Raw genomic sequence first — 54,928 nt, 5'->3', positions numbered from 1 at the left:
CCCCCAGACAACTGTGCGGATTGCCATGCTGATGCTCCTCTGAAAATCATGGCCACGTAATGGGTTAGGATCAACCAAAGCGCTTTGGGAAACGCTGGCACTAAGCGCTTTGTCCTGATGCTTCAGACGAAGACATAGAGCGGCCGCCGCGATTTGACAAAGGCAAAATTCGGCCGATGGAAATGCGGGCTTTTCTCAGTGCGAAACGGACCTCGAGAACAGGTTGACGATGAGAACGCCGGCTATGATCAGGGCCAGTCCGATGACGGCGGGAAGATCGAGCTTTTGGCGGAAGAAGACCAGACCGACGATTGAAATCAGTACAATTCCCAAGGCGCTCCAGATCGCATAGGCGATGCCCACGGGGATGCTGCGCAAGGTCAGCGACAGGCAATAGAACGCTGCCGAATAACAGACAAGCAAGACCGCGACAGGTCCGAACCTCGTGAACTGCTGCGACATCTGCAGCGCCGTCGTGCCGATCACCTCGAGCACGATCGCGACACAGAGCATCGCGTAGACGGAAACATTCGCCATTGAGGTATCTCCCGAAATGTTACTTGCTAGAGAGTTCGATCAGGCGCTCTACAAGACCCCTTCGGGCCTCGTCGCCACTCTCATGGCAGTCGAGAAGATCGGCAAGCCAAAGCCCGTCGGCAGCAAGCCGGACGAGCTGCGCATCGATCGAGGAATCGGTGCCGACATACTCTTCGCTGCGCTCACGAACCCAGTCGCGCCAGCGCTGGCGCAACCTCGGCTCCGTCAACAGCGCCATGGTGACCTGCGCCCAGCGCCGGCTCTCCTCCGGCTGGTCACGCAGAGCCAGGACTGCACCGAGATAGCCGCGGGTGAAGCGCCCATGTGGCAAGGGATCGCTCCGCATCCCCTCCTCGATCGACGCATCAAGTTGATTGAGAAGGCTATCGAGCAACCCTTCGAGCAGGGCATTCTTGTTGGGAAAATGATGCAGCAATCCGCCCTTGCTCACGCCCGAGGCGGCAGAGACGGCATCAAGCGTGACTGCCGCCATTCCCTGCTCGGAAGCAAGCCTCGCCGCGACCTCCAGCAACTGCTGGCGGACGAGAACGGGCTGCTTTCTTCTGTGGTGCGCGTCGGACATATCAACATAACATACCGTCCGGACGGTTTTGTCAATATACGTCTCTCCGGACATCATCCCCGTGTTGGGGAGCGCGAATTCCGCCGGCTAGCGGATATTGCTGGCCCACACCGGTTCACTCGGCCAGCATATGACAAGATCACCGTAATCCTGCAGTACCAGACAGGACCCAGGCCCTCCAAGCGTGTGCGACATCCAGCAGGGCCACTCTTTGGCATGGTAGAGAACCATATTGCCGTCGCGCGCTATTGCGATCCTATCTATGTCCCGGCCGCTTGTCGCTGTCGACCAGACTACCCTATGCCCGGGCACTTTATAAAGTACAGATTTCCGTCACGCTGAGGGAACAATTCCTATTGGCGATTGCTTGGGAGCAGCGTCTGGTTGTTCCCCAGCTCTTCGCCCGGTCCGAGCGTGTTCGGCATATCCAATTCCTCTCAATATCTCGAGAAAATAATCGAAAAGATAAGATCATCTAAGCGTGCATAAATTTAATATACACGTTAATTTCTATTAAACATTGCATCCGTGGTGGTTTATGCCGGCGACCGGGCGGCCCTGGCGCATAAGCCGGAGAGCGTAACGACCAGGCGGCAAATAGCAAACCCCTTGGTCAGTCTCGCGTCATATCCGTCTTTCGGTGACCACGTCGAACAGGTGAACCTGCTCCGGCCTGATCGAGAGCCCGATCGTGTCTCCGGCCCGCACCCGGTCACGCCCCGTCTCGACGATGGTGAGCTCGGGTCGCGTCGAGGTTGCAATGAACGTCGAGGAGCCGGTGGATTCGACGAAGCCGACTGGAACATCGAAGCTTCCCTGCCCCTGTCCGACGACCGCAACATGCTCCGGCCTTATCCCGGCCAGCACCTTTTGACCCGGCCTCAGCGTCTGGCTGATGGCAAGCGTCTGCTTGACCGTGCCGAAATCCAGCGCCAGGCTTTTCCCATCTTCGACAGCGATGGCCGGAACGAAATTCATCGCTGGCGACCCGATGAAGCCTGCAACGAACCTGTTAGCGGGCATGTCGTAGAGATCGAGAGGCGCGCCTTGCTGCTCGATGACCCCGTCCTTCATCACGACGACATGGTCGGCCATCGTCATCGCCTCGATCTGGTCGTGGGTGACGTAGACGAAAGTCGCGTGCAGCCGATCGTGCAGCGAACGGATTTCCTTGCGCATGTGGACGCGCAATGCCGCATCGAGATTGGACAGCGGCTCGTCGAACAGGAATGCCTTCGGATGGCGGATGATGGCGCGGCTCATCGCCACGCGCTGGCGCTGGCCGCCGGAGAGCTCACGCGGATAGCGCCTCATCAGCTGCGAAAGCCCGGTCGTCTCGGCCACCTCGGCTGCCGCCCTGCGTGCATCGGCCTTTTTGATGCCGCGGATACGCAGGCTGTAGGTCAGGTTCTCCTCGACCGTCATGTGCGGATAGAGGGCGTAGGACTGGAACACCATGGCGACATCGCGCTTGCGCGGCGGCACGTTGTTCATCAATTGCCCGGCGATCCGCATGTCGCCGCCCGAGATGGTCTCGAGCCCGGCAAGCGACCGCAGCAGCGTGGACTTGCCGCAGCCGGAGGGACCGACCAGCGCCACGAACGTGCCGTCCTCGATAGCGAGATCGATATTCTTCAGTGCATGAAAGGCACCGTAATATTTGTTGACGCCGGAAAGTTCGATTTGAAGGCTCATTTGAGGGCTCCCGAAGTGAGGCCGGAAACGATACGGCGCTGTAGAAGGACGAAGATCGCAAGAATGGGCGTCACGTAGATCGTGGAATAGGCCATGATCTTGTTCCAGTCGCTGGTGTTCGGCCCCATGAAGGTGTTCAGGCCGACGCTTGCAGGCTGCAGTTCCGCGGCCTGGATCATCGATTTGGAATAGACGAATTCACCGAAGGCCTGCATGAAAATCAGGATGGCGCTCACGAGGATGCCATTGCGGGCAAGCGGCAGGACGATATTGAAGAACGCGCCGATCCGCGAATTACCATCGACCAGCGCCGCCTCCTCCAGTTCCATCGGCACGCTCATGAACGTCGCGCGAACGAGCACGACGAAGAACGGCATCTTGTTGGCGGCAATCGCGATGACGACCGCCAGCCTTGGATAGTTGAGCAGGCCGATCTGCGAGAAGCCGACGAAAATCGGCGTCACCATGAGGGATGGCGGCAGGACTTGTAGAAGAAGGATGAGGAACAGCCCGACATCGACCCAGCGGCTTCGATACCGTGCAAGGACGTAGGCGCAGCCGGCCCCGAAGACCGAGATCAGCGCCACGGCGCTTACTGCGATCAGCAGCGAGTTCCAGAGATAGCGCGCCATGTTGCGGCCGGCCCAGACATCGCTGTAGGTGCTCCACTGCGGCTCGGACGGCCAGAAGCTCGGCGGCGTCGCATACATGGCCGAGCCGGTCTTCAGGCTGCTGACATACATCCAGTAGAGCGGGAACAGATAGACGACCGCGAGGCACAGCGCGACGAAGAACATCAATCGGTTGCGGAAGGTATCGCTCATCCTCTCACCTCATGACGGGTGGATCGCACATAGATCACCGACGCGGCCATGACGAAGATCAACATGATGACCGAGATCGTGGCGCCCTTGGCGAAATCGTACTGGCGGAACGAAAGATCCCAGGCCCAGAACTGCGCGACATTGGAGGAGTTGTTCGGACCGCCATCGGTGATCGCCGCGAACAGGTCGAATTGCTGCAGCGTAAAAATCAGCCCGAGGGAAATGACCGCGCCGATCGTCGAACGCATCATCGGCAGGGTAATCGTCCAGAACCGCTGGAAGACATTGGCGCCATCCAGTTCCGACGCCTCGAACAGGTCTTTGGGAATGCCCGAAAGGCCGACCGACAGCAGGATCATGTTGAACGACGTGCCGAGCCAGATATTGGCAAGTATGACCGCCCATAGCGAATAGTGCGGGTCCGATCGCCAGAAGATGTTGCTGCTGATGACACCGCTTTCCCTGAGGATGAAATTCAGCACTCCGAAATCGCCAGAGAGGATCCAGTTCCATACCGCACCGACGACGAGGCCGGGCATGACCCAGGAAACCAGGAACAGGCCGCGCAGCCAGGACGCGCCGGGAAACCCGACCCAGAAGAACAGTGCCAGCCCAAAGCCAATCAGGAACTGCCCGGCGATCGAGGCCGCCACGAAAGTCCCCGTATTCATCAGGATGCCGCGAGTCTCCGTCTGCTTGAACAGGTCGATATAGTTCTCGAAACCGACGAAGGGCCTGACGAAAGTCCCCATGCTGAACATGTCGACCTGCTGGAAACTCATCAACACGTTGTAGATCAACGGCAGGCCGGACAGCACGAACAGGAAGGCCAGCGGAAAGACGACGAGCACAATGTCGAAGCCGCGGCCGTCGGTCAGGCTGGACAGAATTCTTCTCATGGCTCCCCCCAATTGCCCGATCGGGGCCGCCTCTTGTTCGAAACGAGACAGCCCCTACCGGGAGGAAACGAAATACTGCGGTTCTTCACCTCCCCCTTGATGGGGGAGGTCGCAGCGAAGCTGCGGGTGGGGGTGACTTTTGGGTGTCACAAGGGATCACCCCACCCCGGCACTGCGTGCCGACCCTCCCCATCAAGGGGAGGGTAAAGCACAAGCGACCTTAGCCTTCCACGGCCTTGATCTTGTCCGCAGCCTGGTCGAGCGCATCCTTTGGAGACATCTGGCCGGTCAACGCCGCCTGGATGGCATCCTGGATCGCCTTCGAGATCTTCGCCCAGTTCGGCGAAGGACCGCGCGGTTGAGCATATTTCAACTGTTCGACAAAGACCTTCAGGGCATCGTCCTTGAGCTGGTTGCCTGTCGGCGGGATCGCGATGTCGGAGCGGGCCGGCAGCTGGCCGAAGTTCTTGAACATCTTGTCATCCTGCGAGGCGAAATATTCGAGCACCTTGAAGGCCTCTGCCGGATGCTTGCTGTTGGCGAAGATCGCCCAGTTGAAATCGCCCATGGCCGAGGAGCGCTTGGCCCCCTCTTGCGGCACTGGCAGAAGCGCGACGCCCCAGTCGAATTTCGCGTCCTTCAACATGCGGTCGAGTTCCCAAGGACCGGATATGACCATTGCAGCGTTGCCGGCATTGAAGGTCGCAGTGGAATCCCACTGTCCTCGCGTCAGCGTGTCGGGAGACGCCAGTTTCTCGTCCATGATCGTCTTCCAGATGCCCAGAGCTTTGACGGCGCCATCGGCATTGATGTTCTGGTATCCGCCGCCGCCCATCTGAGCCCAGGGCAGGAACTGGAAAGTACCTTCCTCGTTCGCCTTGGCGCTAAAAGCGATGCCGTAGACATTCTTTGCAGGATCCGTCAGCTTCTTCGCATCAGCGACAAGTTCGTCCCAGGTCTTCGGCGGTTTGTTTGGGTCTAGGCCCGCGGCCTTGAACAGGTTCTTGTTGTAGTAGAGCGCGATCGTGTTGGTCGCCTTCGGCACGCCGAAGTACTTGTCTTTCCACATCACCGATTTCAGCGGGCCGGGAAAATAATTGCTCGGCTTGATGACCGTCGATTTCGAGATCATGTCGGTGAGGTCGAGGAAGGCGCCGTGCGACGAAAACAGCGCATGGTCGGGATTGTCGACGGCGATGATGTCAGGCGCCTGGCCGGTCGAGTAGGCGCGCATCGCTTCGCTGACCACGTCGTCGAACTGGATCTCGCGATATTCGACCTTGATGCCGTTGTTAAGGGCGTTGAATTCCTTGACCAGGTTCGGCGCCGGCTGGATGTCCTTGTCCAGCGACCAGACCGTGATCGTCGTGTCTGCTGCCCTGGCCGAAAGCCCGAAAGCCGACACGCTTGCAAGGGCGACGACGCCCAGCATCATAAGTTTACGGATACCCATGGTTCTCCTCCTTCTTGGTTATCCAGTTCAAGTGGCCGGCGTTCCTCAATCCGGCCACAGGCATGCACTGCGAATGTTTCGTCAAGCCGGATCGGCAACGAACTCGCCGCCGCGGCTCTTCTTCAGATAATTGAGGCCGTGGATCTGGCCGGTCATTTCGAACGCATCGCGATAGACCGGATCATGCCAGCCCTCGATGTCGATCGAACCCGACCAACCGGCAAGGCGCAGCTCCGAGATGATGTCGGTCCAGTTGCTGTCGCCGAAACCGGGCGTGCGCATGAAGACGAACTTTTCCTTGCCGAAAATGCCGTGCTCCTTGATGACGTCCCAGCGGATCGTCGCGTCCTTGCCGTGGACATGGAATATCTTCGACGCCCATTTGCGGATCTGCGGCAGCGGCTCGATCAGGTAGACCATCTGATGGCAGGGTTCCCATTCAAGCCCGATATTGTCATCCGGCGTCTCGTTGAACATCAGTTCCCAGGCATCGGGGTTGTGGGCGATGTTCCAGTCGCCGGTCGCCCAGTTGCCGTCCATGGCGCAGTTCTCAAACGCAATCTTCACGCCCTTGTCGGCGGCCCGCTTGGCAAGCTCGCTCCACACCCGCTTGTAGCGCGGCAGGCTGTCGGTCAGCGGCTTGTTGCGGATGCGGCCGGTGAAGCCCGCAACGCAGGTCGCGCCGAAATGATGGGCATTGTCGATGCAATCCTTCCAACCCTGCAAGGTCTGCAAGTCCATCTCGGTTTCCTCGAGCGGATTGCCGAACATGCCGAGCGTCGAAATGGTGATGTCGCGGCCGCCGATCGCGTCGACGCAACGCTTGCCGAGCTGTTCCAGATCCTGACCATTGGTCGTCTGCCAGAAAAACGGCTCGAAGCTTTCAAAGCCCATGTCGGCGATCTTGGAAATACGGGCGGCGGCATCCTCGCTGGCTGCCTTGACCATGGTGCCGATACGAATGGAATTGGCGGATTTTGTCACGATCTCTATCCTCTTAGGCTGAAATTTCGATGCGCTTTCCGGTCCTGGCGCTTTCGATCGCGCCGAGAACCATGGCAAGGCTCCTGATATTGTCGCTGCTTGATGTCTCCGGCCGCTTGCCGGTCCGGATCGCCTCAATGAAGCTGGAAATGACGCTGGCATGGCCATGCGTTTCCGCGTCATACTCGGGCCCGGGAACCTCAACCGGCGTGAAGCCATGAAGGAGACCGGGCTCATTGCCGGCAACCGTTGCCTCGAAGGTCGCTTCGCCATCCCAGGTGAGCATGCCCTTGGTCCCGGTCAGCCGCCATGCGCTCTCCCAACTCGTCCGCCTGCCTTCCGCGCACCACGAGCCGCGATAGGTGAAGGCAACATCGTCGGAAAACTCGAAAATCGCGTCGGCGGAGGCACCGTGCCTGTACCAGGACCCCTTCGGATTCTGCTCCAGGCAATAAACCGCGAGCGGCCTCTTGCCCGAGACGAAACGAGCAGCGTCGAAGGTGTGGATCGCCATGTCAAGGAGAAGCACATTGTCCATCTCCTCGCGGAAGCCGCCAAAATGCGGGCCGAGGAAGAAGTCGCAATGAATGCCTGTAAGATCGCCGATCGCCCCGCTTTCGACGAAGCGACGCAGGCGGCGAATGCCTGAGATGAAGCGGCGGTTCTGGATGATCGCGTGAACCTTGCCGGTCTCAGCCGCAAGATCGATGAGCGCTGCGCCTTCGGCCAGCGATGTCGCCATCGGCTTTTCGCTGAGCACATGGCATCCGGCCTTCAGAGCGGTCGAAACGACGCCGAAGCGGGCGTTGGGAATGACGACGTCGAAGACCACGTCGGCCTTGGTCCTGTCGATGACGTCAAAAAGGTCGGAGCCGATAACGGCGCCCTCAAGACCGAACTCCTTGGCAAGGCTTTCGGCAGTCGCAGCGTTGAGGTCGACCAGACCGACAACGGTGATGGCATCTGCAAGAGCGGTGGTCGCAGCGATAGCGCGCAGCCAACCTTTCGACATAGCTCCGCACCCGCACAGAATGGCACTGAATTTCACGATTTCCTCCAGGTAATGGTGTCAACTCCGCATGACACGCATTCCGTAAACGTTTACGATCCTATGCGAAAACATTTTGCTGTGTCAATAGAGGGGAAATCAGGAAAGTGGCATCAGGAGGAAAATCGCCGCCGATGAAGGGAATTCGCCAGCTTGCCGAACACCTCGACATCTCGATCGGAACCGTTTCTCGCGCCCTGAACGGCAAGCCCGACGTCAACGAAGAAACACGCAAGCGCGTGCTCGCTGCCGCCGAGGAACTGGGCTACGTCGCCAATCAATCCGGCCGCAGCCTGAGACAGGGAACGACGAACGTCATTGGTCTGATGCTCGAAATGAGCAAGGAAACCACTGAGAATGGCGACAACTTCTTCCTTGGCCTGACCGGCGGCTTGCAGAACGTCCTTTCGCGTCACAAGCTCGACCTCATCATGCTCCCGTGCCCGAGCGACGAGGACCCGCACGAATATCTGAAGCGCATGGTGGCACGCCGCGTCGTCGACGCCATGATCATTTCCGCGACGCAACGCATCGACAAGCGCATCGACCTCCTGTCGCGAACCAAGATCCCCTTCGTCGCCCTCGGCCGCAGCACCTCCGGCAGCAACTATCCCTGGATCGACCTCGATTTCGACGGCGTCGCCAACAGTGCCGTCGATCGGCTGGTCGCTCACGGTCACCGCCGCATTGCCATCGCGGCACCCTCCAACGACATCAACCTTGGCTTCATCTTTCTCGACGGCTACCGTCGCGCGCTCGAGCGGCACGGCATCGCCTTCGATCCATCCCTGGTCATCCGGGTGAAATCGAGCGAACAGGGCGGCTATCAAGCCGCCCACGAAATCCTGCTCATCAAGGACCGGCCGACGGCCGTGATCCTGATCTACGAACTCATGGCGATCGGCCTTTATCGACGGCTGAACGAGGCGGGCGTCGTTCCCGGCCGCGACCTTGCCGTCATCGGCTTCCGCGAAGAGCCGCGCGCGAAATTCCTCCAGCCGACCCTGACCTGCTTCAGGATGTCCCTGCCCGACCTCGGTGTCGAGCTCGCCGAAACCCTGCTCGCCACAATGCCGGCCTATAGCCACTTTTATCCCGAAGGCGCACGCAGCCGCATCTGGCCGCTCGAACTCGTCCCCGGAGAGAGCGACGGCTTTCAGCTGGGGAAAGACGGATAGAGCCCGAGATGAGCGAAGACAGCATCACATTATACGAGGCGATTGGCGGGGAGCCTGTCGTTCGCGCCCTGACCACCCGCTTCTACGAGCTGATGGACACACTTCCCGAGGCCGCGCGTTGCCGCGCCGTTCATCCCCCGACGCTCGAGGGAAGCCGTGAGAAGCTTTACGAATACCTGACAGGCTATCTCGGCGGTCCGCCGCTCTATACCCAAAAACGCGGCCATCCCCGCCTACGCGGCCGTCATTTCGACGCCGCCATCGGACCCGCCGAGCGCGACGAATGGCTGCTTTGTTTCCGTCGCGCGATGGAAGATACAATTGCCAATGAAAAGCTGCGGGCAATCATCTGGGATCCGGTCGAACGCCTTGCCCACCATATGCAGAACAAGGAATAGAGCCGTCGTGAACCGCTATGTCAAACCGCTCATCCCACTGTTGTCCGGCATTTTCGGTTGTGCCGGTGTCGCCCTTTCCGCGGCCGCTGCTCATGCAGGCGGCGACACGCACCTGCTCGCCTCTGCATCCACAATGTGCCTGGCGCACGCCCCTGCACTCCTCGCGCTCTACACCTGCTTTGGAAAACTCAGGACTGCAGCTCCTGCCGCCATCCTGCTCGGATTGGGAAACCTGCTTTTCTCCGGCGACGTGATTACGCTGTACTTCCGGGGTTCCGGCCTTTTCCCGATGGCAGCGCCCATCGGCGGATTTGCAATGATGGCCGGCTGGTTGGCGATAGCGCTCGGCGCAGTCTTTGGGGAAAAGACCGAATCGACGGTTTAGGATCGAGTGTTTACGAATAGGAGCGTCGGGATCAGATCCCATCAACCGCGTTGAAGCCCTCGAACACGGGATGGCCCTTGTAGACCGCCTTATGATCACCGGCATTGCGGTGCGCCGCACGGAAGTCTTCGGATTTCGTCCAGTTCTGGAAATCCTCCTCGCTGCGCCAGACTGTATGCGAGGCAAAGAGTGTATATTCCTCCTCCTCATTGGTCTTGCTGCGCAGCAGACGGAATTCCACAAAGCCCGGAACCTCAGGAAGCCGCGACTTGCGATTTCTCCAGATGGTTTCGAATTCGCCTTCTGAGCCGACGGCGACTTTGAAGCGGTTCATGGCGATGAACATGTGCAGACCTTTCAATCCTTGCGGGAACGACCCGAAGTCTTGCGCGATGGCCGCGCAAAGGCAACCACATTCCTGCCGTCTGCGACACCCGGCCCGAGAGCGAGCGGGCAAGCGCCGTCGGGAAATCGCGCCGTCGCCAGCGGAAAAGCGATGACATTGGATGGGCGGGCCAGATCGTCGCGACGAGACAGGGACGCCTGAACCTCCGGCATTGAGCTCTGAGCCTTGTAGCCGTCAAGCCTGTGCAGCCCGATCATCGTGACGCCGTCCCTCTTTGCGTCGTCCCTCTTCAAGCTGTCCTGGCCGTCATCGCTCATAGCGCCGGATCCTGGTCATTCATGGTGTGAAGCGCCCGCTCGAGGCTTGACTTGCTGCCATTGCGCAGCGGAATAAAAGTCTTGCCGTGCCGCTTGCAGCCGGTTTTCACCCTGAGGCAGGCGTCGTGGCTGATGCAGTCGATCGGGCAAAAAACGCAGTCGACCGAAGGCAGGACGGTATCGATACGCGACACTGCCTCGCGCAGCCCGCCGTCATGGTGGATCAGTTCCGCGCCGAAATTGCTGGCTATCTGGCGCAGATGCGCGACCTGGCAATCGCGACCGCCAACGTAGAGGAAGCTTTGTCCGTCCAGCCGGGACTTGCCGGATGCTTCAGGCACGACTTCCTCCTGGCGGACTTCGCGTTGGAAGTCCCTCTTGCCCCTGCGCGCCATGCGTCACCCCATTTATTGGCCTGTTTTCTCAGCCGAATCGACCGGCTGCCAGCGACCGTATAAAACTTGATTTTTGAAGTCTAGTATAAAGTTGATTATTTTTATCATCTTTTAGACGTCGCTAATCCCCCGTCACCTGAACCTCCTGGGTAAACGACCAGCTTGGTTTGCCCCATTCGGGAGGAAGAGGCGGAAATGGTGCCGCGCGACGCACTCCGTCGATGACCGAACTGTCCAACTCGGGAACTCCAGAGCTGCGGGCAACGGAAAGCGCTGCAATTTCGCCGCCTGCGCCGATCGTCATACGAATCCGCACGTTCAACAATGCGGTCATTCGCTTGTATTCCTCCGGGACATGAAGGGAGCGACGGATTCGCGACCCGATCTTGCCGGGATAATTGGCAACCGCCGCACTGCCCGCGCCTGCGCTGCTGACAGCGCTTTGCGAATTCGCGTTCGATTGCCCGTCTTCTCGCCCATCGGACAAACCCTTGCGCTTGTCTTCGACGCCGCTGCCTTCCGACCCGGACTTCGCCTTGACCGATTTTGGCGGCTGCTTCTTCACCACATCAGGACGCCTCTCGACGATCTTGATCACGGGCTGCACCGGGGGCACTGCGGAATCGACGGCTCTTTCCATTGGTTGGACGGGGGACGGCGCGACCTGCGCCGGCGGCGTCTCAGCCGGCTGGACCTGCGCGGTCTGGGCCACGGTTGTCTCGGCCGGCACCTGCAAGGTCAACACCTCCGGCTCGGCAGAGGCGATGGTTTCCGGCAACACCTGTTGCACCGGCTCTGTAGCGGCCGCTTCCACAGAATCGGCCGCAAAGGGCGGAGCTTCGGTCGACTGGACCTCCGTCTCTGCCGTTTCGACCGGTTGCGTCACCTTAGATCGAACAGTCTCGGCGACGATTTTTTCCGGCTCCAGGTGTTTGTTCTTCTCGCCAGCGGCCGTCTGGCCGACATCGGAATCACCCAGCATGACAACGCTGATGGCTCCCCCAGCCTCTTCCTCGGGATCTTCAGGCACAGCACCCATGGTTGTCACCAATGTGGCAAACAACGCTGCGTGAAAAAGCAGGGAGCCGAAACAGGCGAAGGTGACGCGTCTTCCGGTCGGCCGGCTGGGCCTAACCTGGCGCTCTACCGAGGCGCCGATCGATGGGACCGACGCGGCTGTGTTCGCAGCCTGATGAATTGGAAAGGACGCGATCTCGGAGAGGTCCCCATCATCGACGACAGGCTCGGTGGACGGCTGGCATGCAATGCCATCGAGATCGGAAAGCGAGTGGCCCGGAATGATCCCGGGACTATTGTCGTTGACGACACGACCTATTCGCGGATCAACGGCAATCCTCCTCGATGTCGATTTCGCCGAAGGCGCCATGGTTGTGCATCCATTGGTGAGGGGGCTGTGGAGTTGACCGGGCCTCAGCCCTCGAAAGGCACTGAAGTCTCAGACCGCGTAGCGAGCCCAGCCTTGCATTCGCCAGCGGCCGGCCCGTCGCAAACGGTCGTATCGTTGATGATGACGCGGCTGATGCCCTCGCATTTCACGTTCGGCATATCGAATTGGCGCACACGCTTCTTGCCGACCGGCAGATCGCGAAAATCAAGCACCGTGATGCGGTCGACGGCATTCTTGTCGTTGAAGAGTGCCAGTTCGAAAGCGATCTTGGAAATCGGTGTCGCCAGATCGTTTTCCGCGACGAAAGTCATCATGCAGCCCTTGGCGGATGGCGCCAACGCATTCAGCGCTACGTTGAGCTTGTCACCGCCCTTATCGTTGCCGTTGGGGACAGGCTGTTGGGCAGACGCCGACGTCGCTACCAGAAGCCAGCCTGTCAACAAGGCAATCTCTCTCTTCCCGGCCATCCCATTCCCCTGAATTCGCTGTGAAAAACAAACTTGACAATTAAAGTCTCCTATTGCTTGTTTAGAAAAGCATGAGTATTGAAGTCAAGTTAATTTTGCCGGGAACGGCTTCGTTTCACCGGCGGGTCAGTGGGTAATGCGAAGCGAGATGATTGCTGAACAGCACAATGCAATGACGGAACAAGCCAAGAGACCCGAGCAACAGGTGACGCAGGTGAGGATCATCGAGAGCGCGGATGTCTTTCGCGGTCAGAGCGAGGTCGTGATCCGCCATGAAGGTGCAGTCTACCGGCTGAAAATCACCCGCCAGGGCAAACTCATTCTCAACAAGTAAGCAAACGATAGGCATGAAGACGATGACCGAGACGACGAGACCGACCCCCACCGAAATCCGCGCCTTCCGCGCCGAAAACAAAGGCCTGCGCGAGCGCGACATCGCCGCACGGCTCAACATTTCCGAGGCGGCATTGATCGCGGCGGAGGTTGGCATCACAGCCACTCGGATCGACGCCGATGCCAATCGTTTTCTTGCAAGGGTAGCCGAGCTCGGCGAGGTTCTTGCCCTGTCGCGCAACGAGAGCGCGGTGCATGAGAAGATCGGTGTCTACGAGAACATCAAGGCCGGTGTGCAGGCCGCCATCGTGCTTGGCGAGAACATCGACCTGCGCATTTTCCCGAAGCGCTGGGCCCATGCCTTCGCGGTCGCCAAGATCGAGGGCGTTGACGAGAAACTCAGCCTCCAATTCTTCGACAAGGCCGGCAGCGCCGTCCACAAGGTCCATCTGCGCCCTGCATCCGATGTCGCGGCCTATCGCTCGATCGTCGCGGAGCTGCGGCTCGATGACCAGTCGCAAGACTTCCTCGAGGATCGCTCCGGCTACGACAACGGCGAGATCGACGGCGACGTCAGCCGCGACGAGCTGCGCGACCACTGGGGCCGGATGACCGATACCCATCAATTCGTCGGTCTGTTGAAAAAGCTGAAAATCGGGCGACAGAGGGCGATCCGTTCCATCGGCAACGATTACGCCTGGAAGCTCGACAGCAGCGCGGTCGCAGAGATGATGCACGCATGCGCCGGCGAGGGCCTGCCGATCATGTGCTTCGTCGCCAATGACGGCATCGTCCAGATCCACTCCGGTCCGATTGTCAGCGTCAAAACCATGGGCCCGTGGATCAACGTCATGGACCCGACTTTCCACCTGCATCTGCGCCAAGACCATATCGTTGAAACCTGGGCCGTTCGCAAGCCGACCAATGACGGCCACGTGACCTCGCTCGAGGCCTATGGCGCCGACGGCGAGATGATCATCCAGTTCTTCGGCAAGCGGCAGGAAGGGTTCGACGAACGCCGCGATTGGCGGGGGATCATCGAAGATCTGTCGAAATTCGACGCCAGCGTCGCCGCTTGAGGATTGCGATCGTGAGAATGCTGGAAAATGCCAAGCGCATCCGACCCTTTGAGGTCGCCTTGACGGCCCTCGTCATGCTGCTGCCTCTGGCGCCGCTTGACGGCAAGAACGGCTACGGCCTGGTGCAACCCGCCCACGCGACGGAAGCGCCGCGGCTTGACACCTCCCGTCTGGTTTCGATCGGCGGCGACATCACCGAGATCATTTATGCGCTAGGCGAGGAGAAGCGGTTGATTGCCCGCGACAGCACCAGCCTCTATCCCGAGGCGGCGCGAAAGCTCCCCGATGTCGGTTATATGCGCGCGCTGACGGCGGAGGGCATACTCGCGGTCAACCCGAGCGCGATCATAGCAGTCGAAGGGTCCGGGCCGGCCGAGACCCTCAATGTCCTGCGCAACGCAAGCGTTCCCTTCGAAACCATTCAGCAGAGCTACGATCGCGACGGCATTCTGAAGAAGATCGATGCGGTCGGCGCGCTGCTCGGCGTCGCCGACAAGGCAAAGGCGCTTAAAGACAAGGTCGCAGCCGATCTCGACGCGGCGATCAACGCATCAGCCGCCCGCCCGGACAGCGAACGCAAGCGGGTGCTCTTTGTGCTGAGCGCGCAAGGCGGCAAGATCCTGGCATCGGGAACAGGCACGGCCGCCGACGGCGTCATCAAGCTCGCCGGCGCGGTCAACGCGGTCGGCACGTTTCCTGGCTATAAACCCTTGACCGACGAAGCGATCATCGAGGCAAAGCCCGATGTCATCCTGCTGATGAGCGGTGGCGGCGACCATCCGGTCACCGATGAACAGCTTCTGGCCCAACCGGCGCTGGCACTGACGCCGGCAGCGCAGAACAAGGCCATCATCCGCATGGACGGCTTGCATCTGCTCGGGTTTGGTCCGCGCACGGCCAGCGCCGTCCGTGAACTCAATGCCACGATCTACGGGGGCTGAGATGGCACTGAATGAGGCGGCGTCAGTGCTGCCCACCTTCGCAAGCCGCATCCTTGCACGACACCGTGCCGGCGATCGATCGCAGGTCGCCATGCTCTTCGTTGCAGCGCTCGTGGCAGGCGCCGTTTTCTCCCTGCTTTTCTCCGTGACGACAGGCGCCTCCGACGCTTCCGCATTCGAGGTGATCCGCGACCTGGCCACCTCCAAAGGCACTCAAGGCGCCCTCAGCGTGCGGGACCACATCATCATCTTCGATATCCGCCTGCCCCGCGCCATTCTCGGTTTCATGATCGGAGCTTCGCTCGCGGTCTCCGGCGCGATCATGCAAGGGCTGTTTCGCAATCCGCTCGCCGATCCGGGCCTCGTCGGCGTTTCCTCGGGCGCCGGCTTCGGTGCAGTGGTTATGATTGTGCTTGGAGGCACGCTGGCCGCGCCGCTCTATGTCGTGCTCGGCTTATACGCTCTGCCGATCGCCGCCTTCAGCGGCGGACTTGCAACCACGCTCGCGCTTTACCGCATCGCCACGCGAAACGGTCAGACATCGGTTGCGACAATGCTGCTTGCCGGCATCGCGCTTGGTGCCCTGTCGACGGCCATGACCGGCCTGCTGGTCTACATGGCCGACGACAAGCAGCTGCGGGACATGACCTTCTGGAGCATGGGCTCGCTTGCCGGTGCAACATGGATGAAGATCGCAGCGGCCGGCCCGATCATCCTCCTGTCGTTTGCGGCTATCCCCTTCTTGGCGCGCGGTCTCAACGCCATGACGCTTGGGGAAGCGGCAGCCTTTCACATGGGCGTCCCGGTCCAGCGGCTGAAGACGATCGCCATCCTCTCAGTGGCCGCCGGTACCGGCGCTTCGGTGGCGGTCAGCGGCGGCATCGGTTTCGTCGGCATCGTTGTGCCGCATATCCTGCGCATGGCGATCGGCCCCGATCATCGCTACCTGCTGCCGGCCTCCGCCTTGCTCGGCGGCTCGCTCCTGATCTTCGCTGATGTGCTGGCGCGCACCGTCGTCGTACCGGCGGAGCTGCCGATCGGCATCATCACAGCTGCGGTTGGGGGTCCCTTCTTCCTCTGGATATTGCTGCGCCATCGCACACGATTGAGCCTGTGACATGATCGAACTGACTGATCTATCCGTGCGGCTCTCCGGCAAGCCGGTCGTCGAGAACATTTCCTTCGCCGCGCGCGCCGGCGAGTTGACTGCGATCTGCGGCCCGAACGGCTCCGGCAAGACCACGACGATGAAAGCGATATCGGGCGAGATCGGCTATTTCGGGTCCGCACGCATCAACGGCGCCGAAATTGCCGCTCTCGAATCGTGGAAACTGGCCTCGATCCGCGGCGTCCTGCCCCAGGCAAGCACCATCTCCTTCCCTTACACCGTTCGCGAAATCGCCCGCATGGGCATGACGGCGGGGAGAAACAGGCAGCCGGAACTCGCCGATCGCATCATGGAAGGCGCGCTTGCAGCGGTCGACCTTGTCGGCTTCGAGGGGCGTTTGTATCAGGAACTCTCCGGCGGCGAGCAGCAGCGGGTCCAGCTGGCTCGTGTGCTCTGCCAGATCCGCGACCCGGTGGTCGATGGAAAGGCCTGCTGGCTGTTGCTGGACGAACCGGTGTCGAGCCTCGACATCAGCCACCAGCTGACAATCATGACGCTGGCGCGGGCATTCTGCCGATGCGGCGGCGGCGTTGTCGCCGTCATGCACGATCTCAATCTCACCGCCCTCTTCGCCGACCAGATGGCGTTGCTGAAATCCGGAAGGCTGGCGGCTTTCGGCCCGGTGAAAGACGTTCTGACCGACAGCCATCTCGAAAAGGTCTTCGGCTGCAGCCTCAAGGTGAACCAGCCGCCTGCCGATGAGACGCCCTTCGTGCTTGCTCACAGTGCACTTGCCGATTGAGCAAAGCCGCCGGTGTATCCCGGTTTCGGAACTTTCTTCCCTCCGTCGCGTTTAACCTGGCGACCGCATGGATCGATGCCGGAGGTATTTTCGCGTGCATCGATCCGGGCAAAAGCAAACCGGCGCGTTCCTGTGCCCAAACAGCGGAGTAACATCATGGCAGCTTCCATCCTAGACCAGGTACGCGGCAAGCGTAACGGCACGTTCCAGGACGTCGAAACAACGATCGAGGACCAGGTAGAAGCCCTGCGGGGCGAGATCGCGGCTTTGACAAAGCTGATCAGCAAGAACAGCGCCAGGCAGGGAAAGAAGGTTCGCGAACAGGCTCGATCGAGCTACGACGACCTCATCGCCCAAGGCGAAGATCTCATTCAGCAGCTTCAGGACGGCTATCTCAACGGCGCCAGTGAAGTGCGCGAGACCGTCCGTCGTCACCCGATCGCGACGATTGGCGCGGCTGCGGCTTTCGGATTGGTGATCGCCCTTCTCGCGCGCCGATAAGGAGACCAGATGCTGTTTCCCATTATCAGCTTTCTGATGTCGGGCTCTGTCCACCGCACCGTTGCGCGAACCAAGCGCAACGGTATTTTTGTGGCGGTCGCCGTGGTCCTTGTTCTCACCGCCTACGTCTTTGCCCTCGTGGCAGCAGCAGTGTGGCTTGGAACGGCCTACGGGGCCGTCGGCGCGGCGCTGTTGATTGCGGCAGGCGCCCTGCTGCTGGCCATTATCCTGCTGGTCGTCATGGCGATCCTCAACGCACAGGAACGGCGGCGCGCACGAGAGAGCCGCGCTGCGTTGGAATCTGTCGCAATCGTCGGCCTGGAACTGATCCGCTCCCAGCCCCTGCTGGCTGCGGCCGTTGCCGGCGCATTCTTGCTGAGCACCCTCACCGGCTCGCGCAAGGAACACGACTGACGGACAGGCTCGCTCATTTCCCGACATGCGCACAAATGAAAAACCGCCGGGCTTGCTTCCAAGCCCGGCGGTTTTTCATTTGGTCACGAGGTTGTCAGAAGGCAAATGCCCGCGATGTCAGCGGCGATGAGGTCGCGTCGGGGCCGAAATCCGCCTCGCCACTGATCTGCAGCAGTTCCTGCAGACGCTGGCGGGCGCGATTGACGCGGCTCTTGATAGTGCCCACCGCACAGCCGCAGATCTCGGCTGCTTCCTCATAGGAAAAGCCGGAGGCGCCGACGAGAATGATCGCCTCGCGCTGATCCGGCGGAAGCTGTTCCAGCGCCTTGCGAAAATCCTGGAGATCGAGAGCGCCGTATTGCGACGGATGCGTCGCCATGGATTCGGTAAAGAGACCGTCGCTATCCTGGACCTCACGACCGCTCTTGCGCATCTGGCTATAAAGTTCGTTGCGAAGGATCGTGAAGAGCCACGCCTTCATGTTGGTTCCCATTTCAAAATGGTCCTGCTTTGCCCAGGCCTTCATGATCGTGTCCTGGACAAGATCGTCAGCGCGATCGTGGCGTCCGGTCAAGGATATCGCGAATGCGCGCAGGCTCGGCAGGGCGGCAAGCAGCTCTCGCTTGAAACTCGGTTCCACTTTTTCCATCAAGGCTGATCCCTATTCGCCCATCTTTGCGGACGCCATGCGTTGCTCAACCTGATCAAGTTTCTCGAGCAAATCGAGGAAACGGTCAGGGATGGCCTCGTCCTGGGCGGCGGCATAAAGGGAACGCAGCTTAACTCCGATCTGGCTGTTAGGATCTAAAATGTCAGCAGCCTTGACGTCGGGGCGCCTCGGCTCTGCTTCTTCCGGCTTTTGCGTTGTCATATAAAAATTTCGCTCTCGCATGCTCTGTTTGAGGTCGTGGGCTGCGTCCGCTATCACTGTCGTCCAAGACGGTCCCGTCGGAGTTGCGCGATGCGCGCTCCATCCTCCGCTTCCATCCTTTAGAAAATCGGATATTAGAAAAGCCAACATCTGTCGGCACCATAATGCATAGAATTAAAAAAAGTTCCGGCAGCAGTGGAACTTTTTTACCGGCAAAGTGTTTCCTAGGCATTACAGGGCCAGAGCGGCCGACATACTGGGAGTTTTATATGACACTTTCCACCCGAATTGCGCCGCATCTTCCCTACTTGCGCCGCTATTCCCGCGCTTTGACAGGAACACAGACTTCTGGCGATGCCTATGTGGCGGCAGTATTGGAAGCGATCATCGCCGACATTTCGATCTTTCCCGATACATCGAACGATCGTGTTGCCCTATACAAACTGTTCACCGAGCTCTTTGGTTCCACCGCAGTCCAAATACCCGAGCCGACGTCACCCTATGCCTGGGAGCAACGGGCTTCCGTCAACCTCGCCCGCGTCTCGCCCGTCGCCCGTCAGGCTTTCATCCTCGCTTCCGTCGAGAACTTCCGCCTCGCTGAAATCGCCGACATCCTGGATGTCGAGGAAAAGGAAGTCGTCCGCCTGCTCGATAAGGCTTCGCAGGAAATTTCCCGACAGGTGGCAACGGACATCATGATTATCGAAGACGAACCGCTGATCGCGATGGACATCGAGCAGATGGTTGAAAGCCTCGGTCACCGTGTCACCGGTATTGCGCGCACCCACGCCGAAGCAGTGGCCCTCTACAACGCGACCAAGCCCAGCATGGTACTCGCCGACATCCAGCTTGCCGACGGAAGCTCCGGCATCGACGCTGTCAACGACATCCTGAAGAGCTCCAGCATCCCCGTCATCTTCATCACCGCCTTCCCCGAGCGCCTTTTGACGGGCGAGCGACCGGAGCCGACTTTCCTCGTGACCAAGCCTTTCAATCCGGACATGGTAAAGGCGCTGATCAGCCAGGCGCTGTTCTTCAACGAGACAACGCGAGCGGCGGCCTGATATCCTTTTGCATTTCATGAGGGAACAAAGATATGAAGCGGGCGTTCCGGCAATATCGGGACGCTCGTCTAGCGTCTGCGGAAAATAGTTGGGCGGACGATAACGACTTCTTGCAGATAGTTTATTGCCCGGGCTTTCTCGAAAGCCGAGAAGAAAGGCATCTTGGTGAACAAGGCTGAACCATTGTCCGGCGCAACCTTTGGCTTCGAAGGCAAGGCCGCCATGATGGAGCGGGCGCTTGGCAGCGCCGGTATTTCGCTCATTGTCCAGGATTCCAGCCTCGCAATCCGTTATGCCGAGAACCTTCCTGATCATTTGAAGCCATCACTGGTCATCGGCACCAACGACGTGCAGCTTTTGGGGGAAAAGGACGGGGATTATGTCCTGCACCTCAAGCGGGAAGTACTGAAGACAGGCAAGCCCTCCAGTGCGGAAGTCGAGTTTTCGACGACCGAGGGCACGAAGATCTATGAGATCAAGGTACAGCGCACCGGCGACAACAGTGCTCACGGACTTCTATCGGTGATCGCAGAGGTCACCGAGTCGCGTCATCGCGAAAAAGTCTTGAAGTCGTTGCTGCGCGAACTGTCCCATCGCTCCAAAAATCTGTTGGCGATAATTCAGGGTATCGCCACGCAGACGGCGCGCAATACGCTGTCGCTTGATAACTTCATCATCAAATTCCGCGGACGGCTGCAATCGCTGTCGAATTCACAGGATCTTATCACCGATAGCAGCTGGCGCGGCGCCTATCTCTTCGAACTCGCCGAAAAGCAATTTGCCCCCTATTGGCCGGATGCGACGGTGCCGATGCCGATCTACGGCATAAATGCGCACCTGACGCCCAATGCCGCCGTCCACCTGGGTCTTGCGCTGCACGAACTGATCGTGAACTCGGCATCGTTCGGCGCGATCGCCAACGGGTCGACCAGCATCACGTTGAATTGCCGGGAGACGGAACTCGACGGGCGCAAGGCGATCGAAGTGGCTTGGTCTGAAAGCATCGCCACGCCCGAGACGGCAGAGGAATTCGCGGAAAACAGCTTCAGCAAGACCGTGCTTGAGCGCGTCGTTCCGACCTCGATGAGCGGCAAGGCTCAATTCAGCGTCGATACATCCCGCATCGAATACAAGATCATCATTCCCGAGACCGAATACGAAATCTTTCGGCGAACTTAAGCGCCGTCAATCCGGCGGCCCCAATGAAAACAGCCAGTGCGAGGGCGGCGCACTGGCTGCTTTTACTCATCGGGAGGGGACCGTGAGTATAAGCCCGGAGATGGGTTGGGGGCGCGCATTGGGTATATGCGGTCATCTCTCGGACGATTTGATAACGACCAGTTTGATTGTTGGTTCCCCTCATTGGCAAAAATCTTCGAAAAAAGATCGAGCCGTTTCCTGCGGTTGCAGCGACCAGGATGAGGCCCGGAAGAATGAGCTTGAAGCCGAAAGCGCCTAACCCAGATCAACATGCAAGCAATATAAAGTTATATTTGTAATCAAAGGTTTATGCCGTAATTTACGCTTGGGCAGCCCACCAGCGCCAATCCTCTCCTCCCTCTCACAAATCACTCTAAAAATCTCAAAAATTTACCGTTTGATAAAATTTTTATCCTGAGTTACCGTTCGTTCCCTGGCCGTTTTAAATAAAAGAGGGAACTTAAATGGGACGCCTGGAAACCGGGATTCACAAAGGCAGGCTCACGCCCGCTGAATATGATGCCAATTTTTCCGATCTTCACCCGCGCCTGAACAATCACGAGGCGCTGGTTGCTTCCGACCGATGCTACTTCTGTTACGACGCGCCGTGCATGACGGCCTGTCCCACCTCGATCGACATTCCGCTTTTCATCCGCCAGATATCGACGGGCAACCCGATCGGATCGGCGAAAACGATCTTCGACCAGAACATCCTCGGCGGCATGTGCGCCCGCGTCTGTCCCACCGAACAGCTCTGCGAGGAAGCCTGCGTCCGCAACACGGCCGAAGAACGCCCCGTCGAGATCGGCCGGCTCCAGCGCTATGCGACCGACGCCGCCATGGCCGAGAACAAGCAATTCTACCAACGCCCTGCCCCAAGCGGCAAGACAATCGCCGTTGTCGGCGCTGGACCCGCGGGCCTTGCCTGCGCTCATCGCCTCGCGATGAAGGGTCATTCCGTCGTCATTCTCGATGCGCGACCGAAGGCCGGCGGCCTCAACGAATACGGCATCGCCACATACAAGACGGTCGACGACTTCGCCCAGAAGGAAGTCGACTATGTGCTGTCCATCGGCGGCATCGAGGTTCGCAACAACCAGGCGCTCGGCCGCGACTTCACTCTGGCTGAGCTTTCCTCCCAATATGATGCCGTCTTTCTCGGCCTCGGCCTTGCCGGCGTCAACGCCTTGCGCACTGAGGGCGAGGACCTCGAAGGCGTCGCCGACGCAGTGTCCTACATTGCCGACCTGCGCCAGGCAGGCGACAAGGCCGACATCGCGATCGGCCGCCGCGTCGTGGTGCTCGGCGGCGGCATGACCGCCATCGATGCCGCAGTGCAGGCAAAGCTGCTCGGCGCCGAAGAGGTGACGATCTGTTACCGCCGCGGCAAGGAACACATGAACGCCTCCGAATTCGAACAAGATCTTGCGGCCTCCAAGGGCGTCATCATCCGCCATTGGCTGGCGCCGAAGCGGATCGTCGAAAAGGATGGCAAGGTTGCCGGCATCGAGGTCGAATATACCGAGCTACGGGACGGCCGCCTGACCGGCACCGGCGACGTCGGCGTCATAGCTGCCGATCAGATCTTCAAGGCGATCGGCCAGACTTTCGAAGCCTCGGGCCTTGGCGCATTGCACATGGAAGCAGGTCGTATCGCCATCGACGCCGGGGGCCGGACATCGCTCGACGGCGTCTGGGCCGGCGGCGATTGCGTGCTTGGTGGCGACGACCTCACGGTCTCCGCCGTCGCGCAAGGCCGCGACGCGGCCGATAGCATCAACCTTGCACTGGCAGCGGCGCTTTCGCCCGCCGTCGCAGTTGCTTGAACGGGGAGAACTGACATGGCTGATCTGCGCAATGATTTCGTCGGCATCAAATCCCCAAACCCGTTCTGGCTTGCCTCCGCACCGCCAACCGACAAGGCCTATAATGTCGAACGCGCCTTCAAGGCGGGCTGGGGCGGCGTCGTCTGGAAGACGCTCGGCGAGGAAGGGCCGCCTGTCGTCAACGTCAACGGCCCTCGCTACGGAGCGATCTGGGGCGCCGACCGCCGGCTGCTGGGCCTGAACAATATCGAGCTCATCACCGACCGCGACCTCTACACCAACCTTCGCGAGATGAAGCAGGTGAAGATGAACTGGCCGGACAGGGCACTGATCGCCTCGATCATGGTGCCCTGCGAGGAGCAGGCCTGGAAGGCAATCCTTCCGCTGGTCGAAGAAACCGGCGCCGACGGGATCGAACTCAACTTCGGCTGTCCGCACGGAATGTCGGAGCGCGGCATGGGCGCCGCCGTCGGCCAGGTGCCGGAATATATCGAGATGGTCGTGCGCTGGTGCAAGCAATACACCCGCATGCCCGTCATCACCAAGCTGACGCCGAACGTCACCGACATCCGCAAGCCGGCGCGTGCTGCAAAGGCCGGCGGGACGGATGCCGTCTCGCTGATCAACACCATCAATTCGATCGTGTCGGTCGATCTCGACAATTTCGCTCCCAATCCGACCGTCGGCGGCAAGGGAACGCATGGCGGCTATTGCGGCCCGGCGGTGAAGCCTATCGCCCTCAATATGGTGGCCGAGATCGCGCGCGATCCGGATACCTACGGACTGCCGATCTCCGGCATCGGCGGCATCACCACCTGGCGCGACGCTGCCGAATTCATTGCCCTTGGCTCCGGCAATGTCCAGGTCTGCACAGCCGCGATGACCTACGGCTTCAAGATCGTCGAGGAGATGATCACCGGCCTGTCCGACTGGATGGACGAGAAGGGCCACCGCACGCTCGACGACATCACCGGGCGCGCCGTGCGCAACGTCACCGACTGGCAATATCTCGACCTCAACTACATTGCCAAGGCGCGCATCGATCAGGACGCCTGCATCAAGTGCGGACGCTGCCATATCGCCTGCGAGGACACATCGCACCAGGCAATCACCAACATGGTCGACGGGGTTAGGCATTTCGAGGTGATGGACGAGGAATGCGTCGGCTGCAATCTCTGCGTCAACGTCTGTCCCGTCGAGAACTGCATCACGCTCGAACAGCTCGCCCCAGGCGAACTCGACAAACGCACCGGCCGCATCGTCGAGGCGACCTACGCCAACTGGACCACCCACATCAACAACCCGGCAGCAAGACAAGCCGCGGAGTGAGGGGAACAACCGACGGCAGTCTCACCACGCTTGAGGGACTGCCGTCCTATGGGATTAAGTCGTTGGACATGATAGACGGCGCAGGCGGCCGACCGGCGCGCCGCAAGCAGGAGCCTATCATGTCACGCAAGCCCTTCAACGACGTGAGCTTTTGAAGTCACGTCCAAGCGACGCAAGTCGTTCCCGTCGGAAACCGGGGTCAAGACCGGCAACCGTTTCATTCATGGCGAGGTCGAACTGATCGAAAAGCTCGGACGCAAAGATCCCTGCCCCTGCGGTTCACGGAGCAGGTTTCAAGAACTGCTGCCTGAAATCGGGCTGCTATGAGGGCATCGAGCGGGATCACTACTTTTAGGGATCGGGATTGAACCGGGCCGCAAAGGCTGTGCCGATCTACACAAAGGCATTTCAAGAACGGACGTCGCGGCAATTTTCGCGACGTTCAGGAACTGAACGCAGCATCGGGCGAAGGATCCGGAACGCCCTCTTTCCCGCCAATCATCAGCCCGTCGACGAAAAGCTTTTCGAGATAGCGGGCAGCATCTTCGAAACGGCCGACGCCGGAATGTTCCTGGCCGAGCACCGCGCGCACCTGGACGTCGAAGTCGGCATAGTGCTGTGTCGTCGACCAGATGGAGAAGATCAGATGGTAGGGATCGCATTTGGCGATCTTGCCGGCCTTGGCCCAGGCACGGATCACCGCCGCCTTTTCATCCACGAGGCTCTTCAGCGGGCCTTTCAACTCATCTTCGATATGCGGCGCACCTTGCAGAACCTCGTTGGCAAAAAGCCTGCTTTCCCGGGGAAAGTCACGAGCCATCTCGAGCTTGCGCCTGATATAGCTGCGGATCTCGCTTTCGGGATTTCCATCGGCGTCGAAAGCCCGCAACGGCTCCAGCCAGGTGAACAACACCCGGTCGATCAGCGCCCTATGCATCGCGTCCTTGGTGCGGAAATAGTAGAGCAGATTGGGCTTCGACATGCCCGCAACCTCGGCGATCTGGTCGATGGTCGAACCGCGAAAACCATGGGCGGAAAAAACATCCAGAGCGGCCTCCAGTATCTGCTCTTCCTTTTCTTCCTGGATACGCGTGCGCCGCTGGGTCCTGGCGGCTCTTGGGATGGCCATGTCGGTTTTGTTTCCCCTTGAAATTCAACCGTTTCAGTCAACTCTGCATCAAACGCGCACCTGACGCTGTTTTAGGCATCCGCCTCAAATTTTGTCGGTGCTTTTCGTCTTTTTCGTCTTGAGCGTCGCCACGGAAGTTGTAATGTTTACCAATCGGTCAAATATCGATCAGTTGCCAGGCAAAGGCAACCGGCGATTTTCCGGAGCAAATAAAAACAAAGAAATGCTCCGGTCATTGATCTTGGGAACAACCGGCATGCACCTTGCATGACCGCGACGAAACAGGTGAGGGAAAGCATATGGTGGCCGCACCAGGCGAAAACATGCGTATCGATGGCGATCGCCTTTGGGACGCATTGATGGACATGGCAAAGATCGGCCCGGGGATCGCCGGCGGCAACAACCGCCAGACCTTGACCGACGCCGATGGCGAGGGTCGTCACCTCTTCAAATCCTGGTGCGAACAGGCCGGCATGACCATGGGCGTCGACAAGATGGGCACCATGTTCGCGACCCGCGCCGGAACCGACCCGGACGCCCTGCCCGTCTATGTCGGCTCCCATCTCGACACGCAGCCGACCGGCGGAAAGTATGACGGCGTCCTTGGCGTGCTTGCAGCCCTCGAGGTCGTGCGCACCTTAAACGATCTCGGCCTGAAGACGAAGCATCCGATCGTTGTGACCAACTGGGCAAATGAGGAAGGCGCGCGCTTTGCCCCCGCCATGCTTGCGTCAGGCGTCTTTGCCGGCGTCCACACGCTCGATCACGCCTATAGCCGCAAGGACCCCGACGGAAAGAGCTATGGCGACGAGCTGAAGCGGATCGGCTGGCTCGGCGACGAGGAAGTCGGCGCCCGCAAGATGCGCGCCTATTTCGAATACCACATCGAACAAGGCCCGATCCTCGAAGCCGAGAACAAGGCGATCGGCGTCGTCACCCACTGTCAGGGGCTGTGGTGGCTCGAATTCACATTGACCGGCCGCGAGGCGCATACGGGCTCGACGCCGATGAACCTCAGGGTCAATGCCGGCCTTGCCATGTCGCGGATCATCGAAATGGTCCAGGGCGTGGCGATGGAAAACCAGCCGGGTGCCGTCGGCGGCGTCGGCCAGGTCTTCTTCTCGCCGAATTCGCGCAACGTCCTGCCGGGCAAGGTGGTCTTCACCGTCGACATACGCACGCCCGACCAGGCAAAGCTCGACCGGATGCGGGCCAAGATCGAGACGGAGGCCGCAAAGATCGCCGAGGCGCTCGGCGTCGGCTGTTCGGTGGAAGCCGTCGGCCATTTCGATCCGGTCACGTTCGATCCGAAGCTCGTATCCGCCGTTCGCAACGCTGCCCAAAAGCTCGGCCTCAGCCACATGAACATCATCTCCGGCGCCGGCCACGACGCCTGCTGGGCCGCCAAGGTCGCCCCCGCCACGATGGTCATGTGCCCCTGCGTCGGCGGCCTGTCGCACAACGAGGCCGAAGAGATTTCCAAGGAATGGGCCGCAGCCGGCGCCGATGTGCTTTTCCACGCGGTCGTCGAGACGGCGGAGATCGTGGAGTGATGGCGGGATTGGCGCAAGCGGCCCCCTCATCCGCCCTTCGGGCACCTTCTCCCCAAGGCGAGAAGGAAGGTCGCAGCGGCTCGGCATATCTCCCCTTCTGCCCCGCGGGGAGAAGGGGGACCGCAGGGTCGGATGAAAGGGAAACGCCATATCTGAAATTCGTAAATCGGGAGCAGACCCAATGAGCACTGTCATCAAGGGTGGAACGATCGTCACCGCCGATCTGACCTACAAGGCGGATGTAAAGATCAAGGCCGGCAAGATCGTCGAGATCGGGCCGAACCTTTCGGGCAACGAGGTTCTTGACGCTGCCGGCTGCTATGTGATGCCTGGCGGTATCGATCCGCATACCCACCTCGAAATGCCGTTCATGGGCACCTATTCCTCGGACGATTTTGAAAGCGGCACCCGGGCAGCCCTTTCCGGCGGCACGACCATGGTCGTCGACTTCGCGCTTCCCGCGCCTGGCCAGTCGATGCTCGAGGCGCTGACCATGTGGGACAACAAGTCGACCCGGGCCAATTGCGACTATTCCTTTCACATGGCGGTCACCTGGTGGAGCGAGCAGGTCTTCAACGAAATGGAGACGGTCGTCCGGGAAAAAGGCATCAACACGTTCAAGCACTTCATGGCCTACAAGGGCGCGCTAATGGTGGACGACGACGAGATGTTCTCGTCCTTCCAGCGCTGCGCCGAGCTTGGCGCGCTGCCGCTCGTCCACGCCGAAAACGGTGACGTGGTGGCGCAGATGCAGGCAAAGCTGCTCGCCGAAGGCAATAGCGGCCCGGAAGCTCATGCCTATTCGCGCCCGGCCGAAGTCGAGGGTGAGGCAACCAACCGCGCCATCATGATCGCCGACATGGCGGGCTCCCCAGTCTATATCGTCCACACATCCTGCGAACAGGCGCATGAGGCGATCCGCCGCGCCCGCCAGAAGGGCATGCGCGTCTATGGCGAGCCGCTGATCCAGCACCTGACGCTCGACGAAAGCGAATATCTGAACAAGGACTGGGATCACGCTGCCCGCCGCGTGATGTCGCCGCCGTTTCGTAACAAGCAGCATCAGGATAGTCTCTGGGCGGGCCTTGCGTCTGGCTCGCTGCAGGTCGTCGCCACCGACCACTGCGCCTTTACCACGCAGCAGAAGCGTTTCGGCCTTGGTGATTTCACCAAGATCCCCAACGGCACCGGCGGCCTTGAAGACCGGTTGCCGATGCTCTGGACCCATGGCGTTGCCACCGGCCGGCTGACGATGAACGAGTTCGTAGCCGTCACCTCGACCAACATCGCCAAGATCCTCAACATCTACCCGAAAAAGGGCGCGATCCTCGTCGGCGCCGACGCCGACATCGTCGTCTGGGACCCGAAGCGCACGAAGACCATCGCCGCCAAGACCCAGCAGTCGGCCATCGACTACAATGTCTTCGAAGGCAAGCAGGTAACTGGCCTGCCGCGCTATACGCTGACCCGTGGCGTCGTTGCCATCGAGGAAGGCAGCATCAAGACCCAGCAGGGCCATGGCCAGTTCGTTGCTCGCGAGCCCTTCACCGCGGTCAACAAGGCGCTATCGACCTGGAAAGACATCACCGCACCTCGCAAGGTCGAGCGCACCGGTATACCGGCAAGTGGGGTCTAATTGAGCCAGATGCCCTTGCAGCCAAACGCACTAAATTCGCGCCAACCGATCCAGTTCCGGCAGCAGGACGACGCTCTCCTGTTCGTTGGGATCGGTGCGGGCAATTACCGCCGTGCTCGGCTCGGCGCTCAAATTGGCAGGCAGATGCGGCACGCCGGCCGGGATGTAGAACATGTCGCCGGCCTTGACGATGACATGCTCCTCCAGCCGATCGCCGAACCAGGTGTGCACCTCGCCGGAGAGAACATAGATCGCGGTTTCATGCGCTTCATGCAGATGCGCCTTGGCCCGCCCCCCCGGCGGAATGGTCAGAAGATGCAAGCAGATGCCCGTCGAGCCAACCGTCTCGGCGGCAATGCCCTGGAAATAGTTAAGCCCCTGCTTCCCGGCATAGGTGCTTCCGGGTCGAACAATCCTGCAGGTGGGCCTCGATGATACGCTCATGCAATTCCTCCTTTGAGTTCGCGCCGGTGGCGGCCTCTCCCCGTTTTCAGGCACATGGGCCTTCGCTACGAATAACACGCAAGACGCCCCGGCTGACCTGCGAAAACCAGACTGGGACGCATTGATGACATCACCCGCCAATTCCGTCGTTTCCGCGCGGAACCTCTGTCTCACCTACCAAACGAATGACGGGCCGGTCCATGCGCTGAGCAACGTCGACCTTGATGTCGGCAAGGGCGATTTCGTGTCCTTTATCGGGCCCTCCGGCTGCGGCAAAACCACGTTCCTCAGAGCCATCGCCGATCTGGAGCGGAAGACCTCCGGCGATCTCACCGTCAACGGCATGACGCCTGAACTGGCACGCGAAGCCCGATCCTACGGCTATGTCTTCCAGGCACCCGCACTCTATCCCTGGCGCACGATCGAGAAGAATATCGCTCTGCCGCTGGAGATTATGGGCCACTCGACCGAGGAACAGAAGAAGCGGGTTGCCCAGACGCTCGAGCTCGTAAATCTCACCGGCTTTGCACATAAATATCCCTGGCAGCTCTCCGGCGGCATGCAGCAGCGTGCCTCTATCGCCCGCGCGCTTGCCTTCGATGCCGACCTGCTCCTGATGGACGAACCCTTTGGGGCACTTGACGAGATCGTCCGTGACTATCTAAACGAGCAACTGCTGAAGCTCTGGGCGCGGACGAACAAGACCATCTGTTTCGTGACGCACTCGATCCCCGAAGCCGTCTACCTCTCGACGAGGATCGTCGTCATGTCGCCGCGCCCCGGCCGGGTCACCGACATCATCGAATCAACGCTCCCGACTGAGCGCCCCCTCGGCATCCGCGAAACCCCCGAATTCCTCGAAATCGCCCACCGCGTCCGCGAGGGTTTGAGAGCGGGACACAGCTATGAGGAGTGAGCCTTTGAGGACCGAGCCGAGACAGCCCCTCATCCCCCAAGGCCAGTTGCCTGCGCAAAGCCGCACAAACCGGCGCAAGCGCCCTCGCCCTTCGAGGCAATTCTTCCAATTGCACCTCAGGATGAGGGCTCGCCGTCTCAGCCTCGGTTCCAGTCGCTCTTTCTCGGACATCAGGAGCCGCCGCCCATGAACGCCCAGTTCCTCGTCTGGCTTGCCGGCGCGATGACGATCTTTATCTCGGGCGCCACGGCGTCGCGGGCCTATATCGCCACCAGCAACATCCTGGTCCTCGTGCTCTCGCTGACCCTCTATTGCATCGGAAATCTGATGATGGTGCGGCTGATGCGCGAGGGCGGGCTGGGGCTGGCGATTTCAGCCTCTGCCATCGTCCAGCTCATCGTTGTCAACATCATTGCCGTCGCCGTCTTCGGCGAACGCTTAAGCACGCCGCAGCTTGCCGGCGTTGGTCTTGGCGTCCTTGCAATGGCGCTGATGATGTTTCCGTTGCAAGGGAAAGTGTGACGATGGAAAAGGAGAAGTTCTTCAGGCACAAGTTCCTGCCGGTGATCACGATCGTCCTTGCGATCGTCGTCCTCTGGTACATCTTCGCCGTCATCCTCAACGCGCCCTTCCAGCGTGATCTGGACAGGCGCGCCAACGCCACGTCGGGCACGGTTGAATTCATCGGCAAGACATTGTCGCAGCCAAAGCCGATCCTGCCGGCGCCGCATCAGGTAGCCTCCAATGTCTTCGAGAACACGTTCCTTCGCAGCGTCACCAGCAATCGCAGCCTGGTCTACAATGCCTGGGTGACACTGTCGTCGACGGCGGTCGGCTTCCTGTTGGGCTCCATCCTCGGCATCGTGATCGCCGTCGGCATCGTTCACGTGAAGGTGCTGGAGCGCAGTCTGATGCCGTGGATCATCGCTTCGCAAATGGTGCCAGTCCTGGCGATCGCACCGATGGTGATCGTTGTGCTGGGAGCCCTCGGAATCTCCGGGCTGATGCCGAAGGCGCTGATCTGCGCCTACCTCTCGTTCTTTCCGGTCACGGTCGGCATGGTGAAGGGCCTGCGCTCGCCCGAAATCATCTATCTGGACCTCATGCGCACCTATAACGCCAGCCAGGCCCAGACTTTCTGGAAATTGCGGGTTCCGGCCTCCGTCCCGTTTCTCTTTACATCGATGAAGGTCGCAATCGCCGCGAGCCTCGTCGGCACCATAGTCGGCGAACTGCCGACCGGAGCAGTTGCCGGTATCGGCGCCAAATTGCTCGCCGGCTCCTATCAAAGCCAGACCATCGAGATCTGGGCGGCCCTGGTGGCCGGCTCTGTGTTGGCTTCCCTGTTGGTCGCCAGTGTCAGCATCGTCGCCCGCATTGTCGATCGTTCGATGGGAGGGAGGGCCGCGTGAAGGTTTTCCATCTTTCCTGGCAGGGCCTGCTTGCACTCTTGCTCTGCATCGCTGCTGCGCTTCTCCTGCCGCTGATCGCACCCGGGACGAGCGATCCTATTCCGCCTGCTGTCAGCGCGCTGGTTTTCTTCCTGATCGTCGTCTCGTCGATCCTGTCGCAAACCACCCTGCCCCCCGCCATCGCCGCTTCGATCCTGTTCATCGGAGCCCATGAGGCATCTTGGCTGCTCCTGACCGGAATCACCGGAAACGAGGGCGCCGCACAACCCTCGTTCTTCCTGCTGTTTGCCGCTGCCTGGCTGCTTGCCTGGCGCTGCGTCAGCCTGCTTGCTGACCTCAAGCCAAGTTCGACCTTCGCCCGCTCACTCCTTCACCTGGTCATTCCCGCGATCTTCGGCATGTGGATTCTGATCATCTGGGAGGCCGTCACCCGCGGCGCCGGCATTCCTTTCATCCTGCTTCCCCCGCCGAGCGCCATAGGCTTGAGGATCATCGATTCGATTCCGATCCTTGCCGCTGACGTCAGGCAGACGATCCTGAAAGCGGTGCTGGTCGGCTATGTGCTCGGTTGCGCCAGCGGCTTTGTCGTCGCCATCCTTGCCGATCGCGTCGGCTTCCTGCGCCGCGGCCTCATGCCGATCGGCAATCTCGTGTCCGCCTTGCCGATCATTGGCGTCGCTCCGATCATGGTCATGTGGTTCGGTTTCGACTGGCAGTCGAAGGCCGCCGTCGTTGTCATCATGACCTTCTTCCCGATGCTGGTGAACACCGTCGCGGGCCTTGCAGCCTCCGGGCCGATGGAACGCGACCTGATGCGAACCTATGCATCCAGCTACACCCAGACACTGCTGAAGCTTCGGCTTCCGGCGGCCGCGCCCTTCATCTTCAATGCCTTAAAGATCAACTCGACGCTGGCGCTGATCGGTGCCATCGTAGCGGAATTCTTCGGCACGCCAATCGTCGGCATGGGATTCCGGATCGCGATCGAAGGCGGCCGGATGAACGTCGACATGGTCTGGGCCGAGGTCGCGGTGGCGGCGGTGAGCGGTTCCGTCTTCTATGGCGTCATCTCTCTTGTCGAAAGGATGACGACATTCTGGCATCCGTCTATCCGTGGTGAATAGGGCATGACCTCCAGGATCATGCCAAATCGAATACCTGGAGCAAAATGACCGTTCGAAGAGAAGTCATTTCGCTCCCGGCGGCGCCCAAGACCCGGCAAAGGGCAAGGGCTTAACCTCAGAGGGAAAAAGGGAAGACTATGAAAAAACTGATGTTTACACTGATGGCGGGCGCAATGGCGCTGGCTGCGGCTCAATCCGCGCAGGCTGCCGACAAGGTGACGCTGCAGCTGAAATGGGTGACGCAGGCCCAGTTCGGCGGCTACTACGTCGCCAAGGACAAGGGCTTCTACAAGGCCGAAGGCCTCGACGTCGACATCAAGCCGGGCGGCCCCGACAGCGCACCGGAACAGATCATCGCCGGCGGCGGCGCCGATGTCATCGTCGACTGGATGGGTGGCGCGCTCGTTGCCCGCGAAAAGGGCGTTCCGCTCATCAACATCGCCCAGCCATTCGATAAATCCGGCCTCGAAATGATCTGCCCGAAGGACGGCCCGATCAAGTCTGAAGCCGATTTCAAGGGTCACACCCTCGGCGTTTGGTTCTTCGGCAACGAGTACCCGTTCTTCGCCTGGATGAACAAGCTGAAGATTCCGACGGAAGGCGGCAAGGACGGCGTCACCGTCCTCAAGCAGAGTTTTGACGTGCAGCCTCTCGTCCAAAAGCAGGCCGATTGCATTTCCGTTATGACCTACAACGAATATTGGCAGGCGATCGATGCCGGCTTCAAGGCTGAAGACCTCCTTGTCTTCAACTATACGAAGCTCGGCGTGAACCTTCTCGAAGACGGTCTCTATGTCAACGAGGAGAAGCTGAAGGACCCGGCCTTCAAGGAAAAGATGGTGAAGTTCGTCCGCGCTTCGATGAAGGGCTGGAAATATGCCGTCGAGCATCCTGACGAAGCCGCCGGAATCGTCGTCGACAATGGCGGCCAGGACGAAGCGCATCAGAAGCGCATGGCCGGAGAAGTCGCCAAGCTCATCGGCGACGGCAAGCTCGACAAGGCGCTTTACGAGCGCACCGAGAAAGCCCTGCTGGCACAGAAGATCATCAACAAGGAGCCGAAGGGCGCCTACACGCACGCGATTACCGACGCTGCGTTGAAATAGTCTTCTGTTGAACTGATTGCGAGGAGACGCGCGGGCTCGCCTGCGCGTCTCTTCATTTTATGACAGTTCCAATAAAGCTGGCGCCGGCGCAGCTCTTGTCGCAAAAGCGGCGCATATGTAGGCGATCAATCATCGGAATGGACGCATCACTTGGCTGTGATTGATTATGGCCGATGGTCCAAGTAGAATTACTAAGGTCGAAATCATTTTCTCGTGATCTTGTAGAGATTGGAAACCCATCCCACCTACAAGGTCGTCGTTAGGATGAGGGACCTGCTGGCATGACAGACGGACATTGATCCGCCGGAGAGCCGGCACGCGAACGTCGCTTCCGCACGATTGCAAGCGGACCGACAGCCGCAACTGACATAGCAGACATCGAACAATCGGATACGACGCATGGCCCGCACGCCGCATAGCCTCCTGAGCGCCACAGCAATGTTGCTTGCCGCCCTTTCATATCAAACGGCCTTCGCCGCCGAGCCGATCGTGACAGCGCCCAAGCAGAACCTGCCGGCGATCGTCGTCACCGAGGCAGTTGCCCGTACGCTGGTCGACAGAGTGGTCGCCACCGGCACCGTGAAGGCGGTGGAAGAGGTCTACATTCAGCCGCTGGTCGAGGGCTTGTCCATCAAGACCCTGAATGCCGACGTCGGCGACAAGGTGACTGCGGACAGCACGCTTGCGACCCTCAGCGATGACGCGCTGGTCTTGCAAAGGAGCCAGATGGAAGCGACCGAGGCCAAGGGCGAGGCATCGATCGCGCAGCTGAAGGCGCTTCTGATCGAGGCACAGGCCAACTACGCCGAGGCCGAACAACAGCACGCCCGCGCCCTCGCGATGGGTGAAAAAGGCACTGTCTCGACCTCGACGGTTGAGCAGGCAACCGCTGCTGCTGCGGCAAACAAAGCGCGCATGAACTCGGCCGAGCGGGCGATCACGGTGTCCGAAGCCGATCTAAAGGTCGTGGGCGCCCAGATCGCCGATATAGACCTGAAGCTTGCACGCACCGGCGTGAAAACCCCGGTGAGCGGCACGGTCGCCTCGCGCAATGCCCGCGTCGGCGCCATCGCCAGCGGCACCGGCGACCCGCTCTTCACCATCATCCGCGACAGCGATGTCGAGCTTGTGGTCGACGTTTCGGAAAGCGACATCACCAAGATGGCCCCTGGCCAGAAAGCCATTATTTCGGTGTCCGGCAGCCGCGACAAGCTGACGGGTTCCGTTCGCCTTGTCTCGCCGATCGTCGATCCCGTCACGCGCCTCGGCGCCGTGCATGTTTCGATTGACGATGACGCAAAGGCACGCGCCGGCATGTATGGCAGCGCTGAGATCATCACCCGCGAGGCGCAGGGAGTGGCGCTGCCGCTCACCGCCGTCTACAGCGATGAAAATGGCTCGTCCGCCCGCAAGGTCGTAGATGGCGTGGTCAAGTTCGTCAGCGTCGAGACCGGCATCCAGGACGGCTCCTATGTCGAGATTGTCAAAGGCCTGAAGGCCGGTGAACAGGTCGTTGCCAAAGCCGGCGCCTATGTCCGCGACGGCGATCATATCACGCCGGTACGCGACACGCCCGCCGCCACCAATTGAACGGGATAGACAGATGAACTTCTCCGCCTGGTCCATCCGAAACCCGATCGCGCCGCTGCTCGGATTTTTCCTGCTGATGTTCGTCGGCATACAGTCGTTCCACACACTGCCGATCACCCGCTTCCCGAATATCGACGTTCCTATCGTCAATGTGACAGTGACGCAGAGCGGCGCGTCTCCGGCCGAACTGGAAATGCAAGTCACCAAGGAAGTCGAGGATGCGGTTGCCAGCATCACCGGCGTCGATGAAATCCAGTCGACAGTCACCGACGGTCAGTCGCAGACGGTCATCCTGTTCCATCTGGAAGTACCGACCGAGCAAGCGGTGCAGGACACGAAGGACGCGATCGATCGCATTCGCGGCAGCCTTCCGTCCACGGTTGACGAACCGATCGTCTCCAAGATCGAGGCCGAAGGCCAGGCGATCCAGACATTCGCAGTCTCCTCGCCGAACATGTCGCTCGAGGAACTCTCCTGGTTCGTCGACGACACGGTCAAGCGCGCATTGCAGGGGCAGACCGGCATTGGCCGCGTCGACCGCTACGGCGGCGCCGATCGCGAAGTGCGCATCGAGCTCGATCCGAGCAAACTTAATTCCCATGGCATCACCGCAGCAAGCGTCAGCAAGCAGCTTCGCGGCACCAACGTCGATCTCGGCTCCGGCCGCGGCCAGGTTGCCGGCAGCGAGCAGGCGATCCGCGTTCTCGGCGACGCCCGCAATGTCGCCCAGCTTGCTGACACCACGATTGCACTCACCAACGGACGCTTCGTCAAGCTATCGGATCTTGGCGCCATCAAGGACACCTATCAGGAGCCGAAGTCCTTCTCACGCTTCAACAGCACGCCCGCCGTCACCTTTGCGGTCTTCCGCTCGAAGGGCGCCAGCGAAGTCAGCGTTGCCAAGACCGTTGCCGATAGCCTGAAAACGGTTCGCGCCGAAAATCCCGGCGTCTCCATCGAACTCATCGACGACAGCGTCTACTTCACCTACGGCAATTATGAAGCAGCTATGGACACCCTGATCGAGGGCGCCCTGCTCGCGATCATTGTCGTTTTCCTGTTCCTGAGGAACTGGCGCGCAACGCTTATTTCGGCGATTGCGCTGCCGCTTTCGGCGGTGCCGACGTTCTGGATCATGCACATGATGGGGTTCTCGCTGAACCTCGTCAGCTTCCTGGCGCTGACATTGGCGACTGGTATCCTCGTCGATGACGCCATCGTCGAGATCGAAAATATCGCCCGACATATCAAGATGGGCAAAACGCCCTATCGCGCCGCGATCGAAGCTGCCGACGAGATCGGCCTTGCCGTGATCGCAACGACGTTCACGATCATCGCGGTCTTCGTGCCGGTCTCCTTCATGCCGGGCATTCCAGGCCAGTATTTCATCCAGTTCGGACTGACGGTTGCCTTCTCGGTCTTCTTCTCGCTGATGGTAGCGCGCCTCATCACGCCGATGATGGCCGCATACCTGATGCGCGCCGAAGACGCGATGGATGACCACCACGGCAATGACAGCCGGGTGATGAAGGGCTATACGCGGCTTATCCGCGTGACGACCCGCTGGCGCTATACGACCATGCTTGCCGCTATCGGCTTCCTAGTCGGCTCGCTCTATTTCCTCTTCCAGGTGCCCGGCAGCTTCCTGCCCACGGAAGACGCATCGCGCATCGTCCTCTCGGTCGAACTGCCCCCGAATGCGCGGCTCAACGACACCGAACTGGTCACCAACGAGGTCTATAAGCGCCTCAAGGGCACCGATGGCATTGACACCATCTTCGTGCTCGGCGGCGCGGGGCCGAAGGGAGACCTCGAGTTGCGCCGTGCAACGATAACGCTCGCGCTCGACAAGCTGGACCAGTCGCTGGTCAAGAAGCTCGTCAACGATGTGCTGGGCTCGATCCCGATCATCGGCCCGCATCTTCCGAAAGTGGCCCTTTCCGGCCGTGTCAGGCCGCAGTGGCAGATCGAGCAGGAGGTCTTTTCCAGGCTCCGCTCGATACCCGACGTGCGCGTCACCAAGCTCAACGACCGTGGCGATCGTGACCTGTCGTTCAACTTCCTGTCGCGCAGCGAGAAGGATTTGAATACGGCAATCGGCATTCTGGAATCGAAGCTGCGCGCCGATCCGCTGCTTTCGAACGTCAGCGCTGACGGTGCCCTGCCCCGTCCCGAATTGCAGGTGCATCCACGCAAGGACGAGGCCGCCCGCCTCGGCATCACGCCGCAGCAGATTTCCGACACCATCCGCGTCGCCACCATCGGCGATATCGATGCGTCGCTCGCAAAGATCTCGCTCGATGATCGCCAGATACCAATCCGCGTCCAGACCCAGATCGGCATGCGCCGGGATCTCGCTGCCATCAGGGCAATGCGGATCCAGACGGCCGCCGGCACCACCGTGCCGCTCGCAAGCGTCGCCGACATCGACTATTCGGAGGGCTTGAGCTCGATCAAGCGCAACAATCGCTTCCGTGTCGTCGCCATCGGCGCGGACCTGCCGCAGGGTGTCGCCTTGGACTCCGCTTCGGAGCGCTTCCGCGAGATTGTCAGAGAAGCGAAAATTCCGGCGACCGTCCATCTGGCCGAAACCGGTGACACCAAGGTTCAGGGCGAAATGCAGCAGGGCTTCATCAACGCGATGCTGCTCGGGCTGCTTCTGGTCCTGACCGTACTGGTGCTGCTGTTTAAGGACGTGATCCAGCCCTTCACCATCCTGTTCTCGCTGCCGCTTGCCATCGGCGGCGTCGCGGCGGGGTTGATCATCACCAACAATCCGCTCTCGATGCCAGTGTTGATCGGCATCCTGATGCTGATGGGTATCGTCACCAAGAACGCGATCCTTCTCGTCGATTTCGCCATTGAGATGATGCACAAGGGCATGCCACGCATCGAAGCCATGGTCGAGGCAGGCCGCAAGCGTGCGCGGCCAATCATCATGACCTCGATCGCCATGTCGGCCGGCATGCTGCCCTCGGCGCTTGGCGTCGGCGAAGGCGGCTCGTTCCGCGCGCCAATGGCGATCGCCGTCATCGGCGGCATCATCGTCTCGACGGCACTGAGCCTGATCGTGGTGCCGTCGTTCTTCCTGATCATGGACGACCTGTCACGGCTTCTTGCCTGGATATTCGGCCGCCTCGTCGGCAAGAAGGACGTCGAGCGCGTACCGCTGTCCAAGGAAGAGATCGAAGCCTCTGTCGACGAAAACCGCAAATCGATTGCCGCGCTGGAAGACCGTGTCAATGCTATCGAGCCGAAGGAAACGCCGGTGCATGGCGGATCGAGCAAGCTGAACGTGGTAAAAATGCCGCCACTTGCGGCCGAATAGGTCGCGCAGCAGGCAACAAAAAGCCGGGTTCGTCCCGGCTTTTTGTTGCCTGCTGCGATCAATGTGCAGCGCTACAGCCCGCCATGAACTTTCAGAAAATCGACGATCGTCCCGATGCCGTCGCCGCGCTTCATATCGGAGAACACAAAGGGGCGGGTGGCGCGCATGCGGGTGGCGTCGCGGTCCATCACCTCGAGATCTGCGCCAACATACGGAGCAAGGTCCTTCTTGTTTATGACCAGTAGGTCCGATTTGGTGATCCCCGGACCGCCCTTGCGGGGGATTTCCTCGCCCTGGCACACCGAGATGACGTAAATGGTGATATCGGCGAGATCTGGCGAAAACGTCGCCGCGAGATTGTCGCCGCCCGATTCGATGAACACGACGTCGAGGTCCGGAATGCGCTCGTTGAGGCCGGCGATTGCCTGAAGATTGATCGTCGCATCCTCGCGGATCGCCGTATGCGGGCAGCCGCCCGTCTCGACACCGACAATACGATCAGACGGCAGCGCCTGCATCCGCACCAGTGCTTCCGCATCCTCCGTCGTGTAGATGTCGTTGGTGACGACCGCGACCGAAAAATCGTCGCGCATGGCCTTGCAGAGCTTCTCGGTCAGCGCCGTTTTCCCCGAGCCGACAGGTCCGCCGATGCCGACGCGCAAAGGTCCGTTTCTCGATTTCATGCCTGAAACTCCAGTAAAACAGTATGGTAGCGAAACCCGCACGGCGTGGACAGCGGCGAATGACGTAGGAACCGGTGGATAGGCAACAAATCCGCAAGTTCGGGATCGCTCATGATCTGAAGAGCCTTGTCCCCTGGGTCTCATGGAGCAGGGTCGCGATATCAGCCTGGATCGTCGCAGAGCCGAGGTCATCGAGACTTGACCGGGCAGCCTTCTTCGCCACGACAGCGATAAGGCGCTCAAGACCTGCAAGGATGGCAACGCCGTCTTTTTGACCTGATACCCCCAGGCGAATGCCGGCCGATATGCTTTGCGACGCCAGGGAATGCAGAAAGGCAGCGATTGCCTTTTCCGCCGCTACGCCATGCGCGCCCGCGACCGCGCCGACGGCGACCGGATAGGCCGCCTTTACAGGAAGCCGAGAAAATACTTCGTCCGGCCAAGCCATTGCAGCGGACAGAAAAGCCTCCCCAAGCAGCATGGTTTCCTGATGTCGCTCGCGCGAACCGGCCAATGCTTCGGCAAGTTCGGCAACCTCGCCAAGACGCGTCGCGTCATCGCTTGCCCTCAGCGCCTCCGCCAGAAGCAACGCGTCGTTCCAGACGGAACCATGCTCGACGACCGTCGCGATCCAATCGGCGAGGTCTTCCGCATTTGCCACCAGTCTGTCATGGACTACGCGCTCCAATCCGCCGGAATAGGCGAAGGAGCCGATCGGAAAGGCCGGCGAAAGCCACGCCATCAACCGCAAGAGAGCCTGAATATCCCCGTCTTCGGTCATCCGAGCTTTTTCGCGCTAGTGATGGTCATGTCCGTGATCGTGCCCATGCCCCCCGTGCCCATGGGCATCGCCACCGTGCGAATGATAGGCGCCGCGCACCGGCTGGAATGGTTCGGCAACCTCAGCGACCTTCGCTCCGAGGCCCTCGAGCATGGCGCGGATAACGTGATCGCGCAGAATGAGGATGCGGTTCTCCTCGATCTGAGCCGGCAGGTGGCGATTGCCGAGATGCCAGGCGAGCTCGGTCAGATGAATGCGGTCGCGCGGCGTAATTTCGAACAGCTTTTCCTCCGCCGCAACGATCTCGATCAATTCGCCGTCTTCGAGCACCAGCAGGTCGCCATTGGCAAACAGCACAGGCTCCTTCAGGTCGAGCATGACCATATCGCCATTTTGGAGATGCAGCAGTTTGCGGCGCAGATGCCGGAGATCGTGAGGCAGCACGACCTTGTCGATCGGGTTCGAAGATGGCGTTCCGGCCGGTAGATAGGAAGTAACGCGCTGCATGACATGTCCAATTCAAAGCTTCGACAGACCATGCAAAATAGTGACTTGCGATGCAAGGCCGAATGCGGCCTAGCGTCGAGTGCTATTATACTCCATAGCCGTGGCGTGGCCCCTCGCCGTTTGACACTAGGCCCTTGTGGTCGGGCGCATCAGTATCCTCTACCTGACGCTGCCAGGCGGGCTGAAGCCTCTCGCTCTCGTGGACAATGCGGTTGCGCCCGAGCGCCTTGGCCAGGTACAGCGCCTTGTCGGCAGCACCATAGACCGCTTCCTTCTTCCGTCCCGGCCAGATATCCGCGATACCGGCCGATATGGTGATCCTGACCTCTCCGCTGTCGATCGGAATGACGCTCTCGGCAACCAGCGCCTTTACTTCCTCGATACGAGCCAGCCGGTCCTCGACGCTGCCGCCGCAGACGATCACCGCGAATTCTTCGCCGCCCAATCGCGCCACGAGGTTCTTTCCGTCGAAAATGTCGGCGAGCATCCGTGAGATCGCGACGATAACGGCATCGCCGGATGCATGGCCGTGCTGGTCGTTGATCGCCTTGAATCGATCAAGATCGAAAATGACCAGCGAGGCGTTCTCCTCGACGCCGTCGAGCGCTTCGGTAAAGGCACGCCTGTTCAGCAGACCGGACAGGGCGTCGGTGCGGCTAAGCCGCTCGAACTCCGCGCGCGACAATGAGAGATCGTGAATGGCGGAACCGGAAAGGAGGGCAAGTGCTCCCGAAACCACGCCGCCGAGCAGCCACGACAGAAGGACGCCGTAGCGGATTGCGTCCGTCAACGGAAGCGGCAGCAGACCCAGCAAACGCAGAGCCGGAATGAGCGCTGCGAGCATGAGAAGCGAGAGGATGACAGCCAGAAAACTCATCTTTAGGGAGAAAACATAGACGCTCTCCCTCCGATGAAAGTTACCGAGCTCGGCCTGGAGCGAAATCCATTTCTTCATGTTTCGACCTTCCTCCGCCCGACATCCCGCGATTCCAGATAGGGGTCTAGGATCTTCCAAGTCCTTAACGGATTAGCTCAAATGCCAGTGATCGACGGGTTGTGAACAGACAAGAATGATCCTCTTCGAAGCAGCCGCAAATTGGCGAAAGCGCGTGATCGCCCTAGGATTGCGTCGAAGTCCACCAATATGTGAATGACATGTCGAGCGCCGACCCATGAGCCGCTAGATTGTGTTTCATTGCAGCTCACTTTAGGCAGAGTTGCATTTCTGCATCATCTCTAACACAATCTTTTGCACCCAGATTTGGGCCTTTCGGACCAAAAGAAAAAGGCTCCGAAATTCGGAGCCTTTCGTGATCGCCTATAACATTTTGGCCTGCTCAGGCGGCCTGCAGTTGCTTCAGGTTGTCCAGGATATTCTGCGGGGAGGAAACGCCGTAGGGGTCGCTATCGGCATTGTCACTATGGCCCTCTTCCTCGAACCACTGCTCGACGGTGCCGTTATCGATGACAGCCGCATAGCGCCAGGAGCGCATGCCGAAGCCGACATTGTCCTTCGAAACAAGCATGCCCATCTTGCGGGTGAACTCGCCGGAGCCGTCGGGGATGAGCTTGATGTTGACGAGACCCTGCGACTTTCCCCAGGCATTCATCACGAAAGCGTCGTTGACGGAGATGCAATAGATTTCGTCGATGCCTTCGGACTTGAATTCTTCATAGAGCTTCTCGAAGTCGGGAAGCTGGAAATTCGAGCAGGTCGGCGTGAATGCGCCGGGCAGCGAGAACAGCACGACGCGCCTGCCGCCGAAATAGTCCTGCGACGTCACATCCTGCCAACGGAACGGATTGGAGCCGCCAACTGATTCGTCTCTAACGCGGGTGCGGAAAGTGACGAAGGGTACTTTTTTGCCGATCATCCAAATATCTCCTTCGGGACAATGAGGCTACGGCAAGCTCTCGGGAAGAACCGCAGCCGCTCGTGAAACATCATCCCTAGCTAAGATTTTGCCGCAATGCAGCATGAAATGCGGGACTGACGGCCGTCGCATGGCAGACGTGCATCGGATGCATGGGACCCGATGCAATACAGCCCACCAACCGAGCATCAGGCTCTCAGGACGGCTTCGCGACCAGCTCAACGCTGTAAAACAGAATGCCGATGAGGGCGATCACCGGCGGCAATAGGAAACAGCCCATGCCGAGGAGGACGAAAAGCAGGGCGGCCGAGCCGCAGCCGAGCGCAAAACAGCAGACGGCAGTCCCCATGCGCAGCACCCGCGCCCGCCATGCCGCCTTTGCCCCAGCAGGTATGCCCAACATGAGGTCCGCCAGATCGATCATGATCTGCGTCGTCGTTCCGGTCATCAGCGTCGACGGCGGCGCACTGGAAAGATGGACACGGTGCACCGCGTTTTGAATGGCCATGGCCGAAACCAGCACTATGCCGGTCAAAATTGCCTGTGCACTATTGCCGTTGACGAAAGGGCCAAGCTGGATCGCCAGCACCGCACCCAGCGCAAGCAACAGGAATTTGAGAGACAGCAGCGTGCGCAGCACTGGCAAGCTGCGTCTCGAAAGCACGTGCGCCAGTAACCGGGAGAGGACAACGACAATGCAAAACGTCGGCAGTGCGAGCAGCTTGGCCACGGCGCCGGAGGTACCAAGCGCCATCGCCGCACCGAAGGTGACGAAGTTGCCGGTAACATGCGCCGTGAACAGCCCCTGGAGGGCGAGAAATCCGGCCGTGTCCACGTAGCCGCCATTGAAGCTCAACAAGATGGGCAGACTGATCTTCATCGTAACCTCGCTATAGCGAAACTTCCGCCGCCCAATGACCGTGCAGATCTGCCGATCGCGCTACAGCCTACCTGGCGACGATATCGTGGATCTCGGCAATGTAGCCGCCGGGAAACTGCACCATCGCCGCGTTGCGGCCGTCGGACGCATAGGGTTCGACGAGCACCTTCGCGCCGCTGGCCCGCGCTTTGTCGAGCGTATCCTTGAGGTTCGTCGTCTCGTAGCCCGTCGTCTCCAGACCGTAGGGAAACGGCAGATGGCCGTCTGTTACGAGCACCGTCATCCGCCCGAAGACGGATTCTATGCGAATGCGACGAAAGATCTCCTGCGACCGGCCGATCTCGATGCCTGGTGCGTGTCGCTCGTCTGAAACAACCTTGCCATGCGAAAAGGCGACGAAGTCTCGAACAAAGGCGGTGGGCCGATCAGAGGAGACGTACACCCTGTTTTCCGGCACGGTCTCGAGCGCCGGATAATTCGGCACCGTCGTATGCCAATAGAGCTGCATGTTAACGCCGCCCGGCCACTGGACGACTGCGTCGCGTCCGATCGGATCCGGAAACGGCGCAACGATGACGTCGGCGCCGGCAGACCGTGCGGCGGCCACCGCCTTGTCCATGTCGGTGACGAGATAACCGGTCCGCTCGGAGCCGAAGGGATAAGGAATGGGCGTGGTGAAGCCGAAGAGGGAAATCTTACCCGCCGGCGTCTGCAACAGCTGCGACGTCGTGCTGCTGGGCGTCGGCGTCACGGTCGTCACCACCTGCTTTGTGCTCGTGCCGCCGAAGGTCGCAAGGAAGCTTGCGACGAAGACATCGACATCGCTCGGCGCGACATAGACATGCGTCGTATCATATTGCGGCCCCACCCCGACCGCCGTTAGCGCCAGTGCAGGCTGCACCTCCGCCAGAGGCGACAAGGTGGCGAAAATGAACGCAAAGGCAAGAAATCCCCTACGCATCGAGCGATCAGACATCCACAATTCCAGTTTCAAACGAGCGACGCAGCAACGATCGCGCTTCTAGAACAGAAAATAGCGCTGTGCCATCGGCAGCACGGTAGCCGGTTCGCAGGTCAGCAGTTCACCGTCGGCGCGCACCTCGTAGGTTTCCGGATCGACCTCGATATGCGGCGTCAGGCTGTTCATCACCATCGACGCCTTGGAAATCCCGCCGCGGGTATTCTTGACAGCAACGAGGTTCTTGGCAACGCCAAGCCTGCCCTTCAGGCCGCCATCCAGGGAGGCCTGAGACACGAAGGTGACGGAGGAGTTCGTCAGGCTCTTGCCGTAGGCGGCAAACATCGGCCGGTAATGCACCGGCTGCGGCGTCGGGATGGAGGCATTCGGATCACCCATCGGCGCCGCCGCGATCGAGCCGCCGAGCAGGATCATGTCGGGCTTGACGCCGAAGAACGCCGGGCTCCAGAGGACGAGATCGGCACGCTTGCCAACTTCGATCGAGCCAATCTCATGGCTGAGGCCATGGGCGATTGCCGGATTGATGGTGTATTTGGCGATATAGCGCTTGACGCGGAAATTGTCGTTCTCGCCCTTTTCCTCCTTCAGTCGACCGCGCTGGCGCTTCATCTTGTCGGCTGTCTGCCAGGTGCGTATCGCCACTTCGCCGACGCGGCCCATGGCCTGGCTGTCCGACGAGATGATCGAGAATGCGCCGATATCGTGGAGAATATCTTCGGCCGCGATCGTCTCCTTGCGGATGCGGCTTTCGGCAAAGGCGATGTCCTCGGGGATCGACGAGGACAGGTGATGGCAGACCATCAGCATATCGAGATGCTCGGCGATGGTGTTGACCGTGTAGGGCCGGGTCGGGTTGGTCGAGGACGGTATGACGTTCGACTGGCCGCAGATTTTGATGATGTCGGGCGCGTGACCGCCGCCGGCGCCTTCGGTATGAAAGGCGTGGATCGTGCGGCCCTTGATGGCGTCGATCGTATCCTCGACGAAGCCGCTTTCGTTCAGCGTGTCCGTGTGGATCATCACCTGCACGTCATATTGGTCGGCAACCGTCAGGCAGCAGTCGATCGCAGCCGGCGTCGTGCCCCAATCCTCATGCAGCTTCAGCGACGTCGCGCCCGCAAGCACCATTTCCTCAAGCGCGCCTGGAAGCGAAGCATTGCCCTTGCCGGCAAAGGCAAGGTTCATCGGAAAGGCATCGGCAGCCTCGATCATCCGCGCCAGATGCCAGGGGCCGGGCGTGCAGGTGGTGGCAAGCGTGCCGTGTGCCGGACCCGTGCCGCCGCCGAGCATGGTGGTCAGCCCCGACATCAGCGCCTCCTCGATCTGCTGCGGGCAGATGAAGTGGATGTGGCTGTCCATGCCGCCGGCTGTGACAATCTTGCCCTCGGCCGCAATCGCCTCAGTGCCCGGGCCGACGATGATGTTGACGCCCGGCTGCATGTCGGGATTGCCCGCCTTGCCGATCGCGACGATCCGGCCGTCCTTGAGGCCGATATCGGCTTTGACGATGCCCCAGGTGTCGACGATCAGCGCATTGGTGATGACGGTGTCGACGGCACCATTTGCCCGCGTCACCTGGCTCTGGCCCATGCCGTCGCGAATGACCTTGCCGCCCCCGAACTTCACTTCCTCGCCATAGGTCGTCAAATCCTTCTCGACTTCGATGAACAGCTCGGTATCGGCAAGCCTAACCTTGTCGCCGGTGGTCGGACCAAACATGTTTGCATAGGCAGCGCGGGAAATCTTGTAGGGCATCGATCAGGCTCCTTGGGAGGAAGAAGAAAAAGAGAAATCGCTAGGATTGAAACGCCTCAATCGTCCGGCTGAAATAAAGGATTCAACAAGCCACCTCTCCGCTGAAAACGGGTGGCCGTTCCATCCGGCGTGGCCAAAGCCCGCGTTGGCGATGTCGTCGTCGAGATGGCGCGCGAGGATTTCAGCGATGACGATCAGGCCGCTGCTCGGGACGACATAGGGCTCGGGTTGGTGCAGCCCCCGCGCCGCATCGACCGCCTCGTGGACAGTCTCGTCGATGACGACATGTCGTTTGCCGGTCTCAGCGGCAAAGGCTGCGAACCCTTCCGTATAGTCGTCGCAGAAATCGTCGAGTTCCGGGTGAGATTGTGCCAGGGGTGCTCGCATCGCCTCGAATTTCTGCGGGTCACGGACGCTCCAGATTTCCGATGCATCCACGACGGCCTGCTTGTCGCGCCATTCGCTCGAAGTCAGCATGGATTTCGCCGGCCGGCCGGTGTTGCAGACGGCAACGACGTCGGTCCGACGCCCGCCCTTGCCGAAGGAGCCGCATTTGAAACGCACGACGAGATCGGCGGCATCGATCCTGTCGGCCGATCCGTCCGCGATCTCGCCATTGCCGACGATCATGATTGTCCGTTGTCCCTTCACGAGGCGCTCAATTCCCAGGCCCATCGGCCAGTTGCTTCAATTCCTTGGTCCGTGCGCGTGTCAGCGTCGCCTTGCAGCCGGACACAAGCATCGGCTCCATTGACCCACCACGGGCCTGAAATCCTTCCGCCTCACACTCGCCGTCGCGATAGTCGATCCAGGCGCGCTGGCCGGCGAGCAGCGCCTTCTCGGCACCCCTGAGGCTCGCATCAAGCCCCGTGTCGAGCTCGAGCATGGCGGCCCGCGTCTTCTTGTACTGCGCATTGAGCTCGGCGTCGGCCGCCTGATAATCCTGGTCCGAGCAGCTATTCATATCCATCTGCGTCGCCGCATTGCCACAATCTGCCGCGTCGTCGGCGCGAGCCGGGCCGAACGCGAAGAGGATCGACAGCGCAACCCCTGCCAGAAGCAATTGCAGCCGCATGAATATCCCTCCTCCTTTTTCGAGCTCGGCTCAGAGCTTGCCCATGATCTGCTGGCGGAAGCCATAGACCTCGCGCTTTCCCGACAAGGGGATCAGCGTCACGGAACGTGTTTGGCCCGGCTCGAAACGAACGGCGGTTCCGGCGGGAATATCCAGCCGCATGCCATTGGCCTTGTCGCGATCGAACGACAACCCGCCATTGGTCTCAGCAAAATGATAGTGACTGCCCACCTGCACAGGCCGGTCCCCGGTGTTTGAGACATCGAGCGACACGGTAGGCGCGCCGGCATTCAGTTCGATATCGCCGCTTGCGGCAATGATTTCGCCTGGGATCATGGTTGTGTCCTCGTCTTAGCAGGGCTTAGCGGATCGGTTCATGCACGGTGACGAGCTTGGTGCCATCGGGGAATGTCGCCTCGACCTGTACGTCGTGGATCATCTCAGCGATGCCCTCCATGACCTGGTCGCGGCTGATGACGCTGGCGCCTGCTGACATCAGATCGGCGACCGAACGGCCGTCGCGTGCGCCCTCGACGACAAAATCGCTGATCAGCGCGATCGCCTCTGGATAGTTCAGCTTGACGCCGCGCTCAAGCCGCCGCCGCGCCACCATCGCTGCCATGGAAATCAACAGCTTGTCTTTTTCTCTCGGAGTGAGGTTCATCGTCTGCCCATGTGTTTGATCGAAATTTGTTTTGCTACAGGTTCCAGACTTTCGGCACTGGCGCGCCGTTGCGCAAGACCGAAATGACCGGGATCAGAATTTTTCGAAGCGCGAAGCCGTCGGCTGCGGCAAGGCGCACGACGAGCTTATCCTTCCAGTGGCTGGCTCCGCCGATATGGCCCTCGAGCAACGGCCTGATCTTTGCCAGGTAGGCTTCGGCAGATGGCCCGGCATAGAGCACAGTGGCGAAGGCGACCTTCGCGCCGAGCACCGCGCCCCTGGCCGTCAGCTTCGCCACTTCGCCCTCGAACCGCAAATCCTCCGCATGGATCAACCGCCCGGCCCGTCGAATACGCCAACGGTCACGGAAGAGCCCCTTCACCATTGCTTCGCCCATCGCCTTGCGCCCAAGCAGGACTGCTTCGACCGCCAGAAATTCTCCCGTCTCGTCGAGATCGACATCCAGCCGCCTTGCAAGCGAAGCACGGTCGAACAAGATGGTCTCCTGCGGCAGCCAGTCGACCCGCGCGCCGGCACCGACCTTGATCACGGTCGAAATCTCCGCCGTGCCCACCGAGGCCTTGTAGATCTTCTCGCAAGCCTGCGTCGTCACGTCGATCCGGGTGCCGGGGGCCGCAGTGATGCTCCAATTCATCCGATCACCGCCGGTCAGCCCGCCGGCCGTATTGATGATCACTGCTTCCATGGAATTGTCGAACGTATCGGGAAGGCGGATCTTGGCTGCCCCCTCTTGAAAGAATTCGGCCAGACGCGTCCGCCCGTCGAGCATCTTGGCGGCCAGATGACCGCGACCCTCAGCCCGCTGCGGTCTGGTAGTCGCCACCGCTGTCGTCATTCCGCCATTCCCTCGCTCATTCCCCATTCAATCCGCCAAGCGATTGAAAGCAAGCATTTTTTGTGCCGTTCGGGAGGGCCTCGGCAGAAACCGGGCGGAGCGACATTTGCGTGTCCCCGTCGGCCCTTCGCGCTGCCTCAATTTTCGCCGGATGCCTTGAGATCGATCAGACGGTCAGGTGGCGGCGGGCTTCCGGCGTATCGAGCGTTTCCGCCAATCCCTCGTGCACGATCTCGCCGCGGTCCATGATATAGACATAGTCGGCAAGCTCGCGGCAAAAATCGAGATACTGCTCGACCAGCAGGATCGCCATTCCGGTGGAATCCCTCAGATACTGGATCGCCCGGCCGATATCCTTGATGATCGACGGCTGAATACCCTCGGTCGGCTCGTCGAGCACGAGGATCTTTGGCCGCGTCACCAGCGCCCGCCCGATGGCCAACTGCTGCTGCTGTCCGCCGGAGAGATCGCCGCCGCGGCGCGACAACATCGTATTCAACACCGGAAACAGGCTAAACACGTCATCTGGAACATACCGGTCCTTGCGAGGAATAGGCGCATAGCCGGTCTCAAGATTTTCCTTCACCGTCAACAACGGAAATATCTCACGGCCCTGCGGAACATAGCCGATGCCCTGCTTTGCTCGGGAGAACGGAGCCATGCCGTTAAGCTTCACATTGTTGAAACTGATATTGCCGGCGCTGAGCGCATGCTGCCCGGTGACCGCCCGCAGCAGCGAACTCTTGCCGACCCCGTTGCGCCCAAGCACACAGGTGATCTTCCCCATCTCCGCTTTCAGCGATACGCCCCGCAAAGCCTGGGCTGCGCCATAATGAAGATTTGCGTTTTCAACGGTCAGCATGTGTGTACCTCTGCAATTCTTTGCTCTTCACCTCCCCCTTGACGGGGGAGGTCGCAATGAAGCTGCGGGTGGAGGTGATCCCTGTTCTTCGCAAAATCACCCCCACCCCGGCCGTTCATCCGACCCTCCCCCTCAAGGCGAGGGTATTTAACGCCCCAGATAGTTCTCGATTACCTTCGGATCGCTGCTGACGAAATCGATCGAGCCCTCGGCGAGCACCGAACCTTCGGCAAGGCACGTCACCTTGACGCCAAGATCGCGGATGAAGCCCATGTCGTGCTCGACGACGACGACGGAACGCGTCTTGGCGATCTCCTTCAACAGCAGCGCCGTCTCCGAGGTTTCTGCGTCGGTCATCCCGGCGACGGGTTCGTCGACCAACAGCAGCTTCGGCTCCTGCGCCAGTAGCATGCCGATCTCCAGCCATTGCTTTTGCCCGTGCGAGAGATTGGCCGCGAACTCGTCGCGGCGATGATTGAGGCGAACCGTGTCGAGGATTTCGTAGATACGGTCCTGGTCGATCTTCGTGAGCCGGTAGAACAATGTCGAGAACACGCCGCGCGAGCGGTTCAGCGCCAGTTCCAGATTGTCCCAGACGGTATGGCTTTCAAAGACCGTCGGCTTTTGGAACTTTCGCCCGATGCCGAGCAGCGCGATATCGGCCTCGTCTTTCTTGGTGAGGTCGATCTGGCCGTTGAAGAAGACCTCGCCCGAATCCGGCCGCGTCTTGCCGGTGATGATGTCCATCATCGTCGTCTTGCCGGCGCCGTTCGGGCCGATGATGGCCCTGAGTTCGCCGGGCTCGATGACGATCGACAGCGAATTCAACGCCTTGAAGCCATCAAAGGAGACCGAGACGTTGTTGAGGTAGAGCATGCTGGTTGGCTTGCCGTCCGGGATCATGGTCTCACTCCGCAGCCTGAACTTCGTTGTCGGTCTTGCCCTCTTTCCCATCAGTCGAGACCGTGCGCGCAAAACGCCCGCTGGTGCCGTAATGAGCGATCGTGCCGACGACGCCACGCGGCAGGAACAGCGTCACGGCGACGAACAGACCACCGAGCGCAAACAGCCAGACTTCGGGAAACAGGCCGGTGAAGATGGTCTTGCCGCCGTTGACGAGAATCGCCCCGATGATCGGGCCGATCAGCGTCGCGCGGCCGCCGACCGCCGTCCAGATGACGACTTCGATCGAGTTGGCCGGCGCGAATTCGCCCGGGTTGATGATGCCGACCTGCGGCACATAAAGCGCGCCGGCAACGCCGGCCATCATGGCCGAGACGACGAAGGTGAAAAGCTTAACGTGCTCAACGCGGTAGCCGAGGAAACGCGTCCGGCTTTCCGCATCTCGCACCCCGACCAGCAGCTTGCCGAACTTCGAACGGACGATGGCGGAAGCGAGCAGCAACGAGAAGGCAAGGATGATCGCGGTCAACGAGAAGAGGGCAGCGCGCGTACCGTCTGCCTGGATGTTGTAGCCGAGGATGTCCTTGAAATCGGTAAGGCCGTTATTGCCGCCAAAACCCATGTCGTTGCGGAAGAAGGCGAGCAGCAGCGCATAGGTCATCGCCTGGGTAATGATCGAGAGGTAAACGCCGTTGACGCGGGAGCGGAAGGCGAACCAGCCGAAGACATAGGCAAGCAGGCCCGGCACCAGCAGCACCATGAGGGCGGCAAACCAGAAATTGTCGAAGCCATACCAGAACCAGGGCAGCGCCTTGTAGTTCAGGAACACCATGAAGTCGGGAAGGATCGGATTGCCGTAGCTACCGCGTGCGCCGATCTGGCGCATCAGGTACATGCCCATCGCATAGCCGCCGAGCGCGAAGAACGCGCCGTGTCCGAGCGAAAGAATGCCGCAGAAGCCCCACACGAGATCGAGTGCAAGCGCCAGCAGCGCATAGGTCAGGTATTTGCCGAACAGCGAGACGACATAGGTCGGGATGTGCAGCGCGCTTTGCGGCGACGTCAACAAGTTCGAGGCGGGGACGAGCACCGCAAGCGCCAGCAATACGGCGATAGCGACAATGATCTTGCGGTCGAGCGACCGGAGCAGGAAGGCCGTTATCATGCTTCCACCGCCCTTCCTTTAAGTGCGAAGAGCCCACGCGGTCGCTTCTGGATGAACAGGATGATGAGGACGAGCACCAGGATCTTGCCGAGCACAGCACCCGCATAGGGCTCGAGGAACTTGTTGAGGATGCCGAGCGACATGGCGCCGACGAGCGTTCCCCAGAGGTTGCCGACGCCGCCGAAGACAACGACCATGAAGCTGTCAATGATATAGGCCTGGCCGAGGTTCGGCGACACGTTGTCGATCTGGCTGAGCGCCACGCCCGCCATGCCGGCAACGCCGGAGCCGAGCGCGAAAGTGAATGCGTCGACCCAGGCGGTTCTGATGCCCATCGACGAGGCCATGCGCCGGTTCTGGGTCACGGCGCGCATCTGCAGGCCGAACGGGGTGCGCTTGAGCAGCATCAGCAGGGCAAAGAACACCACCAAAGCGAAGACGATGATCCAGAGCCGGTTCCAGGTGATATCAAGGCCGCCGAGGTCGAACGAGCCGGACATCCAGCTCGGGTTGCGAACCTCGCGGTTGGTCGGCCCGAAAATGGAGCGGACCGCCTGCTGCAGGATCAGCGAGATGCCCCAGGTGGCCAGCAACGTCTCGAGCGGCCGCTTGTATAAGAAGCGGATCACCGCGCGCTCGATAACGAAGCCAACGAAGCCGGTGAACAGGAAGGCCGCGGGAACGGCGAAAGCGAGCGAGTAGTCTGCGAGATTTGGAAGATGGGAGACCACCGCTTCCTGCACGACATATGTCGTATAGGCGCCGAGCATCACCATTTCGCCATGCGCCATGTTGACGACACCCATGACGCCGAAGGTGATCGACAGGCCGATCGCCGCCAGCATCAAGACAGAACTCAGCGACAGGCCGTACCAGATGTTCTGCGCCACGTCCCACAGGGCAAGCGAGGTATTGATCGAGTCCATGTGCCTCTGTAGGGCGGGCTTCAGATCGTCGGGCGCGGTCTGCATGGCGGTATTTAGAATTGCAAGGGCATCGCGGTCGCCGCGAGCGGCAATCGTGTCGATCGCATTCTTCTTGTCCTCGGGGCTGGCGTTGCTCTTCAGGAGCATGACGGCGCGGCCAGCCTCCATCGTCTTCTTGACTTCGCCGTCCTTTTCCTGGGTAAGGGCGGAGTTCAGAAGCTCAAGATTGGCCGGATCCGCATCCTTCAGCATGTCTTGGGCTGCCGAGAGGCGCGCAGATCGATCCGGGCTCAGAAGCGTCAGCTGGCTCAAAGAGGCGCTGAGGACACCCCGCAGTGTATTGTTTATCTTCACCTTCACCATCGCGTCCGAATCGATGTCGGAAACGGCATCCCCGGTGACGGGATCTGAGAACGTCGGCGCATCATCCGTGCCGCCGATAATTAGGACGGGGCCGCCGTCCTGGCTGACGAACAGCTTGCCGTCGCTCAGTTCCCGCAATATCCGGCCGACATTCGCATCTTTCGAGGCAACCAGCGCCTTGATCGCCACCTCCCGCTCGGGGAAATCGCCGACGCCGAGCGCATCGACCAGCGTGTGGATATTGTCGTCCGCCTTCACCACCGTCGCGAAGGCCGGCAAAGCAAGGCTGAGGGTCAGAAGGAAAATCTTGAGGGCGCGATACATCGGCTCTTTGCCTTGGTTATCATGAGGCCTTCCCAGTGCCTGGCTGGCGCCGACGCAATCGGGAAGGACGGGGCTTCCGCCCGGAATATCCGGACGGAAGTCATTGCAACGATCAGTCGATCAGAGGACGGTACTCACGAACCCTTGCCGCCGCACTTTCCGGTAGCGACATTGAAGTTGCCGCAGGACATCGGCTTGCGCCAATCGGAGATCAGGTCCTTGGAGTCCGGCAGGTAGTCGGACCATTCGTCGCCAACGACGGCCGGGGTCTGCTGGACGATTTCGAACTGGCCGTTCGCCTGGATTTCACCGATCAACACCGGCTTGGTGATGTGGTGGTTCGGCATGACGGTCGCATAGCCGCCGGAGAGGTTCGGAACGGTCGTGCCGATGATGGTGTCGAGAACCTTGTCGGTATCGGTCGTGCCGGCAGCCTGAACGGCCTTGACCCATGCGTTGAAGCCGATATAGGCGGCTTCCATCGGGTCGTTGGTTACGCGCTTGTCGTTCTTGGTGTAGGCGTGCCATTCCTTGATGAAGTTCTTGTTAGCAGGGCTTTCAACGGACTCGAAGTAGTTCCAGGCGGCCAGGTGGCCGACGAGCGGCTTGGTGTCGAGACCGGCAAGTTCTTCTTCGCCGACCGAGAACGCGATGACAGGGATATCGGTCGCCTTGATGCCCTTGTTGCCCAGTTCCTTGTAGAACGGAACGTTGGCGTCGCCGTTGATCGTCGAAACGACGGCGGTCTTTTTGCCGGCCGATCCGAAGTCCTTGATCTTCGACACTTCGGTCTGCCAATCGGAGAAGCCGAACGGCGTGTAGTTGACCATGATGTCTTCCTTCGGAATACCCTTCGAAATCAGGTATGCTTCAAGGATCTTGTTGGTCGTGCGCGGATAGACGTAGTCGGTGCCTTCCAGCACGAAGCGCTTTACGCCTTCCTTGTTCATCAGGTAGTCGACGGCCGGAATGGCCTGCTGGTTCGGCGCGGCACCCGTGTAGATGATGTTGCGCGAGGACTCTTCGCCTTCATACTGAACCGGGTAGAATAGCAGCGAGTTCAGCTCCTCGAATACGGGCAGAACCGACTTGCGCGACGACGAAGTCCAGCAACCGAAGACCGCAGCGACCTTGTCCTTCTGGATCAATTCCCTAGCCTTTTCGGCAAAAAGCGGCCAGTCCGAAGCCGGATCGACGACGACGGCCTCGAGCTTCTTGCCGAGAAGGCCGCCCTTCTTGTTCTGCTCATCGATGAGCATCAGCATGGCGTCCTTGAGCGTGGTCTCGGAGATGGCCATAGTGCCGGAAAGCGAGTGCAGGATGCCGACCTTGATCGTATCGTCCGCAGCGTAGGCCGTGCTGTGGAATACGGCTGACGTCGACATGACGGCGCCGAGCACGGCGCCTGTGACGTATGATTTGAAATTCATCTGATTGATCCCCTCTTCGAATTCTACAACGGCAAAACCTGAAGTTGGCCGTTGCTGCGGGGACTATCCGTTGCTGCGATGCAAAACCGTATACGCGAAATGACGTAGGCAATGGGGCGAATTGTGCAGAAACGCGCACGCAGCGCTCTTAAGCACGACGGCGATCCGTGTTACCAGATCCTAGACACGTCATATGGAAGGTCTCCGGAAGCGGCATGGCAGCGCGGCAACGCATCATCCCCGTCAGGCGCGAGTATAATCGCTGGGTCGCAAACCAG

Annotated in this window: 60 protein-coding genes (2 of these 60 running past the window's edge); 24 read left to right on the top strand and 36 right to left on the bottom strand. The window is 60.3% G+C overall.

Going from position 1 to position 54,928, the window contains the following annotated elements:
* The 9 genes from AB4Z52_RS01905 to AB4Z52_RS01865 form a co-directional block, all read right to left on the bottom strand.
* A protein-coding gene (locus tag AB4Z52_RS01905; protein ID WP_442216200.1) for a ThuA domain-containing protein crosses the window boundary here: on the bottom strand, positions 1-27 show its 5' portion. Its footprint begins 759 nt before the window's first position; 27 of the gene's 786 nt are visible here — the first part of the coding sequence; its start codon is at positions 25-27; its stop codon lies beyond the left edge, outside the window.
* Positions 28-195: 168 nt separating this feature from the next.
* Entirely contained in the window at positions 196-537 is a 342-nt protein-coding gene (locus AB4Z52_RS01900) for an SMR family transporter (protein ID WP_442216199.1), read from the bottom strand.
* 19 nt (positions 538-556) lie between these two features.
* Positions 557-1,120 (bottom strand): TetR/AcrR family transcriptional regulator, encoded by a 564-nt coding sequence (locus tag AB4Z52_RS01895; RefSeq protein WP_442216198.1) that lies wholly within the window; start codon positions 1,118-1,120, stop codon positions 557-559.
* A 624-nt stretch (positions 1,121-1,744) separates the two neighbouring features.
* Positions 1,745-2,815 (bottom strand): ABC transporter ATP-binding protein, encoded by a 1,071-nt coding sequence (locus tag AB4Z52_RS01890; protein ID WP_442216197.1) that lies wholly within the window; start codon positions 2,813-2,815, stop codon positions 1,745-1,747.
* Positions 2,812-3,639 carry a carbohydrate ABC transporter permease gene (locus AB4Z52_RS01885; RefSeq protein WP_442216196.1) on the bottom strand — a complete coding sequence of 276 codons (828 nt, stop codon included), beginning with the start codon at positions 3,637-3,639 and terminating at the stop codon, positions 2,812-2,814. Before AB4Z52_RS01885 ends, AB4Z52_RS01890 begins: the two co-directional genes overlap by 4 nt.
* A complete protein-coding gene (locus AB4Z52_RS01880) occupies positions 3,636-4,538 on the bottom strand; it encodes a carbohydrate ABC transporter permease (RefSeq protein ID WP_442216195.1) in 903 nt (300 codons plus the stop codon). The genes AB4Z52_RS01885 and AB4Z52_RS01880 overlap by 4 nt, the downstream gene beginning before the upstream one ends.
* 220 nt (positions 4,539-4,758) lie before the next feature.
* Positions 4,759-5,991 carry an ABC transporter substrate-binding protein gene (locus AB4Z52_RS01875; RefSeq protein WP_442216194.1) on the bottom strand — a complete coding sequence of 411 codons (1,233 nt, stop codon included), beginning with the start codon at positions 5,989-5,991 and terminating at the stop codon, positions 4,759-4,761.
* An 81-nt stretch (positions 5,992-6,072) separates the two neighbouring features.
* Entirely contained in the window at positions 6,073-6,939 is an 867-nt protein-coding gene (locus AB4Z52_RS01870) for a sugar phosphate isomerase/epimerase family protein (RefSeq protein WP_442216635.1), read from the bottom strand.
* A gap of 49 nt (positions 6,940-6,988) precedes the next feature.
* Positions 6,989-8,023, bottom strand: a complete 1,035-nt coding sequence (locus AB4Z52_RS01865) for a Gfo/Idh/MocA family protein (RefSeq protein WP_442216193.1) — start codon at positions 8,021-8,023, stop codon at positions 6,989-6,991.
* 134 nt (positions 8,024-8,157) lie between these two features.
* On the opposite strand from AB4Z52_RS01865, the gene AB4Z52_RS01860 reads away from it, so the two are divergent.
* The 3 genes from AB4Z52_RS01860 to AB4Z52_RS01850 are packed head-to-tail and all read left to right on the top strand — an operon-like array spanning position 8,158 to position 9,984.
* A complete protein-coding gene (locus tag AB4Z52_RS01860) occupies positions 8,158-9,201 on the top strand; it encodes a substrate-binding domain-containing protein (RefSeq protein WP_442216192.1) in 1,044 nt (347 codons plus the stop codon).
* An 8-nt stretch (positions 9,202-9,209) separates the two neighbouring features.
* Complete coding sequence (locus AB4Z52_RS01855) at positions 9,210-9,599, top strand: globin domain-containing protein (protein WP_442216191.1); 390 nt, start codon at positions 9,210-9,212, stop codon at positions 9,597-9,599.
* Positions 9,600-9,606: 7 nt separating this feature from the next.
* Positions 9,607-9,984 carry a DUF423 domain-containing protein gene (locus AB4Z52_RS01850; protein WP_442216190.1) on the top strand — a complete coding sequence of 126 codons (378 nt, stop codon included), beginning with the start codon at positions 9,607-9,609 and terminating at the stop codon, positions 9,982-9,984.
* Positions 9,985-10,015: 31 nt separating this feature from the next.
* Here the strand turns inward: AB4Z52_RS01850 and AB4Z52_RS01845 are convergent, their stop codons facing one another.
* From AB4Z52_RS01845 to AB4Z52_RS01825, 5 genes are all read right to left on the bottom strand, one after another.
* Positions 10,016-10,330, bottom strand: coding sequence for an antibiotic biosynthesis monooxygenase family protein (locus AB4Z52_RS01845; protein ID WP_442216189.1), 315 nt, complete (start codon positions 10,328-10,330; stop codon positions 10,016-10,018).
* Positions 10,331-10,341: 11 nt separating this feature from the next.
* Complete coding sequence (locus AB4Z52_RS01840; RefSeq protein WP_442216188.1) at positions 10,342-10,647, bottom strand: hypothetical protein; 306 nt, start codon at positions 10,645-10,647, stop codon at positions 10,342-10,344.
* Positions 10,644-11,042: a DUF2325 domain-containing protein gene (locus AB4Z52_RS01835; RefSeq protein WP_442216187.1), complete on the bottom strand. Its 399-nt coding sequence runs from the start codon at positions 11,040-11,042 to the stop codon at positions 10,644-10,646. Before AB4Z52_RS01835 ends, AB4Z52_RS01840 begins: the two co-directional genes overlap by 4 nt.
* Before the next feature lie 121 nt (positions 11,043-11,163).
* The gene (locus AB4Z52_RS01830; protein ID WP_442216186.1) at positions 11,164-12,429 is read right to left on the bottom strand and encodes a cell envelope integrity protein TolA; all 1,266 of its coding nucleotides are present in this window, start codon (positions 12,427-12,429) and stop codon (positions 11,164-11,166) included.
* Positions 12,430-12,473: 44 nt separating this feature from the next.
* Entirely contained in the window at positions 12,474-12,917 is a 444-nt protein-coding gene (locus AB4Z52_RS01825; protein WP_442216185.1) for a hypothetical protein, read from the bottom strand.
* Positions 12,918-13,089: 172 nt separating this feature from the next.
* Between AB4Z52_RS01825 and hemP the strand changes: the two genes are divergently transcribed.
* From hemP to AB4Z52_RS01790, 7 genes are all read left to right on the top strand, one after another.
* Positions 13,090-13,251 (top strand): hemin uptake protein HemP, encoded by a 162-nt coding sequence (gene hemP / locus AB4Z52_RS01820; RefSeq protein ID WP_442216184.1) that lies wholly within the window; start codon positions 13,090-13,092, stop codon positions 13,249-13,251.
* Between the two features lie 22 nt (positions 13,252-13,273).
* Positions 13,274-14,329 carry a hemin-degrading factor gene (locus tag AB4Z52_RS01815; RefSeq protein ID WP_442216634.1) on the top strand — a complete coding sequence of 352 codons (1,056 nt, stop codon included), beginning with the start codon at positions 13,274-13,276 and terminating at the stop codon, positions 14,327-14,329.
* A gap of 17 nt (positions 14,330-14,346) precedes the next feature.
* Positions 14,347-15,270 carry a heme/hemin ABC transporter substrate-binding protein gene (locus AB4Z52_RS01810; RefSeq protein ID WP_442216633.1) on the top strand — a complete coding sequence of 308 codons (924 nt, stop codon included), beginning with the start codon at positions 14,347-14,349 and terminating at the stop codon, positions 15,268-15,270.
* Positions 15,271-15,361: 91 nt separating this feature from the next.
* Positions 15,362-16,387, top strand: a complete 1,026-nt coding sequence (locus tag AB4Z52_RS01805) for a FecCD family ABC transporter permease (protein WP_442216632.1) — start codon at positions 15,362-15,364, stop codon at positions 16,385-16,387.
* Between the two features lies 1 nt (position 16,388).
* Positions 16,389-17,180, top strand: coding sequence for a heme ABC transporter ATP-binding protein (locus AB4Z52_RS01800; RefSeq protein ID WP_442216183.1), 792 nt, complete (start codon positions 16,389-16,391; stop codon positions 17,178-17,180).
* 156 nt (positions 17,181-17,336) lie between these two features.
* Positions 17,337-17,681 carry a DUF883 family protein gene (locus AB4Z52_RS01795; RefSeq protein WP_442216182.1) on the top strand — a complete coding sequence of 115 codons (345 nt, stop codon included), beginning with the start codon at positions 17,337-17,339 and terminating at the stop codon, positions 17,679-17,681.
* Positions 17,682-17,690: 9 nt separating this feature from the next.
* Positions 17,691-18,095, top strand: coding sequence for a hypothetical protein (locus tag AB4Z52_RS01790; protein ID WP_442216181.1), 405 nt, complete (start codon positions 17,691-17,693; stop codon positions 18,093-18,095).
* Positions 18,096-18,189: 94 nt separating this feature from the next.
* Here the strand turns inward: AB4Z52_RS01790 and AB4Z52_RS01785 are convergent, their stop codons facing one another.
* Both AB4Z52_RS01785 and AB4Z52_RS01780 read right to left on the bottom strand, forming a co-directional pair.
* A complete protein-coding gene (locus AB4Z52_RS01785) occupies positions 18,190-18,744 on the bottom strand; it encodes an RNA polymerase sigma factor (RefSeq protein WP_442216180.1) in 555 nt (184 codons plus the stop codon).
* 12 nt (positions 18,745-18,756) lie between these two features.
* Positions 18,757-18,966: a NepR family anti-sigma factor gene (locus tag AB4Z52_RS01780; RefSeq protein WP_442216179.1), complete on the bottom strand. Its 210-nt coding sequence runs from the start codon at positions 18,964-18,966 to the stop codon at positions 18,757-18,759.
* Between the two features lie 269 nt (positions 18,967-19,235).
* On the opposite strand from AB4Z52_RS01780, the gene AB4Z52_RS01775 reads away from it, so the two are divergent.
* The 4 genes from AB4Z52_RS01775 (at position 19,236) to preA (ending at position 24,385) form a co-directional block, all read left to right on the top strand.
* Positions 19,236-20,030 carry a response regulator gene (locus AB4Z52_RS01775; RefSeq protein ID WP_442216178.1) on the top strand — a complete coding sequence of 265 codons (795 nt, stop codon included), beginning with the start codon at positions 19,236-19,238 and terminating at the stop codon, positions 20,028-20,030.
* Between the two features lie 183 nt (positions 20,031-20,213).
* On the top strand, positions 20,214-21,209 hold the full coding sequence (locus tag AB4Z52_RS01770) for an HWE histidine kinase domain-containing protein (RefSeq protein ID WP_442216631.1): 996 nt from the start codon (positions 20,214-20,216) through the stop codon (positions 21,207-21,209).
* A 485-nt stretch (positions 21,210-21,694) separates the two neighbouring features.
* The gene (locus AB4Z52_RS01765; RefSeq protein ID WP_442216177.1) at positions 21,695-23,056 is read left to right on the top strand and encodes an NAD(P)-dependent oxidoreductase; all 1,362 of its coding nucleotides are present in this window, start codon (positions 21,695-21,697) and stop codon (positions 23,054-23,056) included.
* A 15-nt stretch (positions 23,057-23,071) separates the two neighbouring features.
* Entirely contained in the window at positions 23,072-24,385 is a 1,314-nt protein-coding gene (preA, locus tag AB4Z52_RS01760; protein WP_442216176.1) for an NAD-dependent dihydropyrimidine dehydrogenase subunit PreA, read from the top strand.
* A gap of 442 nt (positions 24,386-24,827) precedes the next feature.
* Here preA and AB4Z52_RS01755 read toward each other — a convergent pair whose 3' ends face one another.
* Positions 24,828-25,514 (bottom strand): TetR family transcriptional regulator C-terminal domain-containing protein, encoded by a 687-nt coding sequence (locus AB4Z52_RS01755; RefSeq protein ID WP_442216175.1) that lies wholly within the window; start codon positions 25,512-25,514, stop codon positions 24,828-24,830.
* A 299-nt stretch (positions 25,515-25,813) separates the two neighbouring features.
* Here AB4Z52_RS01755 and AB4Z52_RS01750 point away from each other — a divergent pair, with 299 nt between their 5' ends.
* Positions 25,814-27,067 carry a Zn-dependent hydrolase gene (locus AB4Z52_RS01750; protein ID WP_442216174.1) on the top strand — a complete coding sequence of 418 codons (1,254 nt, stop codon included), beginning with the start codon at positions 25,814-25,816 and terminating at the stop codon, positions 27,065-27,067.
* A 181-nt stretch (positions 27,068-27,248) separates the two neighbouring features.
* Positions 27,249-28,703, top strand: a complete 1,455-nt coding sequence (gene hydA / locus AB4Z52_RS01745; RefSeq protein WP_442216173.1) for a dihydropyrimidinase — start codon at positions 27,249-27,251, stop codon at positions 28,701-28,703.
* A gap of 30 nt (positions 28,704-28,733) precedes the next feature.
* On the opposite strand, the gene AB4Z52_RS01740 is transcribed toward hydA, so the two are convergent.
* Positions 28,734-29,147, bottom strand: a complete 414-nt coding sequence (locus AB4Z52_RS01740; protein WP_442216172.1) for a cupin domain-containing protein — start codon at positions 29,145-29,147, stop codon at positions 28,734-28,736.
* Between the two features lie 124 nt (positions 29,148-29,271).
* On the opposite strand from AB4Z52_RS01740, the gene AB4Z52_RS01735 reads away from it, so the two are divergent.
* From AB4Z52_RS01735 to AB4Z52_RS01705, 7 genes are all read left to right on the top strand, one after another.
* Positions 29,272-30,063 (top strand): ABC transporter ATP-binding protein, encoded by a 792-nt coding sequence (locus AB4Z52_RS01735; protein WP_442216171.1) that lies wholly within the window; start codon positions 29,272-29,274, stop codon positions 30,061-30,063.
* Positions 30,064-30,249: 186 nt separating this feature from the next.
* Positions 30,250-30,585, top strand: a complete 336-nt coding sequence (locus AB4Z52_RS01730; protein WP_442216170.1) for a hypothetical protein — start codon at positions 30,250-30,252, stop codon at positions 30,583-30,585.
* 2 nt (positions 30,586-30,587) lie between these two features.
* Entirely contained in the window at positions 30,588-31,475 is an 888-nt protein-coding gene (locus tag AB4Z52_RS01725) for an ABC transporter permease (protein ID WP_442216169.1), read from the top strand.
* Complete coding sequence (locus AB4Z52_RS01720; RefSeq protein ID WP_442216168.1) at positions 31,472-32,599, top strand: ABC transporter permease; 1,128 nt, start codon at positions 31,472-31,474, stop codon at positions 32,597-32,599. The genes AB4Z52_RS01725 and AB4Z52_RS01720 overlap by 4 nt, the downstream gene beginning before the upstream one ends.
* A 137-nt stretch (positions 32,600-32,736) precedes the next feature.
* The gene (locus AB4Z52_RS01715; protein ID WP_442216167.1) at positions 32,737-33,705 is read left to right on the top strand and encodes an ABC transporter substrate-binding protein; all 969 of its coding nucleotides are present in this window, start codon (positions 32,737-32,739) and stop codon (positions 33,703-33,705) included.
* A gap of 399 nt (positions 33,706-34,104) precedes the next feature.
* On the top strand, positions 34,105-35,295 hold the full coding sequence (locus tag AB4Z52_RS01710) for an efflux RND transporter periplasmic adaptor subunit (RefSeq protein ID WP_442216166.1): 1,191 nt from the start codon (positions 34,105-34,107) through the stop codon (positions 35,293-35,295).
* Positions 35,296-35,308: 13 nt separating this feature from the next.
* Positions 35,309-38,623, top strand: coding sequence for an efflux RND transporter permease subunit (locus AB4Z52_RS01705; RefSeq protein ID WP_442216165.1), 3,315 nt, complete (start codon positions 35,309-35,311; stop codon positions 38,621-38,623).
* 71 nt (positions 38,624-38,694) lie between these two features.
* Here AB4Z52_RS01705 and ureG read toward each other — a convergent pair whose 3' ends face one another.
* From ureG to urtA, 18 genes are all read right to left on the bottom strand, one after another.
* Positions 38,695-39,306, bottom strand: coding sequence for an urease accessory protein UreG (ureG, locus tag AB4Z52_RS01700; RefSeq protein WP_442216164.1), 612 nt, complete (start codon positions 39,304-39,306; stop codon positions 38,695-38,697).
* A 109-nt stretch (positions 39,307-39,415) separates the two neighbouring features.
* Positions 39,416-40,087, bottom strand: a complete 672-nt coding sequence (locus AB4Z52_RS01695; RefSeq protein ID WP_442216163.1) for an urease accessory protein UreF — start codon at positions 40,085-40,087, stop codon at positions 39,416-39,418.
* A gap of 15 nt (positions 40,088-40,102) precedes the next feature.
* A complete protein-coding gene (gene ureE, locus AB4Z52_RS01690) occupies positions 40,103-40,594 on the bottom strand; it encodes an urease accessory protein UreE (RefSeq protein ID WP_442216162.1) in 492 nt (163 codons plus the stop codon).
* A gap of 85 nt (positions 40,595-40,679) precedes the next feature.
* Positions 40,680-41,549: a GGDEF domain-containing protein gene (locus AB4Z52_RS01685; RefSeq protein ID WP_442216161.1), complete on the bottom strand. Its 870-nt coding sequence runs from the start codon at positions 41,547-41,549 to the stop codon at positions 40,680-40,682.
* 382 nt (positions 41,550-41,931) lie between these two features.
* Entirely contained in the window at positions 41,932-42,468 is a 537-nt protein-coding gene (locus AB4Z52_RS01680) for a peroxiredoxin (protein ID WP_442216160.1), read from the bottom strand.
* Between the two features lie 196 nt (positions 42,469-42,664).
* A complete protein-coding gene (locus AB4Z52_RS01675; protein ID WP_442216159.1) occupies positions 42,665-43,348 on the bottom strand; it encodes a YoaK family protein in 684 nt (227 codons plus the stop codon).
* A gap of 67 nt (positions 43,349-43,415) precedes the next feature.
* Positions 43,416-44,324 (bottom strand): glyoxalase, encoded by a 909-nt coding sequence (locus tag AB4Z52_RS01670; protein WP_442216158.1) that lies wholly within the window; start codon positions 44,322-44,324, stop codon positions 43,416-43,418.
* Positions 44,325-44,369: 45 nt separating this feature from the next.
* Positions 44,370-46,082 (bottom strand): urease subunit alpha, encoded by a 1,713-nt coding sequence (gene ureC, locus AB4Z52_RS01665; RefSeq protein WP_442216157.1) that lies wholly within the window; start codon positions 46,080-46,082, stop codon positions 44,370-44,372.
* A 3-nt stretch (positions 46,083-46,085) separates the two neighbouring features.
* Positions 46,086-46,712 (bottom strand): Urease operon accessory protein, encoded by a 627-nt coding sequence (locus AB4Z52_RS01660; RefSeq protein WP_442216630.1) that lies wholly within the window; start codon positions 46,710-46,712, stop codon positions 46,086-46,088.
* Between the two features lie 28 nt (positions 46,713-46,740).
* The gene (locus AB4Z52_RS01655; RefSeq protein WP_442216156.1) at positions 46,741-47,157 is read right to left on the bottom strand and encodes a lysozyme inhibitor LprI family protein; all 417 of its coding nucleotides are present in this window, start codon (positions 47,155-47,157) and stop codon (positions 46,741-46,743) included.
* 30 nt (positions 47,158-47,187) lie between these two features.
* On the bottom strand, positions 47,188-47,493 hold the full coding sequence (locus AB4Z52_RS01650) for an urease subunit beta (RefSeq protein ID WP_442216155.1): 306 nt from the start codon (positions 47,491-47,493) through the stop codon (positions 47,188-47,190).
* 25 nt (positions 47,494-47,518) lie between these two features.
* Positions 47,519-47,821, bottom strand: coding sequence for an urease subunit gamma (locus AB4Z52_RS01645; RefSeq protein WP_442216154.1), 303 nt, complete (start codon positions 47,819-47,821; stop codon positions 47,519-47,521).
* A 34-nt stretch (positions 47,822-47,855) separates the two neighbouring features.
* On the bottom strand, positions 47,856-48,677 hold the full coding sequence (locus AB4Z52_RS01640) for an urease accessory protein UreD (RefSeq protein ID WP_442216153.1): 822 nt from the start codon (positions 48,675-48,677) through the stop codon (positions 47,856-47,858).
* A 166-nt stretch (positions 48,678-48,843) separates the two neighbouring features.
* The gene (gene urtE / locus AB4Z52_RS01635) at positions 48,844-49,539 is read right to left on the bottom strand and encodes an urea ABC transporter ATP-binding subunit UrtE (protein WP_442216152.1); all 696 of its coding nucleotides are present in this window, start codon (positions 49,537-49,539) and stop codon (positions 48,844-48,846) included.
* 147 nt (positions 49,540-49,686) lie between these two features.
* Positions 49,687-50,442 (bottom strand): urea ABC transporter ATP-binding protein UrtD, encoded by a 756-nt coding sequence (gene urtD, locus AB4Z52_RS01630; RefSeq protein ID WP_442216151.1) that lies wholly within the window; start codon positions 50,440-50,442, stop codon positions 49,687-49,689.
* A gap of 4 nt (positions 50,443-50,446) precedes the next feature.
* On the bottom strand, positions 50,447-51,607 hold the full coding sequence (gene urtC / locus AB4Z52_RS01625) for an urea ABC transporter permease subunit UrtC (protein ID WP_442216150.1): 1,161 nt from the start codon (positions 51,605-51,607) through the stop codon (positions 50,447-50,449).
* Positions 51,604-53,220: an urea ABC transporter permease subunit UrtB gene (urtB, locus tag AB4Z52_RS01620; protein WP_442216149.1), complete on the bottom strand. Its 1,617-nt coding sequence runs from the start codon at positions 53,218-53,220 to the stop codon at positions 51,604-51,606. The genes urtC and urtB overlap by 4 nt, the downstream gene beginning before the upstream one ends.
* Before the next feature lie 134 nt (positions 53,221-53,354).
* On the bottom strand, positions 53,355-54,650 hold the full coding sequence (gene urtA / locus AB4Z52_RS01615) for an urea ABC transporter substrate-binding protein (protein WP_442216148.1): 1,296 nt from the start codon (positions 54,648-54,650) through the stop codon (positions 53,355-53,357).
* 215 nt (positions 54,651-54,865) lie between these two features.
* Between urtA and AB4Z52_RS01610 the strand changes: the two genes are divergently transcribed.
* Positions 54,866-54,928, top strand: partial view of a hybrid sensor histidine kinase/response regulator gene (locus AB4Z52_RS01610; protein WP_442216147.1) — the 5' end (the start) only. The gene runs 3,330 nt beyond the window's last position; the window shows 63 of its 3,393 coding nt (coding positions 1-63); the start codon lies at positions 54,866-54,868; its stop codon lies off the right edge, out of view.

This window comes from Rhizobium sp. 2YAF20, assembly GCF_052114685.1.
Taxonomy (GTDB): Bacteria; Pseudomonadota; Alphaproteobacteria; order Rhizobiales; family Rhizobiaceae; genus Rhizobium.
Note: the sequence above shows the minus strand (reverse complement) of the source record. Positions and strands in the feature narration are given on the sequence as shown.

What these genes read in the sequence shown, in the direction of transcription:
- AB4Z52_RS01685 (WP_442216161.1), bottom strand. Translation starts at nt 41,549, where the DNA reads ATGAAGAAATGGATTTCGCTCCAGGCCGAGCTCGGTAACTTTCATCGG.
- AB4Z52_RS01710 (WP_442216166.1), top strand. Translation starts at nt 34,105, where the DNA reads ATGGCCCGCACGCCGCATAGCCTCCTGAGCGCCACAGCAATGTTGCTT.
- AB4Z52_RS01890 (WP_442216197.1), bottom strand. Translation starts at nt 2,815, where the DNA reads ATGAGCCTTCAAATCGAACTTTCCGGCGTCAACAAATATTACGGTGCC.
- AB4Z52_RS01815 (WP_442216634.1), top strand. Translation starts at nt 13,274, where the DNA reads ATGACCGAGACGACGAGACCGACCCCCACCGAAATCCGCGCCTTCCGC.
- AB4Z52_RS01705 (WP_442216165.1), top strand. Translation starts at nt 35,309, where the DNA reads ATGAACTTCTCCGCCTGGTCCATCCGAAACCCGATCGCGCCGCTGCTC.
- AB4Z52_RS01855 (WP_442216191.1), top strand. Translation starts at nt 9,210, where the DNA reads ATGAGCGAAGACAGCATCACATTATACGAGGCGATTGGCGGGGAGCCT.
- AB4Z52_RS01695 (WP_442216163.1), bottom strand. Translation starts at nt 40,087, where the DNA reads ATGACCGAAGACGGGGATATTCAGGCTCTCTTGCGGTTGATGGCGTGG.
- AB4Z52_RS01785 (WP_442216180.1), bottom strand. Translation starts at nt 18,744, where the DNA reads ATGGAAAAAGTGGAACCGAGTTTCAAGCGAGAGCTGCTTGCCGCCCTG.
- ureC (WP_442216157.1), bottom strand. Translation starts at nt 46,082, where the DNA reads ATGCCCTACAAGATTTCCCGCGCTGCCTATGCAAACATGTTTGGTCCG.
- AB4Z52_RS01740 (WP_442216172.1), bottom strand. Translation starts at nt 29,147, where the DNA reads ATGAGCGTATCATCGAGGCCCACCTGCAGGATTGTTCGACCCGGAAGC.
- AB4Z52_RS01780 (WP_442216179.1), bottom strand. Translation starts at nt 18,966, where the DNA reads ATGACAACGCAAAAGCCGGAAGAAGCAGAGCCGAGGCGCCCCGACGTC.
- urtB (WP_442216149.1), bottom strand. Translation starts at nt 53,220, where the DNA reads ATGTATCGCGCCCTCAAGATTTTCCTTCTGACCCTCAGCCTTGCTTTG.
- ureG (WP_442216164.1), bottom strand. Translation starts at nt 39,306, where the DNA reads ATGAAATCGAGAAACGGACCTTTGCGCGTCGGCATCGGCGGACCTGTC.
- AB4Z52_RS01730 (WP_442216170.1), top strand. Translation starts at nt 30,250, where the DNA reads ATGAACGCCCAGTTCCTCGTCTGGCTTGCCGGCGCGATGACGATCTTT.
- AB4Z52_RS01735 (WP_442216171.1), top strand. Translation starts at nt 29,272, where the DNA reads ATGACATCACCCGCCAATTCCGTCGTTTCCGCGCGGAACCTCTGTCTC.
- AB4Z52_RS01880 (WP_442216195.1), bottom strand. Translation starts at nt 4,538, where the DNA reads ATGAGAAGAATTCTGTCCAGCCTGACCGACGGCCGCGGCTTCGACATT.
- urtA (WP_442216148.1), bottom strand. Translation starts at nt 54,650, where the DNA reads ATGAATTTCAAATCATACGTCACAGGCGCCGTGCTCGGCGCCGTCATG.
- AB4Z52_RS01650 (WP_442216155.1), bottom strand. Translation starts at nt 47,493, where the DNA reads ATGATCCCAGGCGAAATCATTGCCGCAAGCGGCGATATCGAACTGAAT.
- hydA (WP_442216173.1), top strand. Translation starts at nt 27,249, where the DNA reads ATGAGCACTGTCATCAAGGGTGGAACGATCGTCACCGCCGATCTGACC.
- AB4Z52_RS01805 (WP_442216632.1), top strand. Translation starts at nt 15,362, where the DNA reads ATGCTCTTCGTTGCAGCGCTCGTGGCAGGCGCCGTTTTCTCCCTGCTT.
- AB4Z52_RS01645 (WP_442216154.1), bottom strand. Translation starts at nt 47,821, where the DNA reads ATGAACCTCACTCCGAGAGAAAAAGACAAGCTGTTGATTTCCATGGCA.
- AB4Z52_RS01670 (WP_442216158.1), bottom strand. Translation starts at nt 44,324, where the DNA reads ATGTCTGATCGCTCGATGCGTAGGGGATTTCTTGCCTTTGCGTTCATT.
- urtC (WP_442216150.1), bottom strand. Translation starts at nt 51,607, where the DNA reads ATGATAACGGCCTTCCTGCTCCGGTCGCTCGACCGCAAGATCATTGTC.
- hemP (WP_442216184.1), top strand. Translation starts at nt 13,090, where the DNA reads ATGACGGAACAAGCCAAGAGACCCGAGCAACAGGTGACGCAGGTGAGG.
- AB4Z52_RS01860 (WP_442216192.1), top strand. Translation starts at nt 8,158, where the DNA reads ATGAAGGGAATTCGCCAGCTTGCCGAACACCTCGACATCTCGATCGGA.
- AB4Z52_RS01885 (WP_442216196.1), bottom strand. Translation starts at nt 3,639, where the DNA reads ATGAGCGATACCTTCCGCAACCGATTGATGTTCTTCGTCGCGCTGTGC.
- AB4Z52_RS01660 (WP_442216630.1), bottom strand. Translation starts at nt 46,712, where the DNA reads ATGATCGTCGGCAATGGCGAGATCGCGGACGGATCGGCCGACAGGATC.
- ureE (WP_442216162.1), bottom strand. Translation starts at nt 40,594, where the DNA reads ATGCAGCGCGTTACTTCCTATCTACCGGCCGGAACGCCATCTTCGAAC.
- AB4Z52_RS01765 (WP_442216177.1), top strand. Translation starts at nt 21,695, where the DNA reads ATGGGACGCCTGGAAACCGGGATTCACAAAGGCAGGCTCACGCCCGCT.
- AB4Z52_RS01750 (WP_442216174.1), top strand. Translation starts at nt 25,814, where the DNA reads ATGGTGGCCGCACCAGGCGAAAACATGCGTATCGATGGCGATCGCCTT.
- AB4Z52_RS01680 (WP_442216160.1), bottom strand. Translation starts at nt 42,468, where the DNA reads ATGATCGGCAAAAAAGTACCCTTCGTCACTTTCCGCACCCGCGTTAGA.
- AB4Z52_RS01845 (WP_442216189.1), bottom strand. Translation starts at nt 10,330, where the DNA reads ATGTTCATCGCCATGAACCGCTTCAAAGTCGCCGTCGGCTCAGAAGGC.
- urtE (WP_442216152.1), bottom strand. Translation starts at nt 49,539, where the DNA reads ATGCTGACCGTTGAAAACGCAAATCTTCATTATGGCGCAGCCCAGGCT.
- AB4Z52_RS01840 (WP_442216188.1), bottom strand. Translation starts at nt 10,647, where the DNA reads ATGAGCGATGACGGCCAGGACAGCTTGAAGAGGGACGACGCAAAGAGG.
- AB4Z52_RS01835 (WP_442216187.1), bottom strand. Translation starts at nt 11,042, where the DNA reads ATGGCGCGCAGGGGCAAGAGGGACTTCCAACGCGAAGTCCGCCAGGAG.
- AB4Z52_RS01870 (WP_442216635.1), bottom strand. Translation starts at nt 6,939, where the DNA reads ATGGTCAAGGCAGCCAGCGAGGATGCCGCCGCCCGTATTTCCAAGATC.
- AB4Z52_RS01810 (WP_442216633.1), top strand. Translation starts at nt 14,347, where the DNA reads ATGCTGGAAAATGCCAAGCGCATCCGACCCTTTGAGGTCGCCTTGACG.
- urtD (WP_442216151.1), bottom strand. Translation starts at nt 50,442, where the DNA reads ATGATCCCGGACGGCAAGCCAACCAGCATGCTCTACCTCAACAACGTC.
- AB4Z52_RS01715 (WP_442216167.1), top strand. Translation starts at nt 32,737, where the DNA reads ATGAAAAAACTGATGTTTACACTGATGGCGGGCGCAATGGCGCTGGCT.
- AB4Z52_RS01800 (WP_442216183.1), top strand. Translation starts at nt 16,389, where the DNA reads ATGATCGAACTGACTGATCTATCCGTGCGGCTCTCCGGCAAGCCGGTC.
- AB4Z52_RS01790 (WP_442216181.1), top strand. Translation starts at nt 17,691, where the DNA reads ATGCTGTTTCCCATTATCAGCTTTCTGATGTCGGGCTCTGTCCACCGC.
- AB4Z52_RS01755 (WP_442216175.1), bottom strand. Translation starts at nt 25,514, where the DNA reads ATGGCCATCCCAAGAGCCGCCAGGACCCAGCGGCGCACGCGTATCCAG.
- AB4Z52_RS01775 (WP_442216178.1), top strand. Translation starts at nt 19,236, where the DNA reads ATGACACTTTCCACCCGAATTGCGCCGCATCTTCCCTACTTGCGCCGC.
- AB4Z52_RS01825 (WP_442216185.1), bottom strand. Translation starts at nt 12,917, where the DNA reads ATGGCCGGGAAGAGAGAGATTGCCTTGTTGACAGGCTGGCTTCTGGTA.
- AB4Z52_RS01725 (WP_442216169.1), top strand. Translation starts at nt 30,588, where the DNA reads ATGGAAAAGGAGAAGTTCTTCAGGCACAAGTTCCTGCCGGTGATCACG.
- AB4Z52_RS01675 (WP_442216159.1), bottom strand. Translation starts at nt 43,348, where the DNA reads ATGAAGATCAGTCTGCCCATCTTGTTGAGCTTCAATGGCGGCTACGTG.
- AB4Z52_RS01640 (WP_442216153.1), bottom strand. Translation starts at nt 48,677, where the DNA reads ATGACGACAGCGGTGGCGACTACCAGACCGCAGCGGGCTGAGGGTCGC.
- AB4Z52_RS01900 (WP_442216199.1), bottom strand. Translation starts at nt 537, where the DNA reads ATGGCGAATGTTTCCGTCTACGCGATGCTCTGTGTCGCGATCGTGCTC.
- preA (WP_442216176.1), top strand. Translation starts at nt 23,072, where the DNA reads ATGGCTGATCTGCGCAATGATTTCGTCGGCATCAAATCCCCAAACCCG.
- AB4Z52_RS01830 (WP_442216186.1), bottom strand. Translation starts at nt 12,429, where the DNA reads ATGGCGCCTTCGGCGAAATCGACATCGAGGAGGATTGCCGTTGATCCG.
- AB4Z52_RS01875 (WP_442216194.1), bottom strand. Translation starts at nt 5,991, where the DNA reads ATGGGTATCCGTAAACTTATGATGCTGGGCGTCGTCGCCCTTGCAAGC.
- AB4Z52_RS01895 (WP_442216198.1), bottom strand. Translation starts at nt 1,120, where the DNA reads ATGTCCGACGCGCACCACAGAAGAAAGCAGCCCGTTCTCGTCCGCCAG.
- AB4Z52_RS01655 (WP_442216156.1), bottom strand. Translation starts at nt 47,157, where the DNA reads ATGCGGCTGCAATTGCTTCTGGCAGGGGTTGCGCTGTCGATCCTCTTC.
- AB4Z52_RS01795 (WP_442216182.1), top strand. Translation starts at nt 17,337, where the DNA reads ATGGCAGCTTCCATCCTAGACCAGGTACGCGGCAAGCGTAACGGCACG.